Consider the following 51,519-nt stretch of genomic DNA (forward strand, 5'->3'; position numbering starts at 1 on the left):
ATGACAATCCGGGTGTTGGCGACCCCCGCTCGGGCTACGCCCTCACGGCGCTCGCCAACACCCGGATCAAGTGGCCTGGTTTTACTCCGCCTAATGGACGACTTTTACTCCGCCGTTGACATCTCGCTACGAACCTCAGGGGCGCGGGATCAGACGGCATTATCTACCCGAGCATTCGGCATGCTGGTGGCGAATGTGTCGCGCTATTCTACCCTGACTGCGCGTCTGATCCCGTGCAGGGGCGACACCTCGACTACCACTGGAACGGGGCGCACGTTGACCTCGTCCGTTATGCTGGATCGGGGGCTGTTTTCCGCATTGTCGACTTGCCTGCCGATCCCGCCTGACGGCAGAAACCCGGTGTAGAGGGCCAAGCACTCTCAGACCGCCGAACTGAGTGAACGGCCAGCAGGGCTATGCCTGCACACCCGCACGAACGAGGTCATGAAGAGCTTTGTCTGGCGAAATTGCGCCCTTGTACAGCGGGCCACATGGTGTCTCTGCTAGCTTGGTCGAAATCGCCAGGAGGTCATCATCATCGCCTTTTTCATAGGCATAGGCGGCCAGCCAGAACTCGGCCTGCCGAACGAACTCATTGAGGATACCCACGACGCTCCGGTTCGCCGTCTTGGCGTACTGGACCTTGTCCATCCGCCAGAGTTCCTGTGCAATGAATTCGCTTGGGGCGCCGTGCTCTTTCAGGACCAGTGCCAGCTGCGCCGGGAAGCGTCGAGCAAGCGTGGCCGCTGGAGCCAGCGGCGTTAGCACGGGAAGAAGCGTGCGCTCAGAAACCAGCAAAGCTACTTGCGGCTTCCAGAACAGGACGGTGGCGTACCAGTTGCCCAGCGTGGTGTCGCTTTGCCCAGGCACAGCGATTTCCGGTTTGATCCGATCGAGCAGTTTCTTGGTGCAATGGAGGTGGAACATAGCGGTCCAGGATAGTGTCCGCCGTCCTGAACGTCCACTGACGCTACCGGCGTCGCCGATGGAATGGCAATGGCCGAGCAGCTTCGGACGTCCAAGGTCGGTGCTGCAACGACAGGTTTTGCTGAAACCGGGCATTCGTCTCGCATGACCCTGCCGGACTGGAAAGCGCCCCAATTGAAGAGATGGACCGCGCGCTAGCCGCCGCCGAAAGAGAACGCCTGCCGAAGCTCGCGACCTGGGCGTCGCGGTAATGCAGGAACGGCTCGGCGACGGCACCACGAAACCTGACGCTGACTGGGGGGCAAACTCCGGGCTTCAAAGTATAATTCGGACAACCGCAAGCAGACTCAGCGCCAGAGCGATCAAGCTGGGGATGATGACCGCCGCACCGCAGACGAAGGCCAGGATGCCGACCCAGTTCCAACCATGTGTACGCGTCATCGGATTTTCCTCGATCGCATTTTCGCCAAATATCATCCCCATTCAATAACTCGCTACTACCTGGACGGTTTCGGCTCGGTCGTGTCATCTTCGACGCTCGCCATTGGCCTGTCGGCATCGGCATCTATGAAGATGCGTTCTGCCGCGCCATCAAGATCGTCATATTGCCCGCTGCGCATGGACCACAGGAAGGCGCCCAACCCTACCAAACCCATCACCAGAGCAATCGGCACCAGCCAGACGAGAGCCGTCATGTCGCGCTCCCTGCTGGAACCAGCGCGCGCTCTCGACGAACCGTATTTGGCCTGGGGCCACTTTGAGAGGGAATGCGCAGAGCATTTGCCACGACTGTGATCGAGGACAGCGACATTGCGACCGCCGCCAGCAAAGGGCTGACATAACCTGCCAAGGCCATCGGCAGCACCATCAGGTTGTATCCGACCGAAAACACGAGATTCTGCCGGACGAGCCTACCGGCAGCGTGGGAAATACGCAGGACTTGCGGAATAGCCGCGAGATCCTGTCCGAAAAACACGATGTCGGCGGCCGCACGGCCGATATCGGCGGCATTGGATGGCGCCATGGAAACATGCGCGGCCGAAAGAGCCGGCCCGTCGTTCAAGCCATCGCCTACCATCAAGGTTTTGCACTGCTTGCCAGCAAGCGCTTCGAGACGCTGCACTTTCTGCTGAGGCAGGAGCCCGGCGTGAAATTTCGCGATGCCGATCGAGGCCGCGACCGCCGATACCGCTTCCGGGTGGTCGCCCGAAAGCAACTCCACATCGAGCCCAAGCTCACTGAGTTGCCGCACCGCGTCTCGTGCGCTGGTTTTCTCGATGTCCGAGAAGCGAAAATGACCTGCCCGTTCGCCATCGACCGAAAAGACCGTGTGGAGGCTACCGACATCGGCATTGGCGCCGCTCAGCGCCCAATCGGGTCGCCCTATCCTGAATACATGGCCGGCGCGGCACGCTTCCAACCCTTTCCCGGGAAGCTCGGAAAAGCTATCCAGATTGCCGCCCGCACGGCCCTCGCTACTCGCTGCAATGGCCCGCGCAACAGGGTGGTCGGATCGCGACGCCATGGCCGAGGCGATGTCGCGGTAGCGCTGGTCGATATCGGCTTCGGTCACGCGGAGATCGCCGATGGTCAGGGTGCCTGTCTTGTCGAAAACGACAATATCGATCTCGGCTAGTCGCTCGAGGGCGCTTCCGTCCTTCAAGGCGATTCCGCGTTCGAACAAGCGCTTCGCTGCGACAACTTGTACCATGGGAATGGCGAGTCCCAACGCGCAGGGACAGGTAATGATGAGTACCGAAATCGCGATGGTGAGCGACCGATGCCAGTCACCGGTCGAGAGGAACCATCCGACAAAGGCAGCGAAGGCCAGCGAATGGATGATCGGCGAATAATAGGTCGCCACGCGATCCGCCAGGCGCCGATAGCGTGCGCGGCCCTGCTCGGCCGCCTCCATCATCAGGATCATTTCCGCGAGAAAGGAATGTGCGCTCGTGCTGGTGACGCGGACTTCCAACGAGCCATCAAGGTTGAGCATGCCGGACAGAAGCTTGCTCCCGGCCATTACGGGCGTCGGCATCGCCTCGCCGGTTACCACTGCGGTGTCGACATCGCCCTCTCCGGCCAGGACGACCCCGTCGAGCGGCACGCGTTCTCCTGGAGCGACTACGATGGCATCGCCCACCGCTACGCTGTCGAGCGTCACAAATGTCCGTGAACCATCCTCGGCGATGACCTTCGCGCCCGCAGGCATCATTTTGGCGAGACCGAGCACTGCGGAACGCGCCTTGTCGCGCATCAGATAGTCAAGCGTTCGTCCGATCAGCAAAAAGAAGATCAGCGTGACGACAGCGTCGAAATAGGCATGCGGGCCGGAATGCAATGTGTCGAAGATGCTCAAGCCGAGCGCGAGAAGAATGCCGATTGAGATTGGCACGTCCATGTTGGTGCGACCTGCACGCAAGGCGGACCATGCCGATTGAAAGAAGATGCGCCCCGAATAGGCTACCGTCGGAAGCGCCAGGAGCGCCGATATCGCATGGAAGAGATGACGCGTACCTGGGTCAGCGCCTGACCATACCGACACCGAGAGCAGCATGATGTTCATCGCCGCAAATCCCGAGACCGCCATGGCGACGATCAGCCTGCGTCTTTCGCGGTCAGGTTGGCCCTCGAGATTGCTCAGCAGATTCGCTTCGAAGCCGACTTCGGACAGGGTTGCGAGCAACGGAGGAATAGTAGCCGTTCTTTTCCAGGTGACCGTCGCCCGCCGCGTCGAGAGGTTGACGCGTGCCGACACCACCCCGTCGAGCTGAGCCAGGGCCCGCTCGATTTTCCCCATGCATCCGCCGCAGTGCGCGGTAGGAACCGACAATTGAGTCTGAAGCAAACCATCGTCAAGCACCCTGCTGGCGAGGATGAGCTCGTCGATCGATTGGCGGGTCGATGTCCGTCGCAACGCGACATCGTTCAAAGCGGCGGGCGACGCCATTCCTAGGCGTCCGCTTCGGCGACCGCGCGATAGGCATGCCACGTGGCATGACCCAGCCATGGGAAAATAACGATGAGCCCGAGAAGTCCCGTTGCCGCGCAAAGAATGAAAAGCGCCAGCACGATCCCTCCCCACACGACCATGGGTGCAAGGTTGTTCCATACAAGCGCCATGCTGGTTCCCATCGCCGTGAGAGCATCGACCTTCCTGTCGAGCAGCATCGGGATGGCAAAAACGCTGATCGCAAAGGCGAACGACGCGAACAGCCCTCCTACCGCGGTGCCTACCCCGAGAATGATCCAACCCACATGCTCGGTCACGAGAAAGGCGGTAATGTGCGTCAGGCCGGGGAACGGGCGAACGCCGAAAAACAGGGCATAGATGAGGACCGCCGAACGAATCCACAAAAGCATCAGAAGGCTGAGCAGCAAGCCGGTGAAATAGACCTGTGGCCCCGCTGCGGGTTTTACGACAAGCATTCGGCGCAGACCGATTGTCTCGCCCTGCTCGCGGGCCCGGCTCTTTTCATAGAGTCCGACGGCGAGCAGCGGAGCGACGATCATGAAGCCTGCGAGCGCGGGAAACAGGATATAATCTCGCCCGTACAGGGCGAGGATCGCGACCGCGGCGACCGAGAGGGCAAAAATGCCCAGACCGTAAAGAAGGCTCGGGACCGGTCGATCCATCAGATCGCGCCAACCCGCTCCAAGCCAGCGCAAGCCGACGAGCGGCGGGAGGTGGCGCTGAAGCCGGGCGTTCCTGGTTTCAGCGATCCCCGACGTTTCGGTCAGCAATCCGTAAGAGGCGCTCTCCTCAGTCATATCCAGCAACCTTTCAGCATGCCGATTTCGCCGCGCGATACTGGCCGCTCTCGCTCGCTCGCTCCTTCAAATGCCCAACGCAATTGGGCTGCGATTGGAACGCGACGTAAATCAAATGCGCATTCGCGAGCACAAACAGGAGCAGCCCCGCCGCTACGAGGCTCCAAACAAGCCATCGTGATCTGCTTCGCGTCGCTCTCATGGCGCCGGTAAACTCAGTGAGTGAACATAGAGTGCCAAAATCTTGATATCGGCGGCGCTCAGCCGTTCATCCCAGGTCGGCATATGGCCTTGGCGACCGCCATGTACCGTCTCGACAATCTGATCGAGGTCGCCGCCATAGATCCAGCGCGCATCCGTCAGATTGGGCGCGCCGACATCGCGTTTGCCGCGCGCATCTTCGCCATGGCAAATCGCGCAATTCGACATGAACACCTCGCGACCCGACAAGACCGAAGCGCGATTGGCCGCCGTCACGAATTTGGGATGCGACAGGGAATAGATGTAATTGGCCGCCAGACTGACCTGATCGGCGTCGAGAATGCCATCCCGTCCGAACGACGGCATCTGAGAGGTTCGCCCTTGCGGATGCTCGACATTGACTCCCACACGCATGGTCTGGGCGATTGTTTCGAGATCGCCGCCCCAGATCCAGTCGTCGTCGGTCAGATCGGGATAGCCATAGCCACCCTTGGCATTGATGCCGTGGCAGGCGGCGCAATTATCGCCGAAAAGCCGGTGCCCCGTGCTGCGCACGATCGCCATGAGCTGCGGGTCGGCCGCGATCTGTTCGAGGTTCTCGCTTTCAATCCGCTTCATCCAGGCAGCGCGGCCCGCCTGCGCATCGACCAAATGCTTCTCGACCGAAGTGCGTTGGTCCGTGTTGAGAATGCCTTTTGTGTAAGTCTGGCCTACCGGCCAGGTCGGCATCAGGATCCACCACGCAAAGGCGAAAAGATGGGTGACGATCAGAAAGATCAGCACGCCTTTGGGAACCGGCGTATCAAGCTCCTTGATGCCGTTCCAAACGTGGCCGGTCGTCTCGCGACCGCTGACCGGATCGCGTTCTACGTCCACGGCTTGTCATCCTGATCGAGAACGCTTTGTTTGGCTCTGTCGAACTTCTTTCGGTTGGACGGACGGAACGTATAGATGAGAACGCCGATCATCAGCCCAATGAGGTAGAACAGCCCCCAGCTTTTCGAGAATGCGACGAGAGCGTCGTGGCTTATATCCATGGGTCTCTCCTCATATCATCTCACCGGCTCCGGTGGCTTCTGCGGGGCAGCCGTGTTCTTGTACGGCGCATCGGTAAGCCTGCCCAAGACCTGCAGATAAGCTACCAAGGCGTCCATTTCGGTGACTTCGGTCGCCACATCGTCGAACACGCGCACCTGCGTTTCTTTGCCATAACGATCCGCAACACCGGACGATGTCGAGCTTTCCGGCGTCGCTTGGTCGTATGCATCGACGCTGGCGTTTTCGATCATCGCGTCGGTGTAGGGGACACCGGCAGCGCGCAGGGCTTTCAGATGCAAGGGCAGATCATCGACCCGCAGTGCGGTGCGCGCCAGCCAGGAATAGGCGGGCATGTTTGAATCGGGCACGACGTCGCGCGGATTGGTCAAATGCGCGACATGCCAGAAATCCGAATATTTGCCGCCGATGCGGGCAAGATCCGGGCCGGTTCGCTTTGAGCCCCAGAGCATCGGATGGTCATATTTGGACTCGACCGCCAGAGAATAAGGCCCGTAGCGCTCGACCTCATCCTGCAATGTGCGAATCATCTGGCTGTGGCAGGCATAGCAGCCCTCGCGAACGTAGATATTCCGACCTGCCAGTTCGAGCGGTGTGTAGAGCCGCATGTCAGGCGCCTTCTCCACTGTCTCATCGATCGTGAAGAGCGGGGCTATTTCGACGAGACCCCCGACACTGGCAGCCGCGACAATTGCGAGCACGAAGCCGATGGCGCTTCGCTCAAGCTTGCGATGAAAAAGTTCCGCCATCGCTCAGCCCCTCGCCACCGCTGTGGCGGCACTCAAAGGAACGTCGCCTTCTACCGGCGCGCTAGATGGCGCTGAGCGAATGGTCCTCCACATATTGTATGCGCCGATCACCGCTCCGATCAGGAAAAACAAGCCGCCGAGGGTGCGCGCGATGTAATAGGGATACATCGCTCTCAGCGAGTCGATGAATGAATAGGCGAGCGTGCCTTCCTCGGTGTAAGTCCGCCACATAAGACCTTGGATGATGCCGGAATTCCACATTGCAAAAATGTAGATAAGGGTCCCGGCCAGCGAGAGCCAGAAATGCCACTCGACGAGCGCCGGCGAATACATTGTGTCGCGCTTCCAGAGCGAGGGAACCAGCGTATAGAATGAGCCGAAAGTAATAAGTGCGACCCATCCGAGCGCGCCTGCGTGAACATGGCCCACGGTCCAATCGGTGTAATGGGACAGCGAATTGACAGGACGGATGGCGAGGAAGGACCCTTCGAAGGTCGAAATGCCGTAGAACACGGCTGCGACCATCATGAAGCGCAGCGTGGCATCGTCGCGCACGCGGTGCCAGGCGCCATTTAGCGTCAGCAAGGCATTTCCGGCCGAAGCCCAGGACGGAACGAGAAGCATGACCGAGAACGTCATCCCCAGCGTCTGCACCCAATGCGGCAGCGCTGTATAATGAAGATGATGCGAGCCAGCCCACATGTAGAAAAATGTGATGCCCCAGAAGCTCAAGATCGACAGCCTATAGGAAAAGATCGGCCGCTGGGCCCGTATCGGCAGATAATAATAGAGCATCCCCAGGAAGCCGGCCGTGAGGAAGAAAGCGACGGCGTTGTGGCCATACCACCACTGCACCATCGCATCCTGCACGCCCGACCATATCGTATAGCTCTTGGCGTGCCCCAGCGAGACGGGGACAGCGAGATTATTGATGATATGCAGAATTGCGACGACGAGGATAAAGGCCATGAAATACCAGTTGGCCACATAGATGTGGGGTTCTTTGCGGCGCGCCAGCGTCCTGATGTAGAGGACGAAATAGGTCACCCAGACAATCACCAGCCAGATATCGGCGTACCATTCGGCCTCGGCATATTCCTTCGATTGGGTGACACCGAGCAGATATCCGCTGGCGGCCAGGATGCAGAACAAATTGTAGCCGACAAGGACAAACCATGGGGAAAGCTGATCGGGAAGCCGCGCGCGCGACGTGCGCTGCACGACATGCAGCGATGTCGCGATAAGCGCGTTGCCGCCAAACCCAAAGATCACGCCACTTGTGTGAACCGGTCGTAGGCGGCCGAAGCTCGCCCAGGCGCCATCGAATGTCAGATCGGGAAACGCGAGCAGGGCCGCCACCCATACTCCCACGAACATGGCGACCACCGCCCAGGCCATGCTCGCGATGATGCCGGCCTTGATCGGCTCATCATAGTAGCTCTCGAGGCGGGATCTTGGCGGCTCCGGTCCCCATAAATCTCGGATTACGACAATTGCGCAAATGGCACCGAATACCAGGATCAACCACCCGTGAACTTCCATCGTGTCTTGGGTACCTGCGGCGGCGAGAACCAACCCACCCAAGGCGACAGCGACAGAAATTCCGAGTGCGATCTGTCGCTCGGCTTCGGTCAATGTCAAAATCATGGCCGATCAATCCCCCCCTTTTTGGTTGCTGCCATGCGGTTTTTCAGCGCAGCATTGCCTCCGGGGAGCGGGCCACGGAACTTGCGCATAAGCTGCAACACCTTAGTCCGCTCCGGGTTCCCGCCACGGTGCTCCAAACCAATCGGCACGATGCCGGTCACCAGTCAATTCCTTCACAGCAACCCGTGACTGCCTGCCACGGCGCCGAGAAGCGTGACCACGGCAAGACCCAGAAGCCCGCGATGACCGACCTCCATGCGATGAAAGTCTGTGGCAGGCTGCGACGAATCCTCCATGCGCCGATGAAGAAACAGCGGCTCGATCACGAACAGCATCGCCGCGAAAATCGCCCAGAGGCCAACCATTGCGTGCATCCACCAGAAACGCAGATCGGCGAACCGATCCCACATCTGCCCGCGTTCTACCATCCAGAAGCCGCTGACACCGGCAAGCATCACCCAAATGCGCGCTTGCGCCGCGAAACGGCCTTCGAGCTTGTGGAAGGCCGCCAGCCTGTCAGCTGGCGGATGGGCGCCGCGAATGGACGGCATCACCACGAGCGTGACAAAGGCCACGCCTCCGATCCAGAACATAACCGCCAGGACATGAATTGCCCGGGCTATGGTGATATCGCCCATCCCCTACTCCATCAGGCTGCCAGCAGTTCGTCCGCCGGGCCGAAAAATTCGTAGTGAATTCGGTCGGACGGCACGCCGGCGAGCGACAAGGTCGAAACCGCGTGACGCAGGAACGGGCGCGGTCCGCAAATGTAGTAGTCGGCTTCACCGACCGGCGTGTTGGCGATGAGCCACTCATCGGTGATGATGCCGGCGACATCATAATCCTGGCCCTGCGCTTCGCCTTCCAGCGGAGTTTGATGGAAATCAGTAACCGACACCGCCTTGCCCTGGCCGGCGACAGCGCGAACATGGTTGCGCATCGCATGCGTGTCGCGATCATGGGTCCCGTGAATGTAATGAACGGGCACTTCGGCGCCGCTCTGCGCAAGCGCTTCGAGCATCGCCACCATCGGGGTCAGGCCTACCCCACCGGACAGGAGGATCACCGGGCGTTCGACATGCTCAGCAAGGAAGAACTCGCCCGCTGGTGCGGCCACCTTCAGCACCGTTCCGGGCTTGGCTTCGTCATGGAACCAGCCTGAGGCCAGGCCATGCGGTTCACGCTTGACCGAAATGCGGTAGGTTTCGCCATTGGGGGCGGCCGAAATCGAGTAGTTGCGCTTGACCGGCGGATGACCAGGAATCTCCAGCCAAAAAGTCAGATACTGCCCCGGCTTGTGCTGCATGACAGGCCTGCCATCGACCGGGCGGAGAATATAGGAATTGATGACACTGCTCTCGCGCACGACGTCTTCGACGCGGAAGTCACGCCAGCCATTCCATCCGCCGGCCGCGTCCTTCTGCTCTGTGTAGACCCGCTGCTCTCGTGCGATCAGGATATTGGCGAGGAACCAGTAGGCCTCGCCCCAAGCCGCGAGAATTTCCTCCGTTGCTACGTCACCCAGCACTTCCTTGATCGCTCCAAGGAGCGCCTCGCCGACGTGCGGATAGTGCTCGGGCAAAATCTGAAGGCCGACATGCTTTTGCGCGATCCGCTCAACAGCAGGCGCAAGCGCACCGAGATTTTCAATATTGCTGGCATAGGCGAGAATGGCGCCCGTGAGCGCACGGGGCTGCGAACCGGTGTCGCCATGATGCGACTGATTGAAAAGATCGCGGATTTCCGGGTTTTGGAACATCCGGGAATACATTTCGTGCACGATATCCAGACCATGCGCTTCCAGCGCGGGAACGGTTGCCTTGACGAGCGCGATGGTCTGATCGCTAAGCGGCTGCGACATGAACTTCTCCTTGTGAAAGGCGTTGGAATATACGGGACATCAGCACGCGGGAGGTTGATCGTAGAAATCGACCTGCATCTTCATGGGCCCCATCGGCGTCACGAAATGCGGTTGCTGCGGCAGAACCAATCCTGGCTGATCTGGAGTCAGCACGATCTCCGAAGGCGGATCGAGATAGGTGAGCTTGAGCTCGCCTTCCAAAACGCGGATCAGGCCCCAAACACCAGCCTTGGTATCGTGTCGCGCCCGCAAGGCAGACGGGAGCGTATCCTCGTGAAAACCGGTGTGGAACGATAGGGAAGGATGTCAGGCATGGCTTTGCACTCTCCGCCTTGGGCAATCCAGCGTATCTGAATTGATTGCCGAGCCTTCCGCGCGTTGGCGATCGAGCCGAAAAAACATGGCGAGCCGCAGGCTTTCGGCGATCCGCTTCGCTTTTGCTTGCAAAGCGGCGGCGGCCTCGGCCGACATTATTTCGTTGGTCGTCTCAGACCAAAGCGTTAGCCATCGGTCGAATAGCGCCGGCGTAATACGCGATTTGTGCTTCAAATGAGCCGGCACCGGTTGACCCTTATATCGGCCACTGGTGAGCATTACCGATGACCAGAATGCCGCCAGCTTTTCGAGATGTTCCGGCCAATCGCTGATCGCGTCGTTGAAGATCGGCCCCAGCTCGGCATCCTCTCTTACCCGCGCATAGAACAGCGTCACGAGATGGCTCAGCCCTTCTTCGTCAACCTGCCTATCGTCATCCATTGACCGACTCCGAAATCATGTATCTAAGCTACATGTATCACCGGGTTGGAAACATGCAACAATGCATATATTAGTGCAGCGTCGATTGGGCGCTGTGACCGGGAAGCGACATGAAGCTGACGCGCTACACCGACTATGCCCTTAGGGTGCTGCTTTACCTTGGAGCGCGGCCTGATCGGCTATGTTCGATTTCCGAGATGGCGGGTGCCTATGCGATCTCGCAAAACCATTTGATGAAGGTGGTTCACGACCTCGGAAAAGCGGGCTTTGTAGCGAGCGCTCGGGGGCGTCTTGGCGGAATTCGGCTCGCGCGACCGCCGGGTGAGATTATCATCGGATCGGTCGTGCGGCACACGGAGGATGGGTTCGATCTGGTCGATTGCGGGAGCTGCATCATCGCTCCGGCGTGCGGAGCGACGGGCGTTCTTCGCGAGGCGCTTGCCGCATTCATGGCCGTGCTCGACAGCTACACGCTCGACGACCTGTTGGCGAGGCGGGTCGATATGCTCAGTCTCTTTGCACCCGAAGCGGCATAGAGGCTCTGCCGATGGAGGAGGAATGCGCGCGCTATCGTTGTGAGGGAGAAGATGGCTCGCCGATCACCGTTCTGGAGTTTCAATACTTCGATCAAGCTGAAACGAAAGCCGGCCGACGCCGTTACCCAGGTGCGCAGCGCCTAGCTCTCTCCACCGGAGAGGCTGTCCGGTATATCGACCCCACCACCTTTGAGGTTATTGGCAGCGGGGAGCTGCTTCGGCGACGCAACCGCCGCTAAGGCGCGCGCCGCCCTTTGCCAGTTTTCTCGGCGAACCAGCTCCTCAAAGCGGCAGAGCGGGATCGAATCCGGGTCATTTTTCATGCGCCGAACCCCTTTTCCAGACCAGTGATCAGATCGTCCAAATGCTCAAGGCCAATTGAACGCGGCGCTCGCCGGCGAGCCAGACATGGCCGCCATCAGTGATCTATATGATGATGCATTAATTGGGTCTTCTCCGGCAGGCGTTATGGCCGGCAAGAAGGACGAGGATTTCCAGAAGGCGCTTGCTACTGGCTTCGCGCACAATCGCAAGATCGGCACTCAACGGATGGAGGTCGTGGACCTGCGTCACGAAAAAATTGTTAGCGTCCGCGCACGTGGTGTAATTTCTGGTGGAGATTGAGGTGCCGCAGGTGGTGGGGCATGCCCCACCACCTGCGGTTTCGATCTCGGTGGCCACCGGGCTCATCGGTAAGGTGGAGTTTCCACACTTCACACCCACCGAGGAGTTGATCCCGATGACCGAAGATAGACTACCGCTTGCCGAGCTGATGGCGAAGACCGGCGACAGCGATTTCTTGCGCAGCATTGCCGAGAGCGTACTGCAGCTGATCATGGAGGCCGATGTCGATGGCGTGATCGGCGCCGGCCGACACGAGCGATCCGGCGACCGCACGACCTGGCGCAACGGGTATCGCGACCGCAGCCTGGATACCCGGCTCGGCACGCTCAACCTGAAGATCCCCAAGCTCAGGACCGGGGCCTACTTCCCCGGCTTCCTTGAGCCTAGGAAGACCGTGGAGAAGGCGCTGGTCTCGGTGATCCAGGAGGCATGGATCGCTGGCGTCAGCACCCGGCGCGTCGACGAACTCGTCCAGGCCATGGGCATGACCGGGATTTCCAAGTCGTCGGTCTCGAAGCTGTGCAAGGATATCGACGAACGCGTGCACGCCTTCCTCAAGCGCCCTTTGGTACGCTAAGCGTAAACGGCGGCCGCTACCTCAACTGAGTTCGATTCGGGATGTGAGGAGCGTCTGATTGCCCGGTTATTTCCACCGACAGCGGCCACTCCGCTGGCAGCGCATTTTCGGCCGATTATGCGCTGCCGGTCGGACAACGCCGAATGTCGGCTCCTGACAAAGTCTGCCGTTCGACACATCGCCTGGAAACGGCAGCAAAGTCCCAGCCATGGTCATTCGTCATTGCCCGCTGCTATCGGCGATTTGCTGCGAACGCATAAGAGGGGAGTGGGCTTTGCCCTGATCGAGCCAATTGGGCGTCGAAGGTCGATGCATCGGGCTCACAGTCAGGAGTGTTTCCCATGATCAAGTCGATCCCGCTGAACAAACTCGTCCAATCACCCCGCAATGTCCGTCGTCACAGCGATCCGGCGGCAGATGCAGAACTCAAAGCCAGCATTGCAGCGCATGGATTGCTGCAGAACCTGATCGTCCGCCCCGCTGCCAAGGGCAAATTCGAGGTCGAAGCTGGTGAGCGCCGCCGCCGCGCGATGCTGGCGCTCGCGGACGAGAAGATCCTCGCCCGCGATCACGAAGTAACCTGCCTGGTGCTGGAGGACAGCACTGAAGGCGCGGTCGAAACGAGCCTCGCCGAAAACTTCCATCGCCTCGCGATGAACCCTGCCGATGAAGCCCAAGCCTTTGCTGCGCTTATCGCAGGCGGTGCGACCGTTGAAGACGTTGCGCGCCGTTTCGGCCTGACAATCCGCTTCGTCGAAGGCCGTCTGCGCCTCGCTACGCTCGCGCCGGTCGTGTTCGAGGCGCTTGCATCCGGGGAAATCACTCTCGACATTGCCAAAGCCTTCGGCGCGACCTCGGACCAGGAAATCCAGGCTCGCGTTTTCGAACAGGTATCCTCGGCCTACTATGCTCCCAATCCCGAAAGCATTCGGCGCATGGTCCTGTCCGGCACGGTCCGAGGCAGCGATCCGCGCGCCCGGCTCGTTGGCCGCGACGCCTATTTTGCAGCCGGCGGCCGGATCGAGCGCGAACTGTTCGACGATGATGACAGCGAATCCTGGATCGATGTCGCGCTCCTTGAAAGCCTCGCGGCAGCGAAGATGGAAGAGCAAGCCAATATCCTCGCGGCCGAGCAAGGGCTCGCCTGGGTCAAGCCCACGCTCGATCCCTACGCCAGCCATGATCTTGTCGAGGGTCTAGTCCGTCTCCCCGCCGAAGCCGCCCCTCTCACCGAAGCGGAACTGGCAAGGCTCGACGAGCTCGATGCCTTCTATGACGAGCATGCGGCAATCGTCGAAGACGAGGGTAGCGCCGAGGAAGCAGTTGCTGCGGCTGAAGCGGCTATCGAGGGAATCGAACGCGAATGCCAGGAAATCCGCGCTCGACCGCCTGTCCTCGCGCCGGATCTCAAGGCCGAAGCCGGCATGATCCTGATCCTTTCGCGCGACGGAACACCGGTGCTGCAGCCTGTGTTCTACCGTGAGCGCCAAGCGGATCCAGCCGATAGCGACGAGTCCATCGAATTGGTTCCCACGAACGGCAATTCGGCCACACGCCGGACGGCGCTGTCCAAGCGCCTGGTCGACGAACTGGCCATGCAACGTCGCGACGTTCTGGCGCTGCACATCGCTTCCGACCCCGGACTTGCGCTCGACATCATGGTCTTTACGCTCGCCGATGCAGATATCCACGACTGGCGAGCGCGTGCGGCGACCACGTTGCGTGGGCCTGTTCCGTCAGGGCCGATCATCGGATTTGAAGCCAAGGATGCTCCGGCAAGTAGCGCACTCGCCGAACTCAGATCCGGCCTTGATGAGAGCTGGCGCGCTGGCAACAACACGGCTGCTCGTTTCGACCTGTTCCGCGCGCTGTCAGATGACAGCCGGGCCGCGTGGCTCGGCTTTGTCGTCGCCCGCTCGCTCGAAGTAAGCCTCAACATGACCGGCGAACGCCAAGTGGCCTTCCAGGATCACCTCGGCAGCCTGGTGGGCATCGACATGGCGCAGTGGTGGCGGCCGACGTCAGCCAATTACTTCGACCGGGTTTCGAAGCAGGTGATCCTCGACGCACTGACCGACGTTGGCGGCCTCGAACTCTCCTCGCGCTTTGCTTCGGTCAAGAAGGGCGATCTCGCGATGAGCGCGGAGCGCGTCTTTGCCGGCACCTACATCACCGAGGTCGAGGTGCGCGAAAATGCGCTGGCCTGGGTGCCCGAGGTCATGCGCTTCGCTTCGGGCGCTCAGGAGTCGACATCCTCCGAGTTGGACCCCGCCGATATCGACAGTGGTGAAGACGACCAAGACCAGTCCCCCCGCGAGCTGGCCGCCTGACCTCCTCCTGACAGGCAAGGCCACTCGTCCCTCGAGAAGCGGTCCTTCGGCTTATGCCGGAGGGCCGCTTCCTTTTTGGGAAGAGAGCAGAGGAGGCTTACTGGTTCCTCGCCGAGATCCTGATCGGACGGGAAAAGGAGATCTACGGTGGCGCCACTGCTACTGCCTGAAGCCGTGTCAGCCTAACTCCCTGAAGGTCTCGTCAGCTACAAGCGGACGGCGACCTTCGATCAGGACACCGTTCCTTCCGCTCTTCTGGCGGGTCACCGCACGAAGGAGGGCGTGTGGGGCTTAATCCACGTCGACCAGGGTGAACTGCTCTACCGGATCACTGATGCACGGCGGCCTGCCAGCGAGCAGCAGCTTGCAGCTGGCGGAGACCTTGGCGTGGTGCAGCCGACGATCGCCCACCTTGTGGAGATCACGGGACCGGTTCGGTTCTGGGTGGAGTTCTTCAAGGCAGGCTCGCTCTAAGGCCGGTGCGAACGAGCATGCACCCGTGCGCCGCACTGCAGTGCCACCAAAGTGGCACGAAGCGGTCGAGCAAATTGTCAAATCAATGGGTTGATTGGTGTCGCGAGCGAGGCCGATTTTGACGTCACAAATGTCGGCAGGGCGTCACGGCTAAAACTTGTCAGGATAGGTCGGGAGCGACCCCAGTGCTGAAGGCGTTGTCTCGCGCGAGGAGACAAGCGTGGCCGATCACACCAGCAACTTGGATGAAGGTGAGCAGCGCGAGGTGGAGGAGAACAGCGCGCCGGCCGCGAAGGTGGTCCACGCGGTGGTCTCAAAGCAAGGCGCCGAAGAGATGGAACGGCCGCTCGCCTCGCTGTTCTGCTCGGCCACAGCCGCCGGTGTCGCAATCATGGCCTCTCTTTCGGTCAGTGGCGCTCTGCACCACTCCTTGCCCGATGCGCCCTGGCGCGAGTTGATCGCGGCCTTGGGTTATCCGGTCGGGTTCCTGGTGGTCGTGCTGGGGCGCATGCAACTGTTCACCGAGCAGACGGTGGTCACGATATTGCCGCTCGCGCGTGAGCCAACAATGCGCAACTTCATTCGAGTTGTGCAGCTATGGATCTTGGTCTTCGTGGGCAACGTCACGGGCGCGGCCTGCGTCTCAGCGCTCTGCGCCTTCGGGCACGTACAATCGCCCGAGGTGCAGGCGGGAATGATTGACGTCTCTGCCAAGCTGCTCGAGCGCGATGCCGTGCAGACACTCCTGCAGGCCATTCCTGCGGGCTTTCTCATGGCAGCGCTGGCCTGGGTTCGCGCCGCCGAGGATCATATGAGCTTCTGGATCGTGCTAGCGCTTACGCTCGCAATCGGCTTGTGCGGCTTTGCTCACGTTGTCGCCGGATCGACGGAAGCTTGGCTGTTGTTGTGGACAGGCAGGACAACTCTAGCCTGGGTACTGGGCGGGTTCATGCTTCCAGCTCTAATTGGCAACGTGATTGGCGGCACTGGCCTCTTTGCTGTTCTCGCGCACGCACAAGTGCGTAGCGAGATTTGAAGAAGCGATCGCATCAGCGTCTCTTATGGTAGGAGAAGTTGGGGCTAAGCACGCTGGTGGACTCCACCAAGCGTCGGCTCACTCCTGCAATTAGGACCTGCAACTCGCAGGCGGTGCGCGGATTGTCGACTTTTGCTGGCGACAATGACTTAATCTCAAGCTGCCGCTGGCGACAATGGTGTTCCTGATCTCTGAGGCAATCCGCTTCACTATAGTCTTTGACCGCATGGTCGAGACCTGCAAGGGAAACGGCGAGACTCTCAGTTTTGCTGAATTGCGCGCCTACGTCCAGAACTGGGCAGCGCTGTCTTCGGGAGAGTGGTGTCACCTTTATTGAACAAATTCCGATGGTGAATTTTTATCACGCACCGACAACTGGTAGCGAGCTGGTCTATGTTCATGTGCGGCTCCGCGGGGGAGGCTCTACATGGAGCCGCTGCGGATGGATTTCTCTAATCGCCCGTGAGCTAGCGCCCGCCGGTATTCAGCCGGCGGGCGAGCAATTGGGTGCGGGCCCGATGGATGGCACGCTTCTTCAACGATGACGCGTGGGTCGCCCGAGTATTTCCAAACGGCTAAGATCTCACGACCGGAGCTGACTCAGACTCTTTGCTACGGGCCAGTCCAACATAGCCTGACCTCGCAACGTCATCGCACTTCGTCCGGTACGCTGCCATTCCGCCGATATAAATGAGCATGCGGCGGGGTTTGCCGGGGATGTTGTCGCCCATGTACCAGGAGCTGGCCTTGGGAAAGAGGGTCATCTGAACCAGGCTGGCCGCATGCTCTGACCAAGCTTCTTCAGCCTCTGCAGTTGCTTCCACGGTGGCATCGCCGCGTTCGCGCATGTCGACGAGCAGGTCCGCGATCCAGTCCACGTGTTGTTCGATCGAGCTGACGCAATTGGTGAAGGCGGAAGGGCTTGTAGGGCCAAGCACCAAGAACAGGTTTGGGAATCCTTCCGTCATCAACCCCAGGTAAGCGACCGGGCCATCCGCCCACTTTTCGGCCAGCGAAAGCCCGTCCACGCCACGCACGTCCATGCGCAAAAGCGCGCCCGTGACCGCATCGTAGCCGGTGGCAAAGACGATAGCATCAAGGTCATACGTCGCGCCGGAGGCGGTCACGATGCCCTCGGCCGCAGTTCTCCCGATCGGGTCCTTGCGGACGTCGATGAGGTTGACATTGTCTCGGTTGAAGGCTTCGTAGTACCCTATCTCGAGGCAAGGCCGCTTGGTACCCAAGGGGAAGCCACGCGGCTTGAGCGCGTCAGCTGTGACAGGGTCGGCGACAATCTCGTCGATCTTTGCCGCAGTGAAGTCAGCGAGTGTGCGATTAGATTCTTCGTTCACAATGAGGTCGGGGTAGGCCAGCGTGATCTGTCCCCCGCCCATGTCCCAGAACGTTTGATATCGCGCCTCGCGCTCTTCGCGTGTCGCGTCCAGAGCGCTCGCGACAGGTGGGACACGGTAACTGTCGTCCATCCGGGTGTCGCCGAACCCAACGATTTGAGCCCAACGGTTCTTCTCGCGGATGTCGCGGAAGTTCGTTCGCCACCACGCCTGGTATTCCGCGTCGAGCGCATAGTTCTGAGCCGGAATCGCGAAAGCCGGCGTCCGCTGGAACACGTAGAGGTGTTCAGCCTGCTCGGCCAGGCGAGGAATAACTTGGACTGCCGACGAGCCGGTGCCGATCACACCCACCCTTTTGCCTGCAAAGCTGACTGGCACCTTCGGCCAGTTGGCGGTGTGGTACCACTCGCCAGCGAAGTCGCCGAGTAGCTCGGGAGATGGCAGCGACGGCACAGAGAGGATGCCAGTCGCCATGAGACAGAAGCGTCCCTGGAGGGTCCGTCCCGACGCGGTCGCGACCGTCCAGCGAAACAGCGACTGATCCCAGGTGGCACCCGTGACCTTCTGGTTTAGCAAAATGTCCTTTCGCAGGTCAAAGCGATCGGCAACGTGATGAAGGTAGGAGAGGATCTCCGGCTGGGCAGGAAAGCGCTCGCTCCACTCCCATTCCTGGTCGAGTGTCTCGTCGAAACTGTAACTGTAAAGAACGCTTTCAACGTCGCAGCGAAGGCCCGGATAGCGATTGCGGTACCAGGTGCCGCCCACGTCGTCCTCTGCCTCGAGCACGATCGCATTGAAGCCCAAACCGCGCAGCTTGTGCAGGAGGTAAAGCCCGGAATGACCGGCGCCGACAATGACCGCGTCGTAGACTTGGCTGGATAGTTGTTCGGGCACGTGTCCTCCGTGGCCTGATGAATGGCTCGACTAGTGTGCAGAGTTGTTCGTATTTGCGTGCTGCACAGAGGGACTTGTCGTCGGAGGAAAGTCTCCGACGACAACCCTTGGCAGTACTTGCTGTCACCGGCTTGTTTTGCCAGCAGCACTGACCTCAGCTTACGGCGGCAAGCTGGTCCGCGAGCGGGCGAATGGCACCGGCGCCTTCACCGCCGTCGGCTGCGAATTCGCTCCCGGTGGACAGGCTGGACAGGTCGCTCGCCAAATAGACGACGAGATTTGAAATCTCCTCCGGCTGACCAAATCGATTGAGCGCGTTGTGCGCGACCGAGTCTGGCAGGCCGGCGGTCATGGGCGTGCGAATAGCTCCGGGATGGACCGAGTTCACGCGAATGCCGAATGGCGCCAGCTCAAGGGCTGCGCTCTTGGTAATGCCGCGCACACCAAACTTCGATGCGACGTAGCCGTGGAAGCCTGCCACTGCCTGCGTGCCGGCGATCGAAGAAATGTTCACGATCGACGCCGGAGTGGACTTCTTCATGGCTTCCACGCAGGCGCTCATGCCCAGGAACACCCCGGTGAGGTTGACCGCAATGATCTTGTTCCACTCGTCGAAAGAGTAAGTCCCGAGGGCGCCGACATTGATGATACCAGCGTTGTTAACGAGCACGTTCAGGCCGCCGAACGTGTCGACAGCTGTTTTTACAGCCGCGTCCCAGTCTTCAGGATTGGTGACATCTAGGTGGACGTAGACCGCACTGTCGCCGAGTTCGGCGGCCAATGCGCGACCCGCCTCGTCAGCCACGTCGCCGATCACGACCTTTGCGCCAGCGGCGACAATCGCGCGCGAGTGAGATGCGCCCATGCCCATGGCACCGCCAGACACCAGCGCGATCTTCGAAGTGAGAGAGATCATATTAGGCTCCTTCTTGGGATGATTGCGGCAGCCGTGTCAGGTCGCTGAGACCCGAGAGGTGGCAACCGGGAGGTAAGGGCATCGACTCGACCATCCAGTGCATCTGTCGTGCACCGCATTTGCACGACACGATGTAAACTCAACGGTTTGGGGCGTCAATCTGGACATTGCATTTATATCGCGCGACAAAGCAGCATGACGAAGGAGGCGAGGGCAGCGCGAGCGGCCTACGGAACATACTCGCGAGCACGGGAAAAGGCGGCGCGCCAGACGCGCGATGCCATTGTGACTGGGGCGCAAGACTTATTTTCGAAGCAGGGATACGGGCCGACTGGTATCGCCCAAATCGCGGCTTCAGCGGGGGTCAGCCGGCAGACCTTCTACCTTCATTTCTCCTCGAAAAGCGCCGTGCTTGCAGAGTTGATCAGCGAGTTCGAGCGCGGGCTCATGGCGCTTTACGAAGAGTTGGCCGAATCAAAGCCGGCTCTGCCCCAACTTGTTACCTGGTCGCGGCGCTTCCTTGAATACTGCGAGGCCGACCGCAAAACAGTGCTGTTGTTGCTTGCAGCAGTGCCTACCGAGCCTGATCTCGCGCAAGACCGCGCTAATCTCTACCAACGGATCATGAGCACGTTAGGCAGGACGCACCCGACTTTCGCCGTCGCCGCGTCCGGGCGTGATCCGGCGCTGCGGGGACGGGCCGTGACGTTGTTGGCCCAAGTGGAAGCACTACCCAGGTTGGCCATCGCTCCAGTACCCCTCTGTGATCGTGACAGTCTTATCGAGGCGCTCGCGGGCAATCTGCTGGAGTTCCTCCAAAGAGGGTGAGGGCGGCCTGCAATCGAGCAGGCCGCACGCGCGTTAATCGAGATGCTCGCCCAGATTATGCACCACGCCTGCGGATTCGCCGCCGTCCACCGCGTACTCGGCGCCGGTGGTGTAGCTGGATTCATCGCTGGCCAGGTGCAGCACAATGCCGGTAACTTCCTCGACAAGGCCCCAGCGGCCCATGGGTGCGGTAGCGGCGCTGTCGGGAAAAGCCGCTGTCATGGCGGTGCGCACGCCACCCGGGTGAACTGAATTTACCCGAACACCGGTTCTCGCAAGCTCGAGCGCAGTACTCTTGGTAAGTCCGCGAAGGCCGAACTTGGAGGATGTATAGCCGTGAAGCCCCGCCATGCCCTGCAGACCTGCAATGGAGGAAACATTGATGATCGAAGCAGGTGCTGACCGCTTTAGTTCATCGATGGCAGCGGACATCCCCAAGAACGGTCCCGTCAGGTTTACAGCGAGAACTTGGTTCCAATCGGATTCGGCAAACGCTCCCAACGGTCCACCGTTGACCATGCCTGCGTTGTTGACAAGCACGTTGAGCTTCCCAAAGCGAGTGACTGCGGCCTCGACGGCAGCCCGCCAATCGGCCGAGTGCGTGACATCGAGATGAACGAAGTGAGCGGAGTCGCCCAACTCAGCCGCAAGCGCCTTACCCGCCTCGTCTGCTATGTCACCCAAAACCACCTTTGCGCCCTCGGCGACCATCGCACGGGCATGGGCACTGCCCATTCCAGAAGCGCCGCCTGAGATCAGCGCCACTTTGCCTTCAAGTCTTCCCATGTTCGGTCTTCCTTCGTGTCAGAGATCGATTGCGACGACGGCTCCAGTAGCCAGGCCCATCGTTTCGGGCGAGGGCAGCTGCTCGACGACGGTGGCGAACACGCGCGAAAAATCCGGAGCGAACGCGAGCGACGTTGCATGCGGAAAGCCGGTTGCGATCTCCCGCGTCTTGCGGCCGTCTGCATCCAGCTCATAGAGTTGGCCGCCGAGCATGTTGGCATACCAGAGCTTCTCGTCAGGACCGATTGCGATGCCATCGACGCCCATGCCAACTCCCGCAACCGCGCGCGTGAATACGGGGTCTGCAGTAGATGTGTCGACATGCCAGATTGCGCCTTCAACGAATTCTGCCACGTAGAAGCCGTTCCCTCCGGGGGCATCAGTCATGCCGTTGGCAAATGCGATCTGCGGGCCGACGCGCGATGCCGTTCCGTCAGGTTTGACATAGAGCAATTGCACTGTTTCCGGTGGGGCGCCGGCAATAACGTCGAAACCAATCTCACCCACGAACATGCTGCCATCCTCCAGCAGCGTGACTTCGTTCAGCATCGTGGCAGCGAGGTTCGACAGGTCGGCAACGACGCTTACCGAGCCATCAGGCGCGACACGCATTGTGCGTCGGCCAGCCGCATCGTTGGTGAGGATCGATCCGTCCGAAGCGAAGTCCAGGCCGAGCAGAATTGGGCACTCGACCGATACAACCACCTCGACAGAGCCGTCGGCCGACAGCCGGTGAACGGACGGTCCATCCACGAAGTGGAGTGCGCCGCGATGCCATCGCGGCGACTCCGGTATGTGAAGCCCACTGGCGAGAACGGATACTTTGGTCATCTTCTAAAATCTCCAGCGCTGCATAGTGGGCGAGGGGGCGATTACATGTCCCAGCTTGCGGTAACCCCATACATGCGAGGCGCATCATCGGCGGCGAACGTGCCGAAATTGGTGAAGGACTCGGTGACGAACCGTTGCTTGTCGAACAAGTTCGTGACCCACGCGGTCAGCTTCCAGTTCTTGTCGGCGGTAGTGTAGGTCGCCGAGAGGTTCACGTTGCGATACGAGCCCTGCCGCAGGTCCCCGGCAGGATCCCAGTTGAAGCCGCTGTTGTGGTAGAGGCTGGCGGTCAGGTCGAAGCTGGAGCCGTCCTTCAGCGGGATCTTCTGGTTCAGCTCGGCTGTGCCCACGAACTTTGGCGCGCGCATCAGCGGATTGCCGTCAGCCGGGCGACTGCTGTTGATGTTCCCGGTGGGAGAGAGGATAAAGAACGCCGCCTCTGGGAAGTCCTTGTATTCGGAATGTTCGACTGCAGCGCCGAGCTTCAAGGTGGTCTTCTCGGTCAACGCCGCCAAAACGCTTAGGTCGATGCCATAGGCGCGTGCGCGCGCTGCATTGCGGTAGCTCTGCGCTGCCCCGCCCTCGAAGATCGCAACCTGGAGATCCTTGAATTTGTAGTAATACGCCGAAGCGTTGAAGCGCAGGCGCCGGCCGAACAGGTCCGACTTCACACCAGCTTCCCAGGAATCCAAGGTCTCAGGATTGACCGGTGTGTTGTCGGCCGAGGAGGTTGTGAAAAGTCCTGATTTGTAGCCCTGCGAATACGTCGCATAGAGCAGAGCATTGTCGAGCTTGTACTCGAGGCCGATTTTCGGAGTGAACTTCTCCCAGTTGCGCGAAGCCGCCGGATAGGGGATCGATGCGGCCACCGTTCCGTCGGGTAGGAGCAGGTCCTGACGTCCGGCGCCCTTGGCCTTGCGATCCCAGGTGTACCGCGCTCCGAGCGTCAGGGTCAGCCGATCCGTCAGCGGTGCGGAACCCTGCGCGAAGACGGCGAACGAGCGCGTTTGGATGGGCGAGAAGAAATCATATCCGATTAAAGGCGCCGGCAAGAGGACTCCGGAGCGGACCGATAAAGGCAGGTACCCGCTCTTCTCCTTCAGATAGTAAGCGCCGGCGATCCATTTGATTGGGCTGCCAGGCTTCGACACCAGCTGCGCTTCCTGTGAAAATTGGCGGCTGCGGATCGGAGAGTTGACATAGGCCACCGGCGTGTCCGTTCCGTCCAAATTCGCCTGAACGATGCTCTTTCCTTTGCGGTAGCCGGTGATGCCGACGAGATCGGCGAACCCGAGATCGACCTCTTCACGTAGGATTCCCGTTGTCGCAGTGGCACGACGGAATTGCGGTATGTCGGAAACAACCACGTAGTCTTTGATGATCGGGGTGCCACCCAGCGTGTTGCCGATCGCGTTGGGCTGCACGTTACGGTAGGATGCCTCTACATTGTAGTCGTAGCTGTGCTCGATACTGCCGGTCAGTTTGACGGCGTCCACCGGCTGCCACACGGCCTTGAAACGCGCCGCCCAAGCCTTGTTCTTTGTGCGTTGACCCGGCGGCAGAGCAGGGGCGTAGTTCAGGTAGGTGTGTCGCTGTGTCCCTATGGCGTAGACACCGATAGCAAGGGTATCACTCACTCCGCCCGACACGTGTGCCGAACCTTCGAAAAGGTCGTAGTTGCCGCCGGTGACAGATGCACTCGCCTCCAGCTCCTGCTTGGGCGTCATCGTGTAGATGTTGATCGCACCGCCGGAGGCATTGCGACCGTAAAGAGTACCCTGCGGACCGGCCAGGACCTCGACGCGGTCGATCCCGAGCAGGTTGGTGATCACCGACTGGTTGTTGACGATGTACACGCCGTCGATGAATGTGGCGACGCTCGCCTCCGCCCCGGGAGAGCCGATGTCGCTACCAACGCCGCGCAAGAATGGCTGCGCGAATCCTGCATTCGACGCGTAGTTGAGCGATGGTACTTCCAGCTGCAGGCCCTGCGTATCCGCAACGCGTGCGTTCGCAAGATCACCGGCGGCGATCGAGGTGACTGCAATCGGAACGTTCTGCACGTTTTCCGAACGCTTCTGTGCTGTGACGATAATCTCTTGGAGCGGAGACCCTGCGCTCTCCTCCTGAGCGTATGCGGCGGGCGCAAGTAGCGTAAGCGTCGATAGGCAGGATCCCCACAGGTACTTCATTATTTCCTCCCCTTTGATTTACAAGTTTCAACAATTATTGATTTGAATAATCTTTGGAATATCTCAATCAGACGGCTTCTCTGCTTTCCAACATCGACAAGCGGAGCTCGCGTTTAAGAATTTTACCGCTCGCATTGCGCGGCAAAGTCTCAGTGATGTGGATGGCTTTGGGTCGCTTGAAGCCGGACAAGTTCGCCGCACAGTGCTCCATCAGGTCCTCGACTTTGCTGTGACAGCCCGGCCGCAGAACGACCACTGCAGTCACCGCCTCTACCCACTTTGGATCGGGCAGGCCGATGACCGCGACTTCCGACACTGCCGGATGGCGATAGATCGCTTCCTCTACCTCGCGCGACGCGACGTTCTCGCCGCCCGACTTGATCATGTCCTTCTTGCGATCGACCACGGTGATGAAGCCATCTGCGTCCATCCAGCCCAGGTCTCCACTATGGAACCAACCACCTGCGAACGCCGCGGCAGTTCGCTCCGGGTCGTTCCAGTATCCGCTGAGAAGCTGAGGCGAGCGATGCACGATCTCGCCGATCTCGCCTGTCGCGACGTCGTTCATGTCATCGTCGACAATGCGCGTCTCGACGTGCTGGGTAGGCCGCCCGGCCGATCCCAAGCGACCTTCGTGCTCCTCGGGGCGCAGGACACTCGCCACGGGGGCGATCTCAGTTTGCCCATAGAGGTTCCAGAGGCGTATGGCCGGGAAGCGCTCTTGCAGTTCGCGAAGGACCTCCACTGGCATGATGGAAGCGCCGTAGTAACCCTTTTCCAGCGAGCTCAGGTCCGCGCCTTCAAGTTCGGGCGAACGCAGGATCGCGATCCAAACGGTCGGAGGCGCGAAAAAGGAGGTTGCACGATGCTTGGCAAGCAATCCGATGATATTGGACGCGGCTGGGTTGCCGGTTATCACGTTGCAAGCACCGACCTGAAGCGCAGGGCCAAGCATGCAATCCAGCTGCGCACAATGGAACAGCGGCATCGCATGAACAGCCACAGTATCGGGCGTCCACTCGCAATCGATGATGCAGCTCTGATACTCCCAGAGTACTGCACCGTGCGAGAGCATCGCGCCCTTCGGCTTCGATTCAGTGCCGCTGGTGTAGATGAGTTGGAGCAGATCATCGCCGCCGCTAAGGCAGGGCGGCGGGACATCATCAGTCCGCAGAGTGTCCCAAGACGGAACCTGCAAAGGCGGAGGCGTCGTCTCTCCCGGGATGCCGAAGATAGTCTCGACGGCCGAACGGTCCGCGGCCAGAGCGACGTCAACTGTAGACGCGTCAACAAACAGCAATTTCGCGCCAGAATGATTGAGGATGTACTCGATGTCTCCAGCGTTCAACATGAAGTTGATAGGCACCAGAACAGCGTTCGCACGTGCCGCAGCGAAGCGGAGCGCCGCGAAGGCATGGCTATTGCGGGCGAAGAGAGCCACGCGATCGCCTTTGCCGATGCCGGCGTTAGCCAAACCTGCGGCCAGCCGCTCGACGACACCTTCAAACTCGGCGTAGGTCCAAGAGGTTTCGCCGCAAACTACAGCCAGGCGGTCGCCATGCCGACGCGCCGAGCGACGGAGGAGTGCCGTCAACGACTGACCGCGCGCGCTTGCAACTGCGGGGCTGAGTTCCGCTGGCATTGCGCTATCCGGCCCGTCGGGCATCACTTCTCTCCTGAATGGCTCTATGGCCTTGTGCTTTGCTTGGATGCGTGGGCTCCCGCGGCTGGCGGGATGCGGAAGCCCACGCTGGTACGCGCTCTTAGAAGAAGGCTGGGATGCGTCCTTCGAGGCCAAGTCCGAGAAGCACCCGACCGCATGTTTCTTCCGCGTAGTTCACGTCGCCGGTGCTGTGGTTGCCCAGCATCAGCATGTCGCGGTTGATGCGGTCGAGTTCCTCACCGGCGAAGTGGATCGAGCCACCAGCCTGCCGCACGATTTCGGCAACCGCTTCTGCCGCCCAATCGACAGCTTCAGCGGAAAGCAGCGTGAGATCGGCCCGGCTTTCAAGGGTGAACCCGTTGCGAATGCCTGCAATGGTGCCCTCCACAACTTCGCGCTGCATCATTTCGGCCGCGCGCAGCTTGGCGTAGCACGCGCCGAAGATGCGATGGATCGTTTGTGACTGCTGCAACGGCCCGCCACCCCAGTAACGTGCGCGGCGAGGAAGGATGTCTTCCTTGAAGATTTCCAGCGCACGATGAGCGGCGCCGAGCGGATAGGCAGGGTGGCCGAGGGCTGCAATGCGGAAGATGGGGCAGCGCGACAGTTCGTTGTCGGGATCAGCTTTGACGCCCGGGGCTTCCGGCGAAATGTAGGTCTCCATGTCCTGCACGCGCTCGTCGGGAACGAAGACGTCCTTGGCGAGGATGTCGTTCGACGCCGTTGCGCACAGACCAGTGGTGTACCACATATCGTCGATCTGCATGTCGCGCATCGGCACCAGGCAGAACATCCGCGTCTTCCGACCGTCGAGTTCGTGCGGCACGCTGACCACAGCCCAGGTCGAGTGCATACAGCCAGAGCTGAAGCCCCAGCGACCATTGAGAATCCAGCCGCCGTCGACTTTGGTGACGTTAGAGCCTTCGCGGGCCTGGTTGGTGCCGCAGCAGCCGTTGTAATCCGGGTCTCCGAAAACTTCGGCCTGCACTTCAGGGGAATACTTGCGGATCCAGATTGCACACTGTGCAAGGAACGACGCCACCCAGCCTGCCGATGCCGAACCCTGGGAAACCAGGTACGACATTTCATAGTGTTCCCAGAAGCCCAGGTCACCGCCGCCGTACTGCTTGGGCACGTGCATGTGGATCACGCCGGCATCGCGCAGATCCTTGATGGTTTCCTTAGAAAGGTTGCGCGCCTTTTCCTCAGCGTTTGCGCGTGCGCGCAGGCCGGGCACGATCTCGCGAACGCGCTCAATAAAATCGCGTCCTTCCTTCGACAGTCCTTGCGCAGGACCGATCTTGCTCATGTACATCAGGGATCTCCCAAGCGGTCATTGCCAGCGGCGGTGAGGCGTCAAACCCTCATCGCGGAACGCCGCGGCCTGGTTTGCGTACGACGTGGGTTCTACCGGGTCTAATACTTACTACTGCTCTCGCATACCCTTTTGGGTATCTCTAGGTGACCACCGGGAGGAACGTGTCATTGAGCTTCTTTTCATAATAGAAGACCGCCGGGCCGGCATGTTCGAACTCCCAGGACCGCTTGGGATGGTCCGGGTAGAACGTGTAACCGCCCGCGAAGACTTCGTTCCGATTGCCGGAAGGGTCCCAGAAATAGATGGTCTTGCCGCGGGTGATCCCGTGCCGCGTCGGTCCGATGTCAACGGGAACATTGTACACGGCCATGAGGTCGGCAGCATGGCCGATCGCGGCCCAGTCTTCGACCAGAAAAGACGCATGATGGAACTTGCCGGGCTCCGGGTGTTCGACAAGAGCGATGTCGTGAGCCTTGTTGGATGCCGACAGGAACACGGCCAGGGGGCTTCCAGTCGGATCCTCGAGATGCTCTGCCAGCTCGAATCCGAAGACCTCGTGCAAGATGGCCTGAGCAGCGGCGACGTTCGTTCCGTACAAAAGGCAGTGATCGAAGCGGATAGCTGCTGCCCCGGACGGAGGCTCGCGAAACACGTGCGGGTTGCGCGTCAGCGGCGCGCGGTCGGACAGTTCCGCTTCCGCGTAGAAGTCGAGGAGGTGTCCCGTCGGCATATGCACGCGCAGACGCCGGCCCATGCCTGGCTGTTCTCCTGCTGCCACCCATTCGGTGTGAATGCCGCGCTTCGCCAGCGCGGATTCGGCTTCGAGCAGGAAGGGTTCGCCGTCGCACTTGAATCCGGTGCAGTCCATGCCCGCCTCTTCCGCGGGACGCAGCACGACGCTGTGGCGGTCGAATTCATCGAAGGCTCGAAGGTAGACGCGGCCGTCCGGCTCGGTTGAGACGATCTGCAGGCCGATGATGGCCTGATAGTGCCAAAGCGCCTTATCCATATCGAGCACGCGCAGTTGGACGAAGCCAGGCCTAAGTACGCCGCGAAGAGCCATAATCAATCTCCCGATTCTGAAAACTTAATGTTCACTTTGGTTGGCTGCAGCGCACTAGGCGGCCTGCCACGCTGACGCTCATGTCGGAGAGCGGCCACAGCTGGCAGGCCAACGCAAACCCATCGGATTGCTCTTCGACGCTGACGTGGGCTCGGCTCATCGATCCACAACGATAGTTCCCGTGACGAACCTGCACCTTGCAGATGCCGCAGCCGCCACCGCGGCAACCCGAGATGATCCGGTCTGGATTGCGGCTGGCGCGCACCGCCGCCAACAGGTTTTCACCCTCTCGGCAGCAAACGGGGTCGCCTCCGTCATTCAGCTCAATGCGCAAAGGGACCACGCCTACACGACCGTTCCATTGTTAATCTGCGAAGCGCGAACGGACGAATGGTAAGCCGTTTCGGTGCGACCGGCTTCTTGCGCCTCCAAGAAGCGACGGATGTTGGTTCCAGCAAAGCGGGTGAGGGCCGATCTGTCCCAGCCGCGCTCCATGAGGGCGGCGATGAGGAGCGCGTAACGGTCTACGCGCAGCATTTCGGGGATGTGCAAGGCTGGTGACGGACCGGCTGGCGGTGCTGGTGGTGTCTTCCCCCGGCGACGCCATTTGGTCGGACCCACCGGAGCATGCTCGCCCACGAGGTGAGCGAAACCTTGCCAAGGCTCTTCGAAGCCAAGAGCGACAGCCTCTTCCCCGGCTACGTTGCGAACGTGGTCCGCCAAGTCGACGAGTTCTTTTACCCCCACCAATGGCTTCGAGGAGATCAGATAGGCGCTTGGCTGAATGCCGATGATACCGCCCTTTTCACCAATCGCGCGCATCAGCCCGTCGGACTTGTTCTTTGGCACGGGCGCCAGTGCAGCCGCGGCCGTATGGTTGGCCCAGATCGGTCGTGTCGACACGTCCAGGGCGTCGAAGGCGGTGCGCTCGTTGGCATGCGAAATATCGATCGCCATGCCCACGGTGTTCATCCGCTCGACAACGCCCGCGCCGAAATGCGTCAATCCGCCGTCGTGGCGCTCGCCGGGCGGGCAACCAATCGCGTTCTGCCCATGCGTGACAATGACGCAGCTGCGCTGGCCAAGGCGGTAGAAATAATCGACGTCGTCAAGAGTGCGGAACATGCCGCCAAAGTGCATGCAGAGAAGCACGCCTACGCGCCCTTCGGCTCGCGCACGATCGACGTCTGCGACGCACCCGATCCGCACTACTCGATCGGACAAGTCGAGCAGCCGGCTGTTCCATCGCGCGATCTGCTCTACGGCGCCCTGGTAGGGATCCGATCCGATGCAGAAGACCGGTACGCCCACGGCATGCAGGCCGGCTCGCTGCCACTCATCGACGATCTCGCGGGACAATTCGAAGCCGTCGAGAAGAAAGCGGTCGCCGTCGCCAACGCGCGACAAGGTGAGTTCCGACCCCTGGATGACCAAGGTTTCGGCCAGGAACTCCTTTGCAGCCGCGAGGCCGGCTTCGGTGGCAATCTCTGTGTCCGTCATCGCCTCAAGCACTTGTCATGGTCAGCCGCAATCCGCGCGGCATGGGGTAGGGCGCTGGTGTTGCCTGGTTGGCCTGATCGACGAACCGAACGATCTGGTCGAACGCCAAAGCGGCTTCAGGGATCGGCAGCAGCGGCCAGTTGTGTAGCATCCCGGGCTCCTCGATCAGGCGGAAGTGCTGATGGCTGCTCGCTACCTTCGCCTTCAGCCTCTTTGCGTCGGAGTTCAGGAGGTCACGGCTACCTGTGAGCACCAACGCGGGAGGCATGCTGGAGAGGTCTGCATTGAGCGGACTGACTACGGGGTCGGCCAGCGAGCGCTCGCCAGCGAACGCAGCGGCGGCCCACCGCAGCCCGGGGAGATCGAGCACTGGATCATGCTCCGCGGCAAGATCGAGCCCAGCGGCGGATAAGCTCAGGTCCAGCCACGGCGAAATCAGGACCATGCAGCCTGGTGGGATCTGCTTCTCGACGCACGCGCCCAGCGCAAGATCAAGAGCTAGGCCAGCGCCGGCCGAATCGGCAATTAGCTGAATGGGCTTCCCGTTCGCGTGCTCTGTCGCCTTTACATAGCTCTCCCACACGGCCTTGCGGATCGCGTCGCCATCCGCATCCGGGACCAGGGGAAAGATGGGCACCCACACTGCAAAACCTTGAGCGATCAGCTTGCCGATAAAACGCCAGTGCAGGCCGTTGATCTCAAGCGCGTGAGCACCGCCGTGGATGTACAGGAGGTCAGCGCGAGGAACGCCGCCGTGAGGAACGAGCCCGCGCGGCACGAGGCGGAACAGCGGGTACTGAACCGTTCCGTACTTGGAAACGATGGCCTGCCGCTGCAATGCACGTCCAGGCCGCGGTCGGGGGCGAGTGCGCTGCCGATCGATCGCACGCTTAAGGCGAGCAGGATGGGTAAACATCGTCTTGAGCGGCAGGATCGAGAATATCCCACTCAGCAATTTGGCACGCAAACTCATCGAAACAACTCTGGACTTGGTGAAATCAAGCAGCAGTCCAGGCTGGCGCATGAACTGGCGTCACACATGCGGCACATAGGGCCGGACTGAGGGCCGCCCTCTCGAGCGCGGCGCCTGTCCTTGTTTCTTTCTGGCACAGCAGACGCTTCAGCCATGGGTTTCCTCGCCCGTCACCTGCATCGGAAATGCAGCTGGATTCTTCTGGGTAAGATGCCACGGGGATGATCATCAGTCGATAACAAAATCGACAAAAGGCAGTTTCGGCGATTTTTTATTTCGCTTTAACTGCAGCCTCGGTTTTGTCGATAGCCTTGAGGAATGCCTTCAGCATCAGGTCCGAACTCTCGCGGAGGTAGGCACAGGCAAGGTCGACCGACGGCGGATCTTCCATGCGGAAATCGCGGTACGCCACTCCTTTGAAGGGAAGCGTACGACTGGACTCCGAAACCAGCGCGAAGCCGAAACCGCTAGACACGAGGGACAGGCAGGCAAGCGGCTCTGACACCTCGTGAGTGACCCTCGGAAGCCGACCGACCGAGCGGAAAGCTTCTGTCGCGAGGTGAAGATAATTTACGCGTTCAGGTCCCGTCATCAGGATCAGCGGGGTGTCGACGATCTCGGCGGGAGCGATATCCGCATGCTTGGTGAGGGGATGCCGCTCGGGAAGCGCAATGAGAAGCCGTTCTCCCGAAATGCGACGGACCACGACATCCGGGGCGGATTCGCTGAGAGGATTGAAGCCGATCGCAACTTTGTGGTTGCGCAGCGCAACCAGCAGTTCCGCCCCGTCCATCGCCAGTAGGTTGATCTTCACTCCCGGATACTCTTCCATGAACCGGCGAAACACTCCCGGGACGAAGTGATAAGCGCTCGAACCATAGATGCCGATGCTGAACTCTCCCATGAGGCCGCTACCGATGCGCCGCGCATTCTCGATCATGCGGTCGTGCATGTCGATGACATGCGCGGCATCTTGAACGAACGAACGGCCTGCTTCGGTAAGCTCTATGCCGCGTGAGGTTCGCAGGAAGATATCATGCCCGAGTTCCTCCTCGACCTTGCGGATCATGCGGGTAAGGGGCGGCTGCGATATGTTCAGTGCTTCGGCTGCCGTGCTGATGTTGCCGGCTTGCGCCACTTTTATGATCTGAGAGAGCTGGCGTACGTTCACGGATTTAAGCTCGTGAAAGCTTGCCTGCGCCTTTGCGCTGTTCGCGCTGGGCAGCCATGTCGGCCATTCTCTGTTCGACGACCTGCGCTGTTAGCAGGATGTGTTGGCGCGCAGCTTCGCAAGCCGTATCTGCGTCGCGGCCAAGGGCAGCGTTGTAGATGGCCTCGTGCTCGTCAAACAAGTTGCGCCGGTTCATGTCGAGACCAATCGCGATCGCACGATAGCGGCCATGAAGATCGTATAGCTCCTCGTGCACCTGGAGGAGCTTCTTCAGCGGACATGCCGACATGAGGGCCTGGTGGAATGCGCGATTCCGGCGCTCGCGATCTTCACTGTCTATATCGCCTCTGCGCTCAATTCTGCCGAGGGAGTGGAACGCGACGACAACGCCATCTTCCCAATCGTCGGAGCCGGCTAGGATCGAGCGGCGAAGCGCTTCCGTCTCTATCAGGATGCGCGTTTCCGTGAGGTCACGCAGTTCATCCAGCGAGATGGGTGGCACGTGAAACCCACGTTGCCCAATTGAGATGACCAAACCTTCTGAGACAAGTCGATTCAACGCCTCGCGCAAGGGACTTCCCCCCACGTCGTAGCGCTCACGCAATTCGCTGATTCGCAGTTTGGAGTCCGCGATCAGAACTCCACGGATGATATCCTCTCGCAACCGCCGGTAGACGCTCTCCACAAGCGTCGGTGCAGCATTCTCGTTCATTGATGGCCAGCTCACCCCATGAGTTTCTCTCGGATCATAGACATAGTCGCTGCAAATGCCACCATGCTTGGAAAATCGGTGTATTGCCAAAAAATCGATTTTCTCCTAAGCCGCCGACAGCTAAGGGGATGTCATGGTCAAGACGATCAAAAATTTCATCGGCGGCGAGTACGTTGCCGGAACGGCCGGACGGCTGTTTGACAAGCTGAGCCCGGTCGATGGCAGCTTGGTGGCACGTGTTCACGAAGCTTCGCAGGCCGATGTGGACCACGCTGTGGCGGCCGCCCGTGCAGGGCAGGCAGAATGGGCGGCGTTGATGCCTGCCCAGCGCGCACAGATCCTGCACAAGGTTGCCGATGGCATTGACGCTCAAGCAGAGGAGTTCGTCGCGGCAGAGTGCGCCGATACGGGCAAGCCTTATACATTGGCCAGCCATCTAGACATTCCAAGGGGCGCGGCGAATTTTCGGATTTTCGCCGATCTCGTTGCCAACGTTCCGACAGAGTCGTTCGTGATGCCGACCGCAACGGGCGATGCGCTTAACTATGCTCTTCGCGTTCCCAAGGGTGTGATCGGCGTCATTTCGCCGTGGAACCTACCGTTGCTGCTGATGACTTGGAAGGTCGGTCCGGCGATGGCTTGTGGCAACGCAGTCGTCGTCAAGCCATCCGAGGAAACACCTGCGACCACGACGCTTCTTGGCGAAGTGATGAATGCAGCAGGGGTCCCCAAGGGTGTCTTCAACGTTGTCCATGGCTTTGGACCAGGTAGTGCTGGAGAATTCTTGTCGCGGCACTCTGGCGTCGACGCGATTACCTTTACCGGCGAAACCCGGACCGGCGCGGCAATCATGAAGGCTTGTGCGGATGACATCCGCGACGTGTCGTTCGAGTTAGGCGGCAAGAACCCCGCGATCGTCTTTGCCGACTGCGACCTCGAGAAGGCGATCGATGGCACTGCTCGCTCCGTCTTTTCGAATTGTGGGCAAGTCTGCCTGGCAACTGAGCGTGTTTATGTGGAGCGTTCGATCTTCGAAGAGTTCGTCAGCCGACTGGCTGAACGCGCACGGACCTTGCGGCTCGGAATCCCGTCTGATCCCGCCACCACCATGGGCCCGCTGATCTCGAAGGAGCACCAGAGCAAGGTTCTCGGGTATTACAAGCTGGCGGTTGAGGAAGGGGCAACGGTGGTGTGCGGCGGCGGCGTTGCTGACGTCGGAGAGGCTTACCGCGACGGCTGCTGGGTGGAGCCTACGATCTGGACCGGTGTCGACCACTCGCACCGGATTATGCGCGAAGAGGTCTTCGGGCCGTGCTGCGCCATCATGCCGTTCGACACCGAGGGGGAGGCCATCGCCCTTGCGAATGACACCGACTATGGCCTGGCCTGCTCTATCTGGACTGAAAACCTGTCGCGTGGCCACCGAGTGGCGGCGCAAATAAACTGCGGTCTGACCTGGGTGAACTGCTGGTTCTTGCGCGATCTGCGCACTCCCTTCGGAGGCTCCAAGCAGTCTGGCATCGGCCGCGAGGGCGGTGTTCATAGCCTCGAGTTCTACACCGAGCTGCGCAACGTGTGCGTGTTGCTTTGACGGAGATCGTTGTGTCCGAACTGTCCGCCCAGAAGATTGAAGAGGTTGCGCAAGCGCTCCGCCAGGCCGGCGAAACCCGCGAGCCATGTGCACCTTTCCAGGCAGACCTGCCGGGATTTACCGTGCAAGACGCTTACGCCGTTCAGGAATTGAACACCGCTCATGGCTTGGCTTCCGGGCGGCGCTTGGCGGGCCGCAAGATTGGTCTGACGAGCAGGTCCGTCCAGCAGCAGATGGGCGTTCACCAGCCTGATTTCGGAATGCTGTTCGCTGACATGGCGTTCTGCGACGGTGAGCCTGTACCGGCCTCCAGGCTGATGCAGCCGCGGATCGAGGGTGAAATTGCTTTCGTTTTGGGCAAAGCGCTCGATCGTGAGCAGTTGACGCTGCCTGATGTGATTAGCGCGATCGATTACGCCCTGCCTTCGATCGAGATCGTCGACAGCCGTATAGCCGACTGGAAGATTGGTATCTTCGATACCATTGCCGACAACGCGTCCTCAGGGCTCTACGTGCTCGGAACGCGGCCGGTGCGGCTGTCAGCGCTGGATCTGACTCTGTGCGGCATGGTTGTCGAAAGCCGGGGTGAGCCACTGTCCACCGGGGCTGGCATCGCATGTCTGGGCAATCCGCTTCATGCGGCCCTTTGGCTGGCCCGCAAGATGGTCGAGGTCGGCCGGCCGCTCGCTGCGGGAGATACGATCCTTTCGGGTGCTCTGGGACCGATGGTACCGGCAACCGCCGGCGAGGTCTACGAGGTCCGGATCAACGGCCTAGGCAGCGTGCGCGCTGCGATTGAAGCATAGGAAGGGCGCACCAGCATGGCGAAAGTCAAAGCGGCTATCATCGGTTCGGGCAACATTGGCACAGACTTGATGATCAAGATGGTCAAGTACCCGCAGAACATGGAACTGGCCGTGGTGGTCGGTATCGATGAGGCGTCCGAAGGATTGGCGATGGCGCGAGAGCGCGGCATTGCCACCACGCACGATGGGCTTGATGGGTTCAGGTCAATGCCCGAATATGCCGATGTCAAGATCGTCTTCGATGCGACATCCGCCTACGCGCACAAGGTCCACGACCAGGTTCTTCGAGCTGATGGCAAGCTTGTGGTCGATCTCACTCCGGCCGCGATCGGACCGTTCACCGTTCCTCCGGTGAACATGGAAGAGAACCTTGCTTCCGGCAACGTCAACATGGTGACGTGCGGCGGCCAGGCAACCATTCCGATGGTCGCGGCAGTCAGCCAGGTCGCGACGGTGCACTATGCAGAGATCGTCGCATCCGTTTCGTCGCGCTCTGCAGGCCCGGGCACTCGCGCCAACATCGACGAATTCACTCGCACGACCGCACGGGCAATTGAAAAGGTCGGCGGTGCTCAGAAGGGCAAGGCGATCATCATCCTCAACCCGGCCGAACCGCCGATGATCATGCGTGACACGGTCTTCACCCTTTCGGAAGGGGCGGACGAGGATGCGATCCGCGCTTCGGTCCAGGCGATGGTCGAGAAAGTGCAGGCCTACGTTCCGGGCTATCGCCTGAAGCAGCATGTCCAGTTCGAGCACTTCGGCGATAACAATCGCCTGACGATCCCCGGTTACGGAGAATTCGCCGGCATCAAGACGATGATCATGCTCGAGGTCGAAGGCGCAGGCGACTACCTGCCCAGCTACTCGGGCAACCTGGACATCATGACCGCCGCTGCCAAAGCGACCGGAGAACTGATGGCCAAGCGTGTCCTCGACAACAAGGTGGCTGCGTGATGGCTTCGAATTTTGACGTCGCCAGCGGCGACAAGCTTTACATCCAAGACGTTACGTTGCGCGATGGCATGCACGCGATCCGGCATATGTACGGGCTTGACCAAGTCACAGCGATTGCCAAGGCCCTTGACGATGCCGGCGTCGATGCAATCGAGGTTGCGCACGGCGACGGGCTGAGCGGAGCGAGCTTCAACTACGGTTTTGGTGCTCACACGGACTGGGAGTGGCTTGAAGCCGTCGCATCGGTCCTGACCCGTTCTGTGCTCACGACACTGATCTTGCCCGGCGTCGGCACGGTGGAGGAACTGCGGCGCGCGTATGACATCGGTGTACGTTCGGTGCGCGTGGCGACGCATTGCACCGAAGCCGACGTGTCGCGCCAGCACATCGGCATCGCGCGTGATCTCGGGATGGACGTGTCAGGCTTCCTGATGATGAGCCACATGATCGGGGCGGACGACCTTGCGCAGCAGGCTCTCCTGATGGAAAGCTATGGAGCACAGTGCGTCTACGTCACCGACAGTGGCGGCGCGCTCGATATGAACGGCGTGAAGGCGCGGTTCGAGGCTTACGATCGGGTGCTGCGACCCGAGACGCAGCGTGGCATCCACGCGCACCATAACCTCTCCCTTGGCGTCGCAAACTCGATAGTGGCTGCCCAAGCTGGCGCCGTTCGCATCGACGCGAGCCTTGCTGGCATGGGGGCAGGCGCTGGCAATGCACCGCTTGAAGTGTTCATTGCCGCTGCTGATCGGAAGGGCTGGAATCACGGGTGCGACGTCATGATGCTGATGGACGCCGCCGAGGACCTGGTGCGCCCGCTTCAGGATCGTCCCGTTCGGGTTGATCGCGAGACGCTGGCACTTGGCTATGCGGGGGTCTATTCCAGCTTCCTGCGCCATGCCGAGAAGGCCGCGGACACTTATGGGCTCGATACCAGGACGATCCTTGTCGAGCTGGGCAGGCGCAAGATGGTTGGTGGCCAGGAAGACATGATCGTCGATGTCGCACTGGATCTACTGAAGGCCAGGGAGAATGCCGCGTGACCCGCGATTACCACGCCATAGCAGCTATCGTCGACGACGCCGCACGGTTCGCTAACGCGATCCCACAGCTTTCCCTCAACGGCAACGACCTTGATCTGCAAGAAGCCTACCGTGTGCAGGCCGCCTCCATCGCGCGGCGTTATCAGCGCGGCGAAGTGCCGACTGGCATAAAGATGGGCTTCACAAGCCGTGCCAAGCAGGTGCAAATGGGCTTGTCGGACATGATCTGGGGTCGGCTGACCGATGCTATGCGCGTCGAAGACGGCGGCGAGATACGGCTGCAAGACTATGTCCATCCGCGAGTAGAGCCGGAGATTGCATTCCTGCTAAAAAAGCCACTGACCGGCAAGGTGACGGTGCTGGAAGCGATGGCTGCAGTCGAGGCGATTGCGCCTGCGATCGAGATCATCGACAGTCGATATGAAGGTTTCAAATTCAACCTGCCGGACGTTGTGGCGGATAACACCTCGTCCTCGAGCTATGTCGTAGGCGCCTGGCATAGCCCGACGATCGACTTTTCCAATCTCGGCATGTCTCTCGAAGTGAATGGCATCCCGGTTCAGATCGGCTCCAGTGCCGCTATCCTGAATCATCCCGCCCGCGCGCTCGCTGCCGCCTCGCGATTGATTGGCGAAGAAGGCATGTCGATGGAAGCGGGTTGGATTCTGATGGCTGGCGGCGCGACGGCGGCGCATGCACTCAAGGCTGGCGACGACGTTCGCTTACAGGTCGAGCAGATGGGGCTTGTCGGCTTCTCGGTGGCATCGGCATGAGCCAAGGTTCACCGCGGCCGGGCCGCACCGCGGTCGAGGTCTACTTCAATTTTCGCAGCCCCTACTGCTACCTGGCTTCCAAATCCCTTTTCGATGTAATCGGCCGCTTCGATGTCGATCTCGTCTGGCGGCCGCTTGGTGGATGGAATGGACGGTCCCCGCCCGAGCGAGCCGCGGAAAAGCTGCCGCTGGCGCGCCAGGACGTTTCACGTTGGTGCGCGCGGATGGGCATACCTTTCTGCCCGCCTCCCAAGGACACCGAACCTACAGCACCTGCATTGCTCTCGCTAGCAGCGCAGGAAGCTGGCCTGCTGCGCCCGTTTGTCGAGGCAGTGATGCACGCCGAATGGGGCGAAGGCTTGAACATCGGTCAAACTGCCGTGCTCGAACCGATCTGCGCGAGCGTCGGCCTTGGTCCAGATGTTCTCGAAGCTGCGCTCGCGAACGCAGATTACGCGCGCGTCCTGGATGAGAACTGGTCCAAAGCCAGGGTGAGCGGCGTGGTCGGCGTCCCCAGCTTCGTTGTGGAGGATGAGGTTTTCTGGGGCAACGATCGACTCGACTTCCTGTCCGAGCACCTCGCCACCTTAGGCCCTGAGCGCGGCTGAGGCACTGCTCGCACCACGGCCGATGTCGTTTTTCATCGAGACTGAAGTTTGAAAAAAAGGTCCTGAGTCCGGCCAACTTTGGAGAGGTTGCAAGCCATGGAAGACAATCCTTTAGAGGTGATCCCGGACCTCTCGCTCTGGAGCGAGAATTACGCCTACATGATCACCGACTCCTCGCAAGGCTTCGCTTGTTTCCTGCTGATGGGCCGCTGGATCCCTGACCCGACCGTCTGGCGTGAATTCTTGATGGTGCAGATGCCGGATGGCCGGATGTTGCACCACAAGAGCTGGGGAAGGGCGACGAGCCGGAATGTGGTGAGCGCAGCTCTCGCCAGGATCGAGCTCGATGGCGACGCAGGCTGCCGCATTTTCTTTGATGGCCCGATCGCCGAGACGTCGAGGGAAGTACTTCTTAAGCAGGGGACCCGCAACCAGTCGCTCGGACGCCTGACGCTTGACCTGTCGATCAGCAGCGAGGTGCCCGTCTGGAATATGAGCGGGCATGCCAGCAGCGCCGAAGAGATCGCTGGCAAGATGCACATCGAACAGGTCGGCGTCGCCTCTGGCACAGTGACTTTCGGCGACGAGACGGTGCAGGTCAACAACGCCTTCATGCAGCGCGACCATAGCCGCGGTGTTCGCGACGTCACGAAGTTCTACCGGCACTGCTGGGCCCAGGGCAGCTTCCCGGAGCGTGACCTCACTTTCAACCTTTACTCGATGCTCGTGTTCGGACGGGAAAACGAGCCGATGATGAACGCAAGCGTGACCCAGGCCGGCAAACGGTACCCGGCAACCATCATCGAGATCGCCTATATGGACTCGCGCGCCGACGCGATGAAGCCATACTCGATCACGCTGGCATGCGAATTGGGCAACATGACCTTTCGCATTGTCGATTTCGTCGCGAGCTTCCCGACCGCATTCGTATCTCCTTGGGACATTGTGGCAGGCGTCTTCCCCGAGGAGCACAGCGTCACCGGTGTCGAAGAGGCCGTGGTTTGGGAGTGGGAGGGTCTGCGCGGTGAGGGCTGGAGCGAGCGCAGCTTCACAGACCAAGCCTTCGACAAGCAGGGGGCAGCCGCATGAGGCGCATCACGGCACCCGGACGCGACGCCGCCCTCCTGGCTGCGCTGGTCGATGCTTCTCCAAAACTGCGTATCGAGGGAGATGCCTCGGAAGGACCGCTGTCGAGCCGTGGGCTCTTCGCTGCAGCGCTACGAGCACTGGCGGCACAGGAAGCGGCAGGTGGGGAGGGTGCGCGCAAACGCATTTCGAGCTTCGAAGACGTGGAACGCACCGTGGCAGGTTCATCCTCGATCGGTGAGAGCAACGAGGTCGATGGTGCTCTTCACGAGACGTTAGCACGGTCCGAGGCCCGATTGTCCGACGCGCCGGAGCATTTGCGACCACAACAGTTGCAGGCGCTCTGCAAGTGGGAAGCCGATGACCTGCTCTCCGCCATTGCTGAGCATGACGGGGGCTCAAGCGATGCGGACGTAGTGGATGCCGTGCGATTAACGGCATACCTGCGTCGCTACCTTTCCGATCCTACAATCAGCGTGTCAGTCTGCCACCAGTTGAATGGTGGGTTCGGCAAGGAGACCTACCTCTTCTCCGTCACCGGAGAGAAGCTGGCCGGCGACTTTGTCATGCGTCGAGACATGGCGGTGCAGTTGATCCCCAACGCGTGTCATCGCGTCGCGGCCGAGTTCGCCCTCGTTAAGGCTGTCGGCGAGGCCGGCTTCGAGACACCTGATCTGCTGTGGGTTGATGTGGAGCATCCGGAAATCGCCGGAGGAGATTTCATCATCATGCGCCGGAGCCGGGGGCAGGCAGGCGGTAATCTTTTCGGGGCCGACCAGACCCCTTCGCCTGAGCTGAATGATCGCTTGGGCAACATCATGGCCGCCTTGCATCAATTGCCGCCGCTGACCGGGCTGGGGGATCTGACCGAGTCCATTCGCTCCGATCTCTGGGGCGCACCCGCCCACGTCGCGGTCCGCAACTACCTTGAGGGCTACCTTAAGATGTTCCGCAAGGCCGCGCACACGCCGTCGCCGGCTACCGCTGCTGTCTTCCGATGGCTTATCCAGAATGTTCCCGAGAGCGACACGACTGCCACGCTCGTCCACGGCGACATCGGCTTTCACAACATGCTTTTGGACGATGGCGAGTTGGTGGCGGTGCTTGATTGGGAGTTCGCTCACATCGGGCATCCCGGAGAAGATCTCGCCTATGCCTATAATGCAGGTGGGCGCGACCTTGATTGGCCGAGAGTTGTGCGCGCCTATGAAGCGGCTGGAGGTCCAGTCGTCTCTAAGCGCACGTTCGAGTACTTCCGCATTCTCATGCAAGCCCGCAACGCTGTGAGCACCAACCTGGCCAGCGCGAAGCTGTTTCGCGGCGAGGTCACAGACCTGCGCCTGCTGTCCGGTGAGTTCTATTTCCGGCCGCATATCCTTCAGTCGTTGGGCGAAATGATCTCAGCTTATGGATCGGATTTTGGGGTATGACGCACAGCAGCCGCTTATTTGAGCCGACCTGCGTCGCGGGCATCAAATTGCCCAATCGGATAGTCATGGCACCAATGACGCGGCGCAAGGCGCCAGAGGGTGTCCCCGGTCAAGACGTCCTGGAATACTACGAACGCCGGGCTGCTGCCGATGTAGGTCTGATTGTGACCGAAGGCGTTTGGATCAATCACCCTTCGGCATCGAACGCCAGCGACGTGCCGCACATCTATGGCCAGGAGGCTTTGGCAGCGTGGGGCCGCGTGGTCCAAGCGGTCCACGCGCAGGGCGCCAAGATAGCGGCGCAGCTTTGGCACGTCGGATCACTGGCTTCGGATTCGACGAGTGACAGTCGTCCGGATCGGATCCTCAGCCCGTCGGGGTTCTACCGCGAAGACACGATTGTCGGTGAGCCGATGACAGAAGACGAGATCGCCGCGGTCATTGACGCTTATGCATCTGGCGTCGAGAATGCTCGCGCGGTCGGATTTGATGCGGTCGAGTTTCACGGCGCACATGGCTATCTTATCGACCAGTTCCTGTGGGAGCGGACGAACCGACGGACTGACGCTTACGGCGGCAACCTCAAGGAGCGCACCCGCTTTGCAGTCGAACTGATTGCCGAGTGTCGCCGCCGGGTGGGGCCGGACTACCCGCTGATCCTGCGGATTTCGCAGTTCAAGTACGAGGCTTACGACTACAAGCACGCTGCCAATCCAGACCAACTTGCAGAAATCATCGAACCTCTGGTGGATGCCGGAGTGTCGATCTTTCACTGCTCGCAGCGGCGTTTCTGGGAGCCGGAATTTGCTGGCGACGATCGCAATCTGGCGGGCTGGGTCAAGGCGATTGGTGGCAAGCCCACGATCACCGTAGGCTCCGTCGGCCTCAGCGCAGATTCGATCTCCACCAACTACCTTGAGCCCGGGACGCTAGCCGGGCCTGCCGATCTGCGCCGGCTTGAAGAGATGCTCGCTCGCGGCGACTTCGATCTGGTGGCGGTGGGGCGCGCTTTGCTCCAGGATTGGGAGTGGGCACGCAAGATCCATCAGGGCCGGCGTGACGAACTCCTGCCCTATTCGACGGCTGCGATCGACACTTTCTACTGACGTCACGCCAGGACAGGATAGCCAATGCTCAGCCCTTACGACGAATTCCCGATACACCAGACTTCGCACACATTCGCCAGCATCCCATCTACTGACTTCTCGTGGGATGACGGCTGCTATTTCGGGTTCTTCAGTCCCGCCGAGAAGGTGTTTCTCGCCGTCGGATACCGCGTCAATCCCAACTCCGACATAATCGGCGGCTTCGCGATCCTGAACGTCGATGGCAAGCAACACACGACGCGGTTCAGCCGATGCTGGCGACGGGACATGACTACGCGGGTGGGACCGTTCGCGGTCGAGGTGATGGAGCCCTTGCGCAAGCTGCGCGTCAGCCTCGATGAGAACGAAACGGGGCTCAGCTTCGACCTCGTCTGGACCGGCGTTTCTCCAGCCGTTCTCGAAGAGCATCACCTCGCCGAGAACCGCATGCGTCGCACGACCGATCAGAGCCGCTATTGCCAGGCGGGTGAGCCGAGCGGCTTCATTCGATTTGGGGAGCAGCATTGGCAGGTGGACCCCGCCGGCTGGAGTTGCGCCCGTGACCATTCTTGGGGCCTTTACGCCGAGCGTCGACCGCTTTCCCCCGATCCGCGTTGGCTCCCGCCCAAGATCGTGCAGGCCCATCAGCGGGCGCTGCGCTTCTGGATCATACTGCGTGCGGGGCCATTCAGCGGCTTTTTCCATCTCCATGAAGATGCTGACGGCGTGCAGCGAGACTTTTCCGATGTTTTCGGAACCGCTCTGGGCGGCTCCCTCTTTGCAGGATGGGACAGCAAATTCGAGATAGCGACAGCTCGGCACGAGGCCGTCTATCAACCGGGCACTCGGCTGTTGAGCAAGGTCGTGATGGCCATTACCGACACGCAGGGCGGTAACTGGAAGTTGGAGTTCGAAGCGGTCGCACCCCCATGGATCGCTCAAACTAGTGGCTATTTCCCGGGTGGCTGGAAGGATGGCGGCAACGTCCACACCTACCATGGCTCAGAGGAACTCGCGCTCGAGAGCGACAGCTTCGACTTCTCGATTCAGCCGATTGATTATCGACCCTACCAGGCCGAGGCTGATACAACGGACATGTTCGGTGCCGGCAGCTCGAAGGTCCAAGGCATGGTGTACCTTTGCGCAGTGAAGGTGAAGGGGCCAGACGGTACGGTGGGACAGGGCGCTGCGCACGTCGAGCACTGGATCAATGGTAGGTATGCTCCCTACGGCTTCGAATGAACTTGGTTTTTGCCTCTTTGCGAAAACGAAAAAAGAAGGGGGCCCGGTCCATTTGGACCGGGCCCCTTTTTCAGGTGGGTAACAGAGTGCAAGAGGAGAGACGCTCAATGCGTCTCTCTTTGCTCCCGATGATCAGTACTTGAATTCCACGCGTGCACCGATTGTGCGGGGCTCGTTCCACAGGCCATAGTAGCCTAAAGCGTTGTAGTTCGGTTCGGCGTAGAAGTTGTTGTCGAACAAATTGCGGGCGTAGGCCGAGATCTTGAACTGGCCGATCTCGTAGCCAACCGACAGGTCGACCAGGACTTCACCGTCCCGCTCCAGCAGGTTCCTGCCGTTGGTATCCAGCAGAATGCCGTTGGAGGCAAACTTGCTAGAATACTTCAAATTGGGCGAGATGTTCAGCTTGCCTGGACCGATTGGAAGGTCGAAGTTCAAGCCAGCGTTAAGTGTGACATCTGGAGCATTTAACAAGCGCTCACCGGTCCAATCCTGCGAAACGTTCACGAGGAGCGGGTCGGTGGGATTGTTGGGATCGTAAAAGTTGCCGGCAGTGCCCTGCACACCGGCATTTCCGTCCGGGAACTTGGTGAAGCGGCCATGCATCACTGCGCCGTTGACGAAGAAGCTCAAATTTTCGGTGGGGTTGAGCGTAACCTGGAACTCGCCGCCGTAGATTTCAGCCTTCGCCGCATTCTGTGCGATAGTGTTGCCGTTGACGTAACGGTTGGTCTGAATGTTGTTCCATTTGTAGTAGAACCCAGCCAGGCTGAGGTTCAACAGGTGGCTTCCGGTCTTGTATCCCACTTCGTACGCGGTGAGCTTCTCCGGCTTCAACGGCTGAGCCGCCAGATCCGCCGGACCAGTAAGACCCGTCGCGTCCGTATTGAACAGCCCGCTCTTGTAGCCCTGGCTGAATGAAGCGTAGACGTTTGACCGGGATGTCAGATCGTACTGCAGCACCGCACGCGGCGAAACGTTTTTGTAGGACTTGGTGCTCCGGAAGAACAAGCTGTCGTCTATCGTATCGTATGTGAAAGAGCGTTTTTCAAACGTATATCGCAGACCGCCAATGACACGCAGATTATCGGTGATGCTGTAGGTCAGGTCGATGAACGGCGCGAGAGAGAAGGTGTCTTGGTGGTGATAGGCCCCGATGTATTCCTTCACAAACCTGTCGTCATAGATGAACAGACCCACCACGGCGTCGAGCGGCCCGGTCTTGGTGTTGACGATGAACTCTTGCGAGAAAGTCTTCTGAGAAGAATCCCATTGTGCCACGATCGGGGCCACTGTGGATTGCGAAACGTCCACGTGAAGGAAGTTGTTGTCCTTCCTGTAAGCTGTCGTGGACTGAATGCTCGTGTCACCGAAGTTCTTCGTCATCTTCAACGAATACTGTGTGAAGTTGACATCATTGGTAGGCACAAATCCAGCGAATGCCCGGTAGGGCGGCAGATCGACGTCACCGCCGAGCAGCTGATTTGAAATCGCAGGATAGACGGTCGCTCCGGAATCGCTGAGCTTGCCGTGCCAGAACGTGAACACTGCATTGAAGTCGGAATCGGGGCTGAAGCGCACCTTGATCCGCTCGCCCGAGTGTTCGACCGCGTTCAGCGGTGTGCCTGCCTTGACCGGCTGCGATCCCCCTGGGATGTTGTTGACTCCCATTTTGATCCAGCCGTCGGACTCGCGATAGTTTCCGGAAACGCTGACCGCCACCTTGTCGCCGATCGGCACGCTGACATAGGCATTCGCGCCCCAGCCGTTGCGTTCTTCGACAAAGGCGGACGCGCGCGCGTCGATGGTGTCGAGGTCAGGGTCGGGCGTGATGATGGTGATCGCACCGCCGGTGGCATTGCGGCCGAAGAGCGTGCCTTGAGGTCCTTTCAAGACTTCAACCCGCTCGACTGCCGCGAACTCGCTAAGCGCGCTTACAGGGTTGGGGATGTAGACGCCGTCGATGTACTGTGCGACGCTGTTCTCGCCCACGCGGCTGCCGACACCGCGGATGGTTGGCGTCACCCAAACACCGTTGTGTGAAACTTCAATGCCTGGAACGAGCTTGGGCAAGTCCAGTGAAGTGCGGATCTGCTGCTGCTGAAGCGCTTCTTGCGAAATGGCAGTGATCGAGATCGGCACGTCGGTCAGTCGCTGCTCGCGCCGCTGTGCGGTTACGATGATGCCGCCGTCGCCATCGTCCGACTGTGGCTTGGTCTCTTGAGCCGTGGCCGCAAGCGGGATCAGTGACGAAGCGCAGAGCGCAAGCGTGAGTGTTCGCTTCATTTCAAAGGTACCTCCCCGTTCATTCGCAGTCCGACCGGATCGATTTTCTTTTCCGAAATCCGGGCCCAGGGCCGAGCGGCACGCTGAGCGAGCCAATATGATCGACAGACAGGGCGTAATGTCAATAAATTTCTCGACGATCATAAAAAATATCGATTTTGTGCTGCTTTGCCTATTTACCGGAACCGGCCTCTCCCATAGAAAGGTCGCGAGGTGGTGGGTACAAGCCGCGAGAGGATGTGAACGCTGGTGACTGTAACAGTCGGCAATTCGGCGCCGGGCGCCTCCGTACTCCCGGCCGCACTCGACGATTTTCCACTCGAGCCGTTCCCCCCGGTGCCGATGTGGAGCGAGAATTACGCGTTTATGATCAACAGCCCTGGCGATGGTCTTGCCCTCGCCAGCCAGTTGGGCCGTTGGCCAGTTGATCCGAGCGTTTGGCGTGAGTTCTTCATGCTCGCGCTGCCCGGCGAGCGGATTGTCTACCACAAGGCGTTTGGGCGCGAGCCGAATTTGCAGCAGATCCGTGCTTCGTTGTTCGCCATAGACGTTTTGGAACCCGGCCAGGCTTATCGGCTCCGCTTCGACGGCCCGGTTAGCAGCGACCGGCGTGACAGCCTGTTGACGCGCGGCATTACTCCTCGCCCGCTTTCTCCGCTGCAGTTTGACTTGGTGTTCGAAGGCGTTGCGCCGCCATGGGACATGAGCGGCCACGCGAAGGCTGCCGAGGCGTTGGCGGGAAAGTTGCACGTCGAGCAGGTGGGCTCCGTGTCGGGGGTCGTCACCTTTGGAGAGGAAAGCTACGGCATCCAGGGTGCCTTCGGGCAGCGTGATCACAGCCGCGGCATCCGTGTGATCACCCAGCTTCACAGGCATTGCTGGGCGCAGGGTTGGTTCCCTGAAGCCGAACTGACATTTAACTTGTACATGATGGCTGTGCACGGCGGCCCGCCTGCCATGTCCAACGCCAGCCTCGCGACAAAAGGACGGCGTCTCGACGCAAAGGTCGTGTCAATTGACTTGATGCAAGCGGCGGGAGACCATCAGCGTGCCTACGCCGTCACGATTGACAGCGAGCTGGGCCCAATGACGTTCGAAATCGATCGGTTCGTCGCCAGCATGCCGGCGGCCTTCTGTTCGCCCTACGACAAGTCTCCGGGTGCAATGCCGGGCTTCCATGCTGCGTCCTCGAATGAAGAGGCTGTGGTCTGGAAGTGGAACGGCTTGGAAGGGCCGGGCTGGAGTGAGCGTAGCTTCAACGCCAGTCCCTTTCCTGTATGATCGGGCATGGACCAAGCGGGGCAAAACATCTTCTCGCGGCTATGCTCAGCGCCTGCGAGCACATGGTATTTCCGGGTGAGATCGACGCCGGGCTGACTTCGAGCAAGCTTGCGTTCCGCACCGCCTTGGAGATCCTCCTCGCTCGCGAGTGCACCGGGAACAGCGCCGCCTTGCAGTTGATGGCGGCCGCCGCCCGCTCGACAGGCGTGGACCCCCGCGACGATCACGGCGTCTCGGGCGATAGCGAATGGAGTAGGGCCTGTGCATTGCTGCTTGCTGCAGAACGCAAGATGGCCGCGGAACGCGGTAATCTTGACGGTCTGGCCCTTGCGGCGCTGTGCCGATCCGAAGCCGATGTGCTTTCTCTCAGTCGCGCGAATCTCGATGTCGCACAAGAGAGGCATCCGCACGCAATTACCTCCGACCGCCTTGAGGCATACCTGCGGCACCGGACCGGTCACGGGACGCTGCGCGTCCTGGAGCTACGGCATCTGATGGGCGGTTTCGGCAAGGAAACCGTTTTCTTCAGCACAGACTCCGATGCTCTACGCGGCGAATTCGTTCTACGCCGCGACCAGCCGGTCGAGCTCGTGCCAGGTGCATGCCACCGCGTACGGCATGAGTACGCCGTCATCGACGCTGTCCGGCAGCGCGGCTTTCCTGCTCCAGATGTCCTCTGGCATGAATGCGATCACCCCATGATGCCAGGGCCGGACTTCTTCGTGATGCGCAAGAGCGAGGGCGCCACCATCGGCACCTTAGCGGGCGCAACCAGTGTCCCCGACCCTCGCCTTAACGAGCACTTGGGAAGCATGCTCGCTCGACTGCATGGGCTAGGGACGCTTCGCGAGCTCGGGGATCTTACCGAGACGATCCGCAGCGATCTCTGGGGCGTATCGGGCGCTGAAGCGATCCGCACTTATGCGGCCAGCATGGAGACGATGCTGACCGACAATCCACACGCTGCTTCGCCCGCGACCCTGGGTGTCTGGCGCTGGCTGATCGCCAACGTGCCTGATAATCTGGGCCGCTCCTGCCTCATCCATGGCGACATTGGCTTCCACAATATGCTGATGCGCGATGGAGAGCTGACGTGCCTTCTTGATTGGGAGAACGCACAGATCGGCCATCCCGGCATGGACTTGGGCTACGTCTACAACGCCGCTCACGAGAGCCTGGACTGGCATCGCGTCATGGAGGCCTACGAAGCTGGCGGAGGCATTCCGCTGTCAGAGCGCACGCTGCTGTTCTTCCGCATCCTGATGCTCGCGCGTCTTGTAACGACGCTGAACGTCGGTCCTGCGCATCTTTTCGTCGGCAACGTAGATCAGATGCGCCTCCTGAATGCGGAAGTGTTTCTGCGGGGCCCGGCACTCCAGAGGCTGGCGAACCTTATGGAACAGTATGAGAGCGCTGCTCCTGCCGTCCAGCGACTCGCCTGCAACACTTGAGAGTTGGAACGAAATCACGATGCCTGAGTCTCTTGATGCCGAAGTGGCGATCTTCCTGCGCGCCGTCCGAGAAGAACTGGCCCACTCCGAGCCTGGAAACGATCCGTTTCGGCCTATCCGCGCGCAACGGCTGGTCGGGGCGATCGACCATCTTATCATGAGAGCCGAGAATGGTGCTGCGCACGCAAGTGCCGGCCTCGCCGATGCTCGTCGCCTCCTCGAGCCTCATGGGGATTCTTTCCATGTCCAATCCGGCTCTGACGACGGATCCTTCGCGTTGGCCACTGCGGCGCGTGAACGAGCGTCCGGAGCTCGAAGCGCCACGGCAGCCGACGCTGATTACGACTCCTTTGTTGCTGCGCTTAGGGCAGATGCGCAGCGGCGAGCTGAGCGCCGCGCGGAAGGCCTGCTTCAGGCCGGACGCGATCGCGCACAACTTTTCGGCACGGCACGCGAAGAGACACCGGCGCTGACCGCTGCAGCAGTAGAGATCTTTCTCAAGACGCGCTTTCCGGAACACTCTACAATTAGCGTCGCGAACTTCGTGCGTCCTGCCGGCGTCTACTCGAAAGAAAACTATAGCTTCGACATCGTTGGCCTGGAAGCGCAGCCTATCAAAGCAATCCTGCGTCGCGATCGCGGGTTCGAGATCATCCCGACCAGCGCTTCTGGCGAGTTCGAACTGCTCAACGCCTTGCGGGATCAAGGCCAGCCAGTCGCTCGATGCATTGCTGCGCAAACCGATAGCGCCGCCCCGCTCAATGGCCCATGCCTTATCATGGAGCGCGTGCCTGGAGCGCCGCCTGGAATGGCCCGCACGTCTCCTGAGGACAAGGAGGAGTGGAGCGCGATGGTGCTGCAGTTGGCAGCTGCTCTCGCGCGCCTCCATTCTGTAGATGTAAGCCGGTTGCCGCTCGATGGCAGTGGGCAGAGCAACCGCGCAGCGTTCCTGGCGGTGCTCGATGAGTATCACGACCGCCTCCATCGCTGCGAGCGTGAGCCTTACCCGCTAGTAGAGGCTGCCTTCGTCTGGCTCTACAATCATGCGGGCCTGATCGACGACACCACCGTCATGGTGCACGGCGATTACGACATGCGCAATGTGCTGTTCGAAGAGGGGAAGCTGACGGCCATCCTCGATTTCGAACTCGCGCACATCGGGCACCCGGCAGAAGACCTGGGATATGTGGCTCCCGACGTCCTTGAGACAATGGACTACGGCCGTTTCATGGAAGCTTACCAGGCAGCTGGCGGGCCGGCGGTTGCGCCACGGCTGATCCACTACTTTCATGTGTGGCGATGGACCTTCCACGCTGTCTGCAACATCGTGGCGTTCAGCGGCTACCGCAGTGGCGTGCATGATGATCTGCTGCTCGGCACTGTCAGCTTTGTCGAGTTTCGCCGCGTGCAGGAGAAGCTGATGGCGCTTCTTCCGGGCGGCCCGCTTTATCCCGCATGAAGGAAGTGACCATGCTCAGCCCCTTCGACGAGTTCCCGATCCATCAGACATCTCGCACCTTTGCGGAGCTGCCCTCCACCGACTTTTCGTGGGATGATGGATGCTACTTCGGCATTTTCAGCGCGGACGAGCGAGTATTCCTGGCTTGCGGGTATCGGGTGAACGCCAACACCGACATGATCGGCGGCTTCGCCATCCTGAACGTCGCGGGTCAGCAGCGCACAGTCCGGTTCAGCCGTTGCTGGAGGCAGGAGATGGACACGCGCATCGGGCCGTTTCGTGTTGAGGTGATCGAGCCGCTGCGCCGATTACGCCTGACGCTTGAACCCAACGATAGCGGGATCTCCTTCGCAATCGACTGGCATGGTGTTTCACCGGCGGTACTCGAGGATCATCACGACGCCAGCAATCGCATGCGCAAAACGACTGACCAGTCGCGCTACTGCCAACCAGGGGCCCCGCAAGGCTTCATCGCTCTTGGCGAACGGCATTGGACGGTCGATCCCACTTCATGGCACGCGGCGCGCGACCATTCCTGGGGTCTGTACGCGGAGCGTCGGCCACTGTCGCCCGATCCAAAGTGGCTGCCTCCCAAGAGCCCCAAGGGAGCGCAGCGAGCGCTGCGGTTCTGGATCATATTCCGGTCTGAACCTTACAGCGGGTTCTATCATCTGCATGAGGACTCGAAAGGTGTCCGGCGGCAGTTTGACGATGTGTTCGGAACCCCGCTGGGCGGCTCAATCGCCGAGGGGTGGAACGGTGTAAGTCACGAAATTGTCGACGCGCGCCATGAAGCCGAATACCTGCCGGGCACAAAAGTCCTCAAGAGGGTGACTATGACCCTCACTGATGCGCTGGGCGGAGTGTGGTCACAGGAGTTCGAAACTGCCGGACCGCCATGGATGGGGCAGACGTCCGGGTACTATCCTGGCGGGTGGAAGGATGGTGGCAACGTTCACACCTACCACGGTTCAGAGGAACTTGCGCTTGAGTGGGACGAGTTCGATTTTTCAAGCCAGCCGTTGGTTCATGAGGGCTACAAGACAGATGATGGCCATTTCGATGGCTTCGGGCGGGGCGAGGTGAAGGGGCATCCTGTACAGGGCAACGTGTACCTTTGCTCAGTGCAAACCACGGCTCCCGACGGATCGATTTCGATTGGTGCTGCGCATGTGGAGCATTATTACAATGGGCCCTATCACCCCTACGGCATCGCCTGATGCCGTAGGGCGGCTTGCTGGCCACGAGACCTAGCGCGGTGCAGTGAAGCGCGTGGCTATCAAATAGACCAGCGCGGCCAAGAGGTAGACGCTCAGTGAGATCGTCAAAGCATCGGTGAGGCCTTCAGACGCTGCGTGGGCGCAAGCCTGCTGAAGCGCCTGTGCAGGTCCTGCGCATTGTTTCGCGTAATCACCGCCGCTGAACACAGATGCGGCGAGCCTGTCACTGAGAATGCCAGTGAGCGTCGGGCCCACGCCAAGCCCGATCACACCGGTCACCAGCAGCTGGATAGCCGAGCCTGAGGCCCGCATGCGCGGCGCAAGCCGGTTGAGTGTCAACGGCGGAGTAAAAGTCGTCCATTAGGCGGAGTAAAACCAGGCCACTTGATCCGGGTGTTGGCGAGCGCCGTGAGGGCGTAGCCCGAGCGGGGGTCGCCAACACCCGGATTGTCAT

The 51,519-nt window shown here is 60.4% G+C and carries 49 protein-coding genes and 4 pseudogenes; 23 read left to right on the forward strand and 30 right to left on the reverse strand.

Annotation, left to right across the window (positions count from 1 at the left end; translation table 11 throughout):
• Positions 1-122: 122 nt before the first annotated feature.
• Positions 123-347, forward strand: a pseudogene (locus tag GQO94_RS18370) (RES family NAD+ phosphorylase); the annotation flags it as partial.
• Positions 348-414: 67 nt separating this feature from the next.
• On the opposite strand, the gene GQO94_RS18375 reads toward GQO94_RS18370, so the two are convergent.
• The 14 genes and pseudogenes from GQO94_RS18375 to GQO94_RS18435 form a co-directional block, all read right to left on the reverse strand.
• Complete coding sequence (locus GQO94_RS18375; protein ID WP_232333022.1) at positions 415-1,062, reverse strand: DUF6933 domain-containing protein; 648 nt, start codon at positions 1,060-1,062, stop codon at positions 415-417.
• A 180-nt stretch (positions 1,063-1,242) separates the two neighbouring features.
• Positions 1,243-1,368 carry a hypothetical protein gene (locus GQO94_RS21290; protein ID WP_269748776.1) on the reverse strand — a complete coding sequence of 42 codons (126 nt, stop codon included), beginning with the start codon at positions 1,366-1,368 and terminating at the stop codon, positions 1,243-1,245.
• Between the two features lie 56 nt (positions 1,369-1,424).
• Positions 1,425-1,622, reverse strand: coding sequence for a cbb3-type cytochrome oxidase assembly protein CcoS (gene ccoS / locus GQO94_RS18380; protein ID WP_156842862.1), 198 nt, complete (start codon positions 1,620-1,622; stop codon positions 1,425-1,427).
• Entirely contained in the window at positions 1,619-3,937 is a 2,319-nt protein-coding gene (locus GQO94_RS18385) for a heavy metal translocating P-type ATPase (protein ID WP_232333025.1), read from the reverse strand. The genes ccoS and GQO94_RS18385 overlap by 4 nt, the downstream gene beginning before the upstream one ends.
• A complete protein-coding gene (locus tag GQO94_RS18390) occupies positions 3,880-4,698 on the reverse strand; it encodes a DUF2189 domain-containing protein (RefSeq protein ID WP_156842864.1) in 819 nt (272 codons plus the stop codon). The genes GQO94_RS18385 and GQO94_RS18390 overlap by 58 nt, the downstream gene beginning before the upstream one ends.
• A gap of 198 nt (positions 4,699-4,896) precedes the next feature.
• Positions 4,897-5,775 carry a cytochrome-c oxidase, cbb3-type subunit III gene (gene ccoP / locus GQO94_RS18395; RefSeq protein ID WP_156842865.1) on the reverse strand — a complete coding sequence of 293 codons (879 nt, stop codon included), beginning with the start codon at positions 5,773-5,775 and terminating at the stop codon, positions 4,897-4,899.
• Complete coding sequence (locus GQO94_RS18400) at positions 5,766-5,936, reverse strand: cbb3-type cytochrome c oxidase subunit 3 (RefSeq protein WP_046192588.1); 171 nt, start codon at positions 5,934-5,936, stop codon at positions 5,766-5,768. Before GQO94_RS18400 ends, ccoP begins: the two co-directional genes overlap by 10 nt.
• A gap of 15 nt (positions 5,937-5,951) precedes the next feature.
• Positions 5,952-6,704: a cytochrome-c oxidase, cbb3-type subunit II gene (gene ccoO, locus GQO94_RS18405; protein ID WP_156842866.1), complete on the reverse strand. Its 753-nt coding sequence runs from the start codon at positions 6,702-6,704 to the stop codon at positions 5,952-5,954.
• 3 nt (positions 6,705-6,707) lie between these two features.
• Positions 6,708-8,351 carry a cytochrome-c oxidase, cbb3-type subunit I gene (gene ccoN / locus GQO94_RS18410; RefSeq protein ID WP_156842867.1) on the reverse strand — a complete coding sequence of 548 codons (1,644 nt, stop codon included), beginning with the start codon at positions 8,349-8,351 and terminating at the stop codon, positions 6,708-6,710.
• The gene (locus tag GQO94_RS18415) at positions 8,348-8,512 is read right to left on the reverse strand and encodes a hypothetical protein (protein WP_156842868.1); all 165 of its coding nucleotides are present in this window, start codon (positions 8,510-8,512) and stop codon (positions 8,348-8,350) included. The genes ccoN and GQO94_RS18415 overlap by 4 nt, the downstream gene beginning before the upstream one ends.
• Before the next feature lie 12 nt (positions 8,513-8,524).
• Positions 8,525-8,989, reverse strand: a complete 465-nt coding sequence (locus GQO94_RS18420) for a hypothetical protein (protein ID WP_156842869.1) — start codon at positions 8,987-8,989, stop codon at positions 8,525-8,527.
• Positions 8,990-9,000: 11 nt separating this feature from the next.
• Positions 9,001-10,212, reverse strand: a complete 1,212-nt coding sequence (gene hmpA / locus GQO94_RS18425) for an NO-inducible flavohemoprotein (RefSeq protein WP_156842870.1) — start codon at positions 10,210-10,212, stop codon at positions 9,001-9,003.
• 39 nt (positions 10,213-10,251) lie between these two features.
• Positions 10,252-10,526, reverse strand: a pseudogene (locus tag GQO94_RS18430) (DUF1971 domain-containing protein).
• A complete protein-coding gene (locus GQO94_RS18435) occupies positions 10,519-10,968 on the reverse strand; it encodes a group III truncated hemoglobin (protein ID WP_156842871.1) in 450 nt (149 codons plus the stop codon). Before GQO94_RS18435 ends, GQO94_RS18430 begins: the two are co-directional and overlap by 8 nt.
• 110 nt (positions 10,969-11,078) lie before the next feature.
• Here GQO94_RS18435 and GQO94_RS18440 point away from each other — a divergent pair, with 110 nt between their 5' ends.
• Entirely contained in the window at positions 11,079-11,504 is a 426-nt protein-coding gene (locus GQO94_RS18440; protein WP_024018143.1) for an Rrf2 family transcriptional regulator, read from the forward strand.
• A 140-nt stretch (positions 11,505-11,644) separates the two neighbouring features.
• Here GQO94_RS18440 and GQO94_RS18445 read toward each other — a convergent pair whose 3' ends face one another.
• Positions 11,645-11,827: a hypothetical protein gene (locus GQO94_RS18445; protein WP_156842872.1), complete on the reverse strand. Its 183-nt coding sequence runs from the start codon at positions 11,825-11,827 to the stop codon at positions 11,645-11,647.
• A gap of 85 nt (positions 11,828-11,912) precedes the next feature.
• On the opposite strand from GQO94_RS18445, the gene GQO94_RS18450 reads away from it, so the two are divergent.
• The 6 genes and pseudogenes from GQO94_RS18450 to GQO94_RS21445 all read left to right on the forward strand — a co-directional run bounded on the left by GQO94_RS18450 (position 11,913) and on the right by GQO94_RS21445 (position 16,882).
• Positions 11,913-12,128, forward strand: coding sequence for a hypothetical protein (locus GQO94_RS18450; RefSeq protein WP_156842873.1), 216 nt, complete (start codon positions 11,913-11,915; stop codon positions 12,126-12,128).
• 115 nt (positions 12,129-12,243) lie between these two features.
• Positions 12,244-12,696: pseudogene (locus GQO94_RS18455) on the forward strand (transposase); the annotation flags it as partial.
• A gap of 350 nt (positions 12,697-13,046) precedes the next feature.
• Positions 13,047-15,035 (forward strand): ParB/RepB/Spo0J family partition protein, encoded by a 1,989-nt coding sequence (locus GQO94_RS18460; protein ID WP_156842874.1) that lies wholly within the window; start codon positions 13,047-13,049, stop codon positions 15,033-15,035.
• 222 nt (positions 15,036-15,257) lie between these two features.
• A pseudogene (locus tag GQO94_RS18465) lies at positions 15,258-15,509 on the forward strand (DUF1971 domain-containing protein); the annotation flags it as partial.
• A 220-nt stretch (positions 15,510-15,729) separates the two neighbouring features.
• On the forward strand, positions 15,730-16,545 hold the full coding sequence (locus GQO94_RS18470; RefSeq protein ID WP_198046036.1) for a formate/nitrite transporter family protein: 816 nt from the start codon (positions 15,730-15,732) through the stop codon (positions 16,543-16,545).
• 166 nt (positions 16,546-16,711) lie between these two features.
• Entirely contained in the window at positions 16,712-16,882 is a 171-nt protein-coding gene (locus GQO94_RS21445; RefSeq protein ID WP_408636670.1) for a ribosome-inactivating family protein, read from the forward strand.
• Positions 16,883-17,120: 238 nt separating this feature from the next.
• On the opposite strand, the gene GQO94_RS18480 is transcribed toward GQO94_RS21445, so the two are convergent.
• Both GQO94_RS18480 and GQO94_RS18485 read right to left on the reverse strand, forming a co-directional pair.
• Positions 17,121-18,791, reverse strand: coding sequence for a flavin-containing monooxygenase (locus GQO94_RS18480; RefSeq protein WP_156842877.1), 1,671 nt, complete (start codon positions 18,789-18,791; stop codon positions 17,121-17,123).
• 154 nt (positions 18,792-18,945) lie between these two features.
• Positions 18,946-19,707 carry an SDR family oxidoreductase gene (locus GQO94_RS18485; RefSeq protein WP_156842878.1) on the reverse strand — a complete coding sequence of 254 codons (762 nt, stop codon included), beginning with the start codon at positions 19,705-19,707 and terminating at the stop codon, positions 18,946-18,948.
• Positions 19,708-19,902: 195 nt separating this feature from the next.
• On the opposite strand from GQO94_RS18485, the gene GQO94_RS18490 reads away from it, so the two are divergent.
• Positions 19,903-20,535, forward strand: a complete 633-nt coding sequence (locus tag GQO94_RS18490; protein WP_156842879.1) for a TetR/AcrR family transcriptional regulator — start codon at positions 19,903-19,905, stop codon at positions 20,533-20,535.
• A gap of 33 nt (positions 20,536-20,568) precedes the next feature.
• Here GQO94_RS18490 and GQO94_RS18495 read toward each other — a convergent pair whose 3' ends face one another.
• From GQO94_RS18495 to GQO94_RS18545, 11 genes are all read right to left on the reverse strand, one after another.
• Positions 20,569-21,321 carry an SDR family oxidoreductase gene (locus GQO94_RS18495; RefSeq protein WP_156842880.1) on the reverse strand — a complete coding sequence of 251 codons (753 nt, stop codon included), beginning with the start codon at positions 21,319-21,321 and terminating at the stop codon, positions 20,569-20,571.
• A gap of 18 nt (positions 21,322-21,339) precedes the next feature.
• Positions 21,340-22,152 carry an SMP-30/gluconolactonase/LRE family protein gene (locus GQO94_RS18500; protein ID WP_156842881.1) on the reverse strand — a complete coding sequence of 271 codons (813 nt, stop codon included), beginning with the start codon at positions 22,150-22,152 and terminating at the stop codon, positions 21,340-21,342.
• A 41-nt stretch (positions 22,153-22,193) separates the two neighbouring features.
• Complete coding sequence (locus tag GQO94_RS18505) at positions 22,194-24,344, reverse strand: TonB-dependent receptor (protein ID WP_156842882.1); 2,151 nt, start codon at positions 24,342-24,344, stop codon at positions 22,194-22,196.
• A 67-nt stretch (positions 24,345-24,411) separates the two neighbouring features.
• The gene (locus GQO94_RS18510) at positions 24,412-26,010 is read right to left on the reverse strand and encodes a fatty acyl-CoA synthetase (RefSeq protein ID WP_232333023.1); all 1,599 of its coding nucleotides are present in this window, start codon (positions 26,008-26,010) and stop codon (positions 24,412-24,414) included.
• A gap of 97 nt (positions 26,011-26,107) precedes the next feature.
• Complete coding sequence (locus GQO94_RS18515; protein ID WP_156842883.1) at positions 26,108-27,322, reverse strand: acyl-CoA dehydrogenase family protein; 1,215 nt, start codon at positions 27,320-27,322, stop codon at positions 26,108-26,110.
• Between the two features lie 142 nt (positions 27,323-27,464).
• Positions 27,465-28,388, reverse strand: coding sequence for a catechol 2,3-dioxygenase (locus GQO94_RS18520; protein ID WP_156842884.1), 924 nt, complete (start codon positions 28,386-28,388; stop codon positions 27,465-27,467).
• A 31-nt stretch (positions 28,389-28,419) separates the two neighbouring features.
• Entirely contained in the window at positions 28,420-28,731 is a 312-nt protein-coding gene (locus tag GQO94_RS18525; protein ID WP_156842885.1) for a 2Fe-2S iron-sulfur cluster-binding protein, read from the reverse strand.
• Positions 28,732-28,733: 2 nt separating this feature from the next.
• Complete coding sequence (locus GQO94_RS18530; RefSeq protein WP_156842886.1) at positions 28,734-29,900, reverse strand: dipeptidase; 1,167 nt, start codon at positions 29,898-29,900, stop codon at positions 28,734-28,736.
• Positions 29,893-30,912 (reverse strand): alpha/beta hydrolase, encoded by a 1,020-nt coding sequence (locus GQO94_RS18535; protein WP_156842887.1) that lies wholly within the window; start codon positions 30,910-30,912, stop codon positions 29,893-29,895. The genes GQO94_RS18530 and GQO94_RS18535 overlap by 8 nt, the downstream gene beginning before the upstream one ends.
• A 220-nt stretch (positions 30,913-31,132) precedes the next feature.
• Positions 31,133-32,032 carry a LysR family transcriptional regulator gene (locus GQO94_RS18540; protein WP_156842888.1) on the reverse strand — a complete coding sequence of 300 codons (900 nt, stop codon included), beginning with the start codon at positions 32,030-32,032 and terminating at the stop codon, positions 31,133-31,135.
• A gap of 4 nt (positions 32,033-32,036) precedes the next feature.
• The gene (locus GQO94_RS18545; RefSeq protein WP_156842889.1) at positions 32,037-32,744 is read right to left on the reverse strand and encodes a GntR family transcriptional regulator; all 708 of its coding nucleotides are present in this window, start codon (positions 32,742-32,744) and stop codon (positions 32,037-32,039) included.
• A gap of 133 nt (positions 32,745-32,877) precedes the next feature.
• On the opposite strand from GQO94_RS18545, the gene GQO94_RS18550 reads away from it, so the two are divergent.
• The 10 genes from GQO94_RS18550 (at position 32,878) to GQO94_RS18595 (ending at position 43,368) form a co-directional block, all read left to right on the forward strand.
• Entirely contained in the window at positions 32,878-34,335 is a 1,458-nt protein-coding gene (locus GQO94_RS18550; protein ID WP_156842890.1) for a 2-hydroxymuconic semialdehyde dehydrogenase, read from the forward strand.
• A gap of 11 nt (positions 34,336-34,346) precedes the next feature.
• The gene (locus GQO94_RS18555) at positions 34,347-35,141 is read left to right on the forward strand and encodes a fumarylacetoacetate hydrolase family protein (RefSeq protein ID WP_269748777.1); all 795 of its coding nucleotides are present in this window, start codon (positions 34,347-34,349) and stop codon (positions 35,139-35,141) included.
• Between the two features lie 15 nt (positions 35,142-35,156).
• Positions 35,157-36,098, forward strand: coding sequence for an acetaldehyde dehydrogenase (acetylating) (locus tag GQO94_RS18560; protein WP_156842891.1), 942 nt, complete (start codon positions 35,157-35,159; stop codon positions 36,096-36,098).
• On the forward strand, positions 36,098-37,144 hold the full coding sequence (gene dmpG, locus GQO94_RS18565) for a 4-hydroxy-2-oxovalerate aldolase (RefSeq protein WP_156842892.1): 1,047 nt from the start codon (positions 36,098-36,100) through the stop codon (positions 37,142-37,144). The genes GQO94_RS18560 and dmpG overlap by 1 nt, the downstream gene beginning before the upstream one ends.
• On the forward strand, positions 37,141-37,917 hold the full coding sequence (locus GQO94_RS18570) for a 2-keto-4-pentenoate hydratase (protein ID WP_198046037.1): 777 nt from the start codon (positions 37,141-37,143) through the stop codon (positions 37,915-37,917). Before dmpG ends, GQO94_RS18570 begins: the two co-directional genes overlap by 4 nt.
• The gene (locus GQO94_RS18575) at positions 37,914-38,525 is read left to right on the forward strand and encodes a 2-hydroxychromene-2-carboxylate isomerase (RefSeq protein ID WP_156842893.1); all 612 of its coding nucleotides are present in this window, start codon (positions 37,914-37,916) and stop codon (positions 38,523-38,525) included. Before GQO94_RS18570 ends, GQO94_RS18575 begins: the two co-directional genes overlap by 4 nt.
• 96 nt (positions 38,526-38,621) lie before the next feature.
• Positions 38,622-39,614, forward strand: coding sequence for a hypothetical protein (locus tag GQO94_RS18580; protein WP_156842894.1), 993 nt, complete (start codon positions 38,622-38,624; stop codon positions 39,612-39,614).
• Positions 39,611-41,041 (forward strand): phosphotransferase family protein, encoded by a 1,431-nt coding sequence (locus tag GQO94_RS18585; protein WP_156842895.1) that lies wholly within the window; start codon positions 39,611-39,613, stop codon positions 41,039-41,041. The genes GQO94_RS18580 and GQO94_RS18585 overlap by 4 nt, the downstream gene beginning before the upstream one ends.
• The gene (locus GQO94_RS18590; protein WP_156842896.1) at positions 41,038-42,147 is read left to right on the forward strand and encodes an NADH:flavin oxidoreductase; all 1,110 of its coding nucleotides are present in this window, start codon (positions 41,038-41,040) and stop codon (positions 42,145-42,147) included. Before GQO94_RS18585 ends, GQO94_RS18590 begins: the two co-directional genes overlap by 4 nt.
• 24 nt (positions 42,148-42,171) lie before the next feature.
• A complete protein-coding gene (locus GQO94_RS18595; protein ID WP_156842897.1) occupies positions 42,172-43,368 on the forward strand; it encodes a hypothetical protein in 1,197 nt (398 codons plus the stop codon).
• Positions 43,369-43,500: 132 nt separating this feature from the next.
• On the opposite strand, the gene GQO94_RS18600 is transcribed toward GQO94_RS18595, so the two are convergent.
• The gene (locus tag GQO94_RS18600) at positions 43,501-45,798 is read right to left on the reverse strand and encodes a TonB-dependent receptor (protein WP_198046038.1); all 2,298 of its coding nucleotides are present in this window, start codon (positions 45,796-45,798) and stop codon (positions 43,501-43,503) included.
• Between the two features lie 105 nt (positions 45,799-45,903).
• Between GQO94_RS18600 and GQO94_RS20870 the strand changes: the two genes are divergently transcribed.
• From GQO94_RS20870 to GQO94_RS18620, 4 genes are all read left to right on the forward strand, one after another.
• Complete coding sequence (locus tag GQO94_RS20870) at positions 45,904-46,935, forward strand: hypothetical protein (protein WP_198046039.1); 1,032 nt, start codon at positions 45,904-45,906, stop codon at positions 46,933-46,935.
• Positions 46,936-46,997: 62 nt separating this feature from the next.
• A complete protein-coding gene (locus GQO94_RS18610; RefSeq protein WP_198046040.1) occupies positions 46,998-48,386 on the forward strand; it encodes a phosphotransferase family protein in 1,389 nt (462 codons plus the stop codon).
• Positions 48,387-48,405: 19 nt separating this feature from the next.
• Entirely contained in the window at positions 48,406-49,845 is a 1,440-nt protein-coding gene (locus tag GQO94_RS18615) for a phosphotransferase family protein (RefSeq protein ID WP_198046041.1), read from the forward strand.
• A gap of 11 nt (positions 49,846-49,856) precedes the next feature.
• Complete coding sequence (locus tag GQO94_RS18620) at positions 49,857-51,065, forward strand: hypothetical protein (protein ID WP_156842902.1); 1,209 nt, start codon at positions 49,857-49,859, stop codon at positions 51,063-51,065.
• 30 nt (positions 51,066-51,095) lie between these two features.
• Here GQO94_RS18620 and GQO94_RS18625 read toward each other — a convergent pair whose 3' ends face one another.
• A complete protein-coding gene (locus tag GQO94_RS18625; RefSeq protein WP_156842903.1) occupies positions 51,096-51,377 on the reverse strand; it encodes a hypothetical protein in 282 nt (93 codons plus the stop codon).
• Positions 51,378-51,519 lie beyond the last annotated feature (142 nt).

This window comes from Novosphingobium aquimarinum (assembly GCF_009746585.1).
Taxonomy (GTDB): Bacteria; Pseudomonadota; Alphaproteobacteria; order Sphingomonadales; family Sphingomonadaceae; genus Novosphingobium; species Novosphingobium aquimarinum.

Bases quoted from the DNA above. Each gene is read 5' to 3' on its own strand.
- GQO94_RS18375 (WP_232333022.1), bottom strand. From the start codon at position 1,062: ATGCCCGGTTTCAGCAAAACCTGTCGTTGCAGCACCGACCTTGGACGT.
- GQO94_RS21290 (WP_269748776.1), bottom strand. From the start codon at position 1,368: ATGACGCGTACACATGGTTGGAACTGGGTCGGCATCCTGGCCTTCGTC.
- ccoS (WP_156842862.1), bottom strand. From the start codon at position 1,622: ATGACGGCTCTCGTCTGGCTGGTGCCGATTGCTCTGGTGATGGGTTTG.
- GQO94_RS18385 (WP_232333025.1), bottom strand. From the start codon at position 3,937: ATGGCTGGGTCATGCCACGTGGCATGCCTATCGCGCGGTCGCCGAAGC.
- GQO94_RS18390 (WP_156842864.1), bottom strand. From the start codon at position 4,698: ATGACTGAGGAGAGCGCCTCTTACGGATTGCTGACCGAAACGTCGGGG.
- GQO94_RS18400 (WP_046192588.1), bottom strand. From the start codon at position 5,936: ATGGATATAAGCCACGACGCTCTCGTCGCATTCTCGAAAAGCTGGGGG.
- ccoO (WP_156842866.1), bottom strand. From the start codon at position 6,704: ATGGCGGAACTTTTTCATCGCAAGCTTGAGCGAAGCGCCATCGGCTTC.
- ccoN (WP_156842867.1), bottom strand. From the start codon at position 8,351: ATGATTTTGACATTGACCGAAGCCGAGCGACAGATCGCACTCGGAATT.
- GQO94_RS18420 (WP_156842869.1), bottom strand. From the start codon at position 8,989: ATGGGCGATATCACCATAGCCCGGGCAATTCATGTCCTGGCGGTTATG.
- hmpA (WP_156842870.1), bottom strand. From the start codon at position 10,212: ATGTCGCAGCCGCTTAGCGATCAGACCATCGCGCTCGTCAAGGCAACC.
- GQO94_RS18435 (WP_156842871.1), bottom strand. From the start codon at position 10,968: ATGGATGACGATAGGCAGGTTGACGAAGAAGGGCTGAGCCATCTCGTG.
- GQO94_RS18440 (WP_024018143.1), top strand. From the start codon at position 11,079: ATGAAGCTGACGCGCTACACCGACTATGCCCTTAGGGTGCTGCTTTAC.
- GQO94_RS18445 (WP_156842872.1), bottom strand. From the start codon at position 11,827: ATGAAAAATGACCCGGATTCGATCCCGCTCTGCCGCTTTGAGGAGCTG.
- GQO94_RS18450 (WP_156842873.1), top strand. From the start codon at position 11,913: ATGGCCGCCATCAGTGATCTATATGATGATGCATTAATTGGGTCTTCT.
- GQO94_RS18460 (WP_156842874.1), top strand. From the start codon at position 13,047: ATGATCAAGTCGATCCCGCTGAACAAACTCGTCCAATCACCCCGCAAT.
- GQO94_RS18485 (WP_156842878.1), bottom strand. From the start codon at position 19,707: ATGATCTCTCTCACTTCGAAGATCGCGCTGGTGTCTGGCGGTGCCATG.
- GQO94_RS18490 (WP_156842879.1), top strand. From the start codon at position 19,903: ATGACGAAGGAGGCGAGGGCAGCGCGAGCGGCCTACGGAACATACTCG.
- GQO94_RS18495 (WP_156842880.1), bottom strand. From the start codon at position 21,321: ATGGGAAGACTTGAAGGCAAAGTGGCGCTGATCTCAGGCGGCGCTTCT.
- GQO94_RS18500 (WP_156842881.1), bottom strand. From the start codon at position 22,152: ATGACCAAAGTATCCGTTCTCGCCAGTGGGCTTCACATACCGGAGTCG.
- GQO94_RS18505 (WP_156842882.1), bottom strand. From the start codon at position 24,344: ATGAAGTACCTGTGGGGATCCTGCCTATCGACGCTTACGCTACTTGCG.
- GQO94_RS18510 (WP_232333023.1), bottom strand. From the start codon at position 26,010: ATGCCCGACGGGCCGGATAGCGCAATGCCAGCGGAACTCAGCCCCGCA.
- GQO94_RS18515 (WP_156842883.1), bottom strand. From the start codon at position 27,322: ATGTACATGAGCAAGATCGGTCCTGCGCAAGGACTGTCGAAGGAAGGA.
- GQO94_RS18520 (WP_156842884.1), bottom strand. From the start codon at position 28,388: ATGGCTCTTCGCGGCGTACTTAGGCCTGGCTTCGTCCAACTGCGCGTG.
- GQO94_RS18535 (WP_156842887.1), bottom strand. From the start codon at position 30,912: ATGCGCCAGCCTGGACTGCTGCTTGATTTCACCAAGTCCAGAGTTGTT.
- GQO94_RS18545 (WP_156842889.1), bottom strand. From the start codon at position 32,744: ATGAACGAGAATGCTGCACCGACGCTTGTGGAGAGCGTCTACCGGCGG.
- GQO94_RS18550 (WP_156842890.1), top strand. From the start codon at position 32,878: ATGGTCAAGACGATCAAAAATTTCATCGGCGGCGAGTACGTTGCCGGA.
- GQO94_RS18560 (WP_156842891.1), top strand. From the start codon at position 35,157: ATGGCGAAAGTCAAAGCGGCTATCATCGGTTCGGGCAACATTGGCACA.
- dmpG (WP_156842892.1), top strand. From the start codon at position 36,098: ATGGCTTCGAATTTTGACGTCGCCAGCGGCGACAAGCTTTACATCCAA.
- GQO94_RS18575 (WP_156842893.1), top strand. From the start codon at position 37,914: ATGAGCCAAGGTTCACCGCGGCCGGGCCGCACCGCGGTCGAGGTCTAC.
- GQO94_RS18580 (WP_156842894.1), top strand. From the start codon at position 38,622: ATGGAAGACAATCCTTTAGAGGTGATCCCGGACCTCTCGCTCTGGAGC.
- GQO94_RS18585 (WP_156842895.1), top strand. From the start codon at position 39,611: ATGAGGCGCATCACGGCACCCGGACGCGACGCCGCCCTCCTGGCTGCG.
- GQO94_RS18590 (WP_156842896.1), top strand. From the start codon at position 41,038: ATGACGCACAGCAGCCGCTTATTTGAGCCGACCTGCGTCGCGGGCATC.
- GQO94_RS18595 (WP_156842897.1), top strand. From the start codon at position 42,172: ATGCTCAGCCCTTACGACGAATTCCCGATACACCAGACTTCGCACACA.
- GQO94_RS18600 (WP_198046038.1), bottom strand. From the start codon at position 45,798: ATGATCGTCGAGAAATTTATTGACATTACGCCCTGTCTGTCGATCATA.
- GQO94_RS18610 (WP_198046040.1), top strand. From the start codon at position 46,998: ATGGTATTTCCGGGTGAGATCGACGCCGGGCTGACTTCGAGCAAGCTT.
- GQO94_RS18615 (WP_198046041.1), top strand. From the start codon at position 48,406: ATGCCTGAGTCTCTTGATGCCGAAGTGGCGATCTTCCTGCGCGCCGTC.
- GQO94_RS18620 (WP_156842902.1), top strand. From the start codon at position 49,857: ATGCTCAGCCCCTTCGACGAGTTCCCGATCCATCAGACATCTCGCACC.
- GQO94_RS18625 (WP_156842903.1), bottom strand. From the start codon at position 51,377: ATGCGGGCCTCAGGCTCGGCTATCCAGCTGCTGGTGACCGGTGTGATC.